Source organism: Streptomyces sp. NPDC057287 (assembly GCF_042667905.1).
GTDB lineage: Bacteria > Actinomycetota > Actinomycetes > Streptomycetales > Streptomycetaceae > Streptomyces.
In genome coordinates this window covers 57,672-114,562 of sequence record NZ_JBHUYV010000010.1, presented here as the reverse complement: position 1 = coordinate 114,562, position 56,891 = coordinate 57,672, and the positions used below count along the sequence as shown (strand labels likewise).

At 71.2% G+C, this 56,891-nt stretch carries 52 protein-coding genes, 1 tRNA gene and 1 pseudogene (1 of these 54 only partly in view); 36 read left to right on the top strand and 18 right to left on the bottom strand.

Going from position 1 to position 56,891, the window contains the following annotated elements:
- The 14 genes from ACFUNE_RS20735 to ACFUNE_RS20670 all read left to right on the top strand — a co-directional run.
- Positions 1–258: the 3' end of a sugar ABC transporter ATP-binding protein gene (locus ACFUNE_RS20735; RefSeq protein WP_383569787.1), read on the top strand. Its footprint begins 1,266 nt before the window's first position; 258 of the gene's 1,524 nt are visible here — the last part of the coding sequence; its start codon lies off the left edge, out of view; the stop codon is at positions 256–258.
- Complete coding sequence (locus ACFUNE_RS20730) at positions 255–1,307, top strand: ABC transporter permease (protein ID WP_383569784.1); 1,053 nt, start codon at positions 255–257, stop codon at positions 1,305–1,307. The genes ACFUNE_RS20735 and ACFUNE_RS20730 overlap by 4 nt, the downstream gene beginning before the upstream one ends.
- A 77-nt stretch (positions 1,308–1,384) precedes the next feature.
- Positions 1,385–2,422 carry a substrate-binding domain-containing protein gene (locus ACFUNE_RS20725; protein WP_383569782.1) on the top strand — a complete coding sequence of 346 codons (1,038 nt, stop codon included), beginning with the start codon at positions 1,385–1,387 and terminating at the stop codon, positions 2,420–2,422.
- A 47-nt stretch (positions 2,423–2,469) separates the two neighbouring features.
- Positions 2,470–3,690, top strand: a complete 1,221-nt coding sequence (locus ACFUNE_RS20720; RefSeq protein ID WP_383569779.1) for a Gfo/Idh/MocA family protein — start codon at positions 2,470–2,472, stop codon at positions 3,688–3,690.
- A 12-nt stretch (positions 3,691–3,702) separates the two neighbouring features.
- A complete protein-coding gene (locus ACFUNE_RS20715; RefSeq protein ID WP_383569776.1) occupies positions 3,703–4,707 on the top strand; it encodes a sugar phosphate isomerase/epimerase family protein in 1,005 nt (334 codons plus the stop codon).
- 356 nt (positions 4,708–5,063) lie between these two features.
- Positions 5,064–8,771: a ThuA domain-containing protein gene (locus tag ACFUNE_RS20710; protein ID WP_383569773.1), complete on the top strand. Its 3,708-nt coding sequence runs from the start codon at positions 5,064–5,066 to the stop codon at positions 8,769–8,771.
- Positions 8,772–8,866: 95 nt separating this feature from the next.
- Positions 8,867–9,985, top strand: a complete 1,119-nt coding sequence (locus ACFUNE_RS20705; RefSeq protein WP_383569770.1) for an inositol-3-phosphate synthase — start codon at positions 8,867–8,869, stop codon at positions 9,983–9,985.
- A gap of 23 nt (positions 9,986–10,008) precedes the next feature.
- Positions 10,009–11,145, top strand: a complete 1,137-nt coding sequence (locus ACFUNE_RS20700) for an SCO3242 family prenyltransferase (RefSeq protein ID WP_383569767.1) — start codon at positions 10,009–10,011, stop codon at positions 11,143–11,145.
- Positions 11,142–12,005 (top strand): sugar phosphate isomerase/epimerase family protein, encoded by an 864-nt coding sequence (locus tag ACFUNE_RS20695; RefSeq protein WP_383569764.1) that lies wholly within the window; start codon positions 11,142–11,144, stop codon positions 12,003–12,005. Before ACFUNE_RS20700 ends, ACFUNE_RS20695 begins: the two co-directional genes overlap by 4 nt.
- A complete protein-coding gene (locus tag ACFUNE_RS20690; protein ID WP_383569761.1) occupies positions 11,999–12,634 on the top strand; it encodes an EboA domain-containing protein in 636 nt (211 codons plus the stop codon). Before ACFUNE_RS20695 ends, ACFUNE_RS20690 begins: the two co-directional genes overlap by 7 nt.
- Positions 12,634–13,482: a TatD family hydrolase gene (locus ACFUNE_RS20685; protein WP_383569758.1), complete on the top strand. Its 849-nt coding sequence runs from the start codon at positions 12,634–12,636 to the stop codon at positions 13,480–13,482. Before ACFUNE_RS20690 ends, ACFUNE_RS20685 begins: the two co-directional genes overlap by 1 nt.
- Before the next feature lie 3 nt (positions 13,483–13,485).
- The gene (gene eboE / locus ACFUNE_RS20680; RefSeq protein WP_383569755.1) at positions 13,486–14,661 is read left to right on the top strand and encodes a metabolite traffic protein EboE; all 1,176 of its coding nucleotides are present in this window, start codon (positions 13,486–13,488) and stop codon (positions 14,659–14,661) included.
- Positions 14,658–16,049: an alkaline phosphatase family protein gene (locus ACFUNE_RS20675; RefSeq protein WP_383569753.1), complete on the top strand. Its 1,392-nt coding sequence runs from the start codon at positions 14,658–14,660 to the stop codon at positions 16,047–16,049. The genes eboE and ACFUNE_RS20675 overlap by 4 nt, the downstream gene beginning before the upstream one ends.
- Positions 16,050–16,091: 42 nt before the next feature.
- Positions 16,092–17,162 carry a sugar phosphate isomerase/epimerase family protein gene (locus ACFUNE_RS20670; RefSeq protein ID WP_383569750.1) on the top strand — a complete coding sequence of 357 codons (1,071 nt, stop codon included), beginning with the start codon at positions 16,092–16,094 and terminating at the stop codon, positions 17,160–17,162.
- A gap of 196 nt (positions 17,163–17,358) precedes the next feature.
- Here ACFUNE_RS20670 and ACFUNE_RS20665 read toward each other — a convergent pair whose 3' ends face one another.
- Positions 17,359–18,663: a DUF2254 domain-containing protein gene (locus ACFUNE_RS20665; RefSeq protein ID WP_383569747.1), complete on the bottom strand. Its 1,305-nt coding sequence runs from the start codon at positions 18,661–18,663 to the stop codon at positions 17,359–17,361.
- A 178-nt stretch (positions 18,664–18,841) separates the two neighbouring features.
- Between ACFUNE_RS20665 and ACFUNE_RS20660 the strand changes: the two genes are divergently transcribed.
- A tRNA-Leu gene (locus ACFUNE_RS20660) sits at positions 18,842–18,929 on the top strand.
- Positions 18,930–19,053: 124 nt separating this feature from the next.
- On the opposite strand, the gene ACFUNE_RS20655 is transcribed toward ACFUNE_RS20660, so the two are convergent.
- The gene (locus ACFUNE_RS20655) at positions 19,054–20,736 is read right to left on the bottom strand and encodes a hypothetical protein (protein WP_383569744.1); all 1,683 of its coding nucleotides are present in this window, start codon (positions 20,734–20,736) and stop codon (positions 19,054–19,056) included.
- Positions 20,737–21,092: 356 nt separating this feature from the next.
- Between ACFUNE_RS20655 and ACFUNE_RS20650 the strand changes: the two genes are divergently transcribed.
- The 6 genes from ACFUNE_RS20650 (at position 21,093) to ACFUNE_RS20625 (ending at position 27,620) form a co-directional block, all read left to right on the top strand.
- Positions 21,093–22,109 (top strand): LacI family DNA-binding transcriptional regulator, encoded by a 1,017-nt coding sequence (locus ACFUNE_RS20650; RefSeq protein WP_383569741.1) that lies wholly within the window; start codon positions 21,093–21,095, stop codon positions 22,107–22,109.
- Positions 22,106–23,665, top strand: coding sequence for a sugar ABC transporter ATP-binding protein (locus tag ACFUNE_RS20645; RefSeq protein ID WP_383569739.1), 1,560 nt, complete (start codon positions 22,106–22,108; stop codon positions 23,663–23,665). The genes ACFUNE_RS20650 and ACFUNE_RS20645 overlap by 4 nt, the downstream gene beginning before the upstream one ends.
- Entirely contained in the window at positions 23,655–25,619 is a 1,965-nt protein-coding gene (locus ACFUNE_RS20640) for a substrate-binding domain-containing protein (RefSeq protein ID WP_383569736.1), read from the top strand. Before ACFUNE_RS20645 ends, ACFUNE_RS20640 begins: the two co-directional genes overlap by 11 nt.
- A gap of 20 nt (positions 25,620–25,639) precedes the next feature.
- The gene (locus tag ACFUNE_RS20635; protein WP_383569734.1) at positions 25,640–26,578 is read left to right on the top strand and encodes a ribokinase; all 939 of its coding nucleotides are present in this window, start codon (positions 25,640–25,642) and stop codon (positions 26,576–26,578) included.
- Complete coding sequence (rbsD, locus tag ACFUNE_RS20630; RefSeq protein ID WP_383569731.1) at positions 26,575–26,964, top strand: D-ribose pyranase; 390 nt, start codon at positions 26,575–26,577, stop codon at positions 26,962–26,964. Before ACFUNE_RS20635 ends, rbsD begins: the two co-directional genes overlap by 4 nt.
- A 221-nt stretch (positions 26,965–27,185) precedes the next feature.
- Complete coding sequence (locus tag ACFUNE_RS20625; RefSeq protein WP_383569728.1) at positions 27,186–27,620, top strand: VOC family protein; 435 nt, start codon at positions 27,186–27,188, stop codon at positions 27,618–27,620.
- 8 nt (positions 27,621–27,628) lie between these two features.
- Here ACFUNE_RS20625 and ACFUNE_RS20620 read toward each other — a convergent pair whose 3' ends face one another.
- Both ACFUNE_RS20620 and ACFUNE_RS20615 read right to left on the bottom strand, forming a co-directional pair.
- The gene (locus ACFUNE_RS20620) at positions 27,629–28,429 is read right to left on the bottom strand and encodes an N-formylglutamate amidohydrolase (RefSeq protein ID WP_383569725.1); all 801 of its coding nucleotides are present in this window, start codon (positions 28,427–28,429) and stop codon (positions 27,629–27,631) included.
- Between the two features lie 252 nt (positions 28,430–28,681).
- Positions 28,682–29,560, bottom strand: a complete 879-nt coding sequence (locus ACFUNE_RS20615; protein ID WP_383569722.1) for a septum formation family protein — start codon at positions 29,558–29,560, stop codon at positions 28,682–28,684.
- A gap of 483 nt (positions 29,561–30,043) precedes the next feature.
- Between ACFUNE_RS20615 and ACFUNE_RS20610 the strand changes: the two genes are divergently transcribed.
- Positions 30,044–30,544, top strand: a complete 501-nt coding sequence (locus ACFUNE_RS20610; protein WP_383569719.1) for a DUF1772 domain-containing protein — start codon at positions 30,044–30,046, stop codon at positions 30,542–30,544.
- A gap of 36 nt (positions 30,545–30,580) precedes the next feature.
- Here the strand turns inward: ACFUNE_RS20610 and ACFUNE_RS20605 are convergent, their stop codons facing one another.
- Positions 30,581–31,060 carry a hypothetical protein gene (locus ACFUNE_RS20605; protein WP_383569716.1) on the bottom strand — a complete coding sequence of 160 codons (480 nt, stop codon included), beginning with the start codon at positions 31,058–31,060 and terminating at the stop codon, positions 30,581–30,583.
- 317 nt (positions 31,061–31,377) lie between these two features.
- On the opposite strand from ACFUNE_RS20605, the gene ACFUNE_RS20600 reads away from it, so the two are divergent.
- Positions 31,378–32,343 carry an aldo/keto reductase gene (locus tag ACFUNE_RS20600; protein ID WP_383569713.1) on the top strand — a complete coding sequence of 322 codons (966 nt, stop codon included), beginning with the start codon at positions 31,378–31,380 and terminating at the stop codon, positions 32,341–32,343.
- 77 nt (positions 32,344–32,420) lie between these two features.
- Here ACFUNE_RS20600 and ACFUNE_RS20595 read toward each other — a convergent pair whose 3' ends face one another.
- Positions 32,421–32,834 carry a hemerythrin domain-containing protein gene (locus ACFUNE_RS20595; protein WP_383569710.1) on the bottom strand — a complete coding sequence of 138 codons (414 nt, stop codon included), beginning with the start codon at positions 32,832–32,834 and terminating at the stop codon, positions 32,421–32,423.
- A gap of 299 nt (positions 32,835–33,133) precedes the next feature.
- On the opposite strand from ACFUNE_RS20595, the gene ACFUNE_RS20590 reads away from it, so the two are divergent.
- Positions 33,134–34,153, top strand: a complete 1,020-nt coding sequence (locus tag ACFUNE_RS20590; RefSeq protein WP_383569707.1) for an alpha/beta fold hydrolase — start codon at positions 33,134–33,136, stop codon at positions 34,151–34,153.
- A 121-nt stretch (positions 34,154–34,274) separates the two neighbouring features.
- On the opposite strand, the gene ACFUNE_RS20585 is transcribed toward ACFUNE_RS20590, so the two are convergent.
- Together ACFUNE_RS20585 and ACFUNE_RS20580 are read right to left on the bottom strand one after the other, a co-directional pair.
- Positions 34,275–35,075: an SAM-dependent methyltransferase gene (locus ACFUNE_RS20585; RefSeq protein WP_383569705.1), complete on the bottom strand. Its 801-nt coding sequence runs from the start codon at positions 35,073–35,075 to the stop codon at positions 34,275–34,277.
- Positions 35,076–35,285: 210 nt separating this feature from the next.
- Positions 35,286–36,158, bottom strand: a complete 873-nt coding sequence (locus ACFUNE_RS20580; protein WP_383569702.1) for an alpha/beta fold hydrolase — start codon at positions 36,156–36,158, stop codon at positions 35,286–35,288.
- 514 nt (positions 36,159–36,672) lie between these two features.
- Here ACFUNE_RS20580 and ACFUNE_RS20575 point away from each other — a divergent pair.
- Entirely contained in the window at positions 36,673–37,686 is a 1,014-nt protein-coding gene (locus tag ACFUNE_RS20575; RefSeq protein ID WP_383569699.1) for a hypothetical protein, read from the top strand.
- A 44-nt stretch (positions 37,687–37,730) separates the two neighbouring features.
- On the opposite strand, the gene ACFUNE_RS20570 is transcribed toward ACFUNE_RS20575, so the two are convergent.
- Positions 37,731–39,080, bottom strand: coding sequence for an MFS transporter (locus tag ACFUNE_RS20570; protein ID WP_383569696.1), 1,350 nt, complete (start codon positions 39,078–39,080; stop codon positions 37,731–37,733).
- A gap of 47 nt (positions 39,081–39,127) precedes the next feature.
- Between ACFUNE_RS20570 and ACFUNE_RS20565 the strand changes: the two genes are divergently transcribed.
- Positions 39,128–40,447: a GntR family transcriptional regulator gene (locus ACFUNE_RS20565; RefSeq protein WP_383569693.1), complete on the top strand. Its 1,320-nt coding sequence runs from the start codon at positions 39,128–39,130 to the stop codon at positions 40,445–40,447.
- Positions 40,448–40,738: 291 nt separating this feature from the next.
- Here the strand turns inward: ACFUNE_RS20565 and ACFUNE_RS20560 are convergent.
- Both ACFUNE_RS20560 and ACFUNE_RS20555 read right to left on the bottom strand, forming a co-directional pair.
- A pseudogene (locus ACFUNE_RS20560) lies at positions 40,739–41,125 on the bottom strand (VOC family protein); the annotation flags it as partial.
- A 78-nt stretch (positions 41,126–41,203) separates the two neighbouring features.
- Complete coding sequence (locus ACFUNE_RS20555; protein WP_383569690.1) at positions 41,204–42,535, bottom strand: MFS transporter; 1,332 nt, start codon at positions 42,533–42,535, stop codon at positions 41,204–41,206.
- A gap of 71 nt (positions 42,536–42,606) precedes the next feature.
- Here ACFUNE_RS20555 and ACFUNE_RS20550 point away from each other — a divergent pair, with 71 nt between their 5' ends.
- A complete protein-coding gene (locus ACFUNE_RS20550) occupies positions 42,607–43,602 on the top strand; it encodes a GlxA family transcriptional regulator (protein WP_383569687.1) in 996 nt (331 codons plus the stop codon).
- Between the two features lie 7 nt (positions 43,603–43,609).
- Here the strand turns inward: ACFUNE_RS20550 and ACFUNE_RS20545 are convergent, their stop codons facing one another.
- The 3 genes from ACFUNE_RS20545 to ACFUNE_RS20535 form a co-directional block, all read right to left on the bottom strand.
- The gene (locus tag ACFUNE_RS20545; RefSeq protein WP_383569684.1) at positions 43,610–44,266 is read right to left on the bottom strand and encodes a YceI family protein; all 657 of its coding nucleotides are present in this window, start codon (positions 44,264–44,266) and stop codon (positions 43,610–43,612) included.
- A 266-nt stretch (positions 44,267–44,532) separates the two neighbouring features.
- Positions 44,533–44,943: a VOC family protein gene (locus ACFUNE_RS20540; RefSeq protein WP_383569681.1), complete on the bottom strand. Its 411-nt coding sequence runs from the start codon at positions 44,941–44,943 to the stop codon at positions 44,533–44,535.
- A 74-nt stretch (positions 44,944–45,017) separates the two neighbouring features.
- Complete coding sequence (locus ACFUNE_RS20535) at positions 45,018–45,377, bottom strand: helix-turn-helix domain-containing protein (protein ID WP_383570306.1); 360 nt, start codon at positions 45,375–45,377, stop codon at positions 45,018–45,020.
- A gap of 118 nt (positions 45,378–45,495) precedes the next feature.
- On the opposite strand from ACFUNE_RS20535, the gene ACFUNE_RS20530 reads away from it, so the two are divergent.
- Both ACFUNE_RS20530 and ACFUNE_RS20525 read left to right on the top strand, forming a co-directional pair.
- The gene (locus ACFUNE_RS20530) at positions 45,496–45,876 is read left to right on the top strand and encodes a hypothetical protein (RefSeq protein ID WP_383569678.1); all 381 of its coding nucleotides are present in this window, start codon (positions 45,496–45,498) and stop codon (positions 45,874–45,876) included.
- Between the two features lie 299 nt (positions 45,877–46,175).
- Positions 46,176–46,484: a hypothetical protein gene (locus ACFUNE_RS20525; protein ID WP_383569676.1), complete on the top strand. Its 309-nt coding sequence runs from the start codon at positions 46,176–46,178 to the stop codon at positions 46,482–46,484.
- Between the two features lie 227 nt (positions 46,485–46,711).
- Here the strand turns inward: ACFUNE_RS20525 and ACFUNE_RS20520 are convergent, their stop codons facing one another.
- Both ACFUNE_RS20520 and ACFUNE_RS20515 read right to left on the bottom strand, forming a co-directional pair.
- On the bottom strand, positions 46,712–46,939 hold the full coding sequence (locus ACFUNE_RS20520; RefSeq protein WP_383569673.1) for a hypothetical protein: 228 nt from the start codon (positions 46,937–46,939) through the stop codon (positions 46,712–46,714).
- 253 nt (positions 46,940–47,192) lie between these two features.
- Positions 47,193–47,966: an IclR family transcriptional regulator gene (locus ACFUNE_RS20515; protein ID WP_383569670.1), complete on the bottom strand. Its 774-nt coding sequence runs from the start codon at positions 47,964–47,966 to the stop codon at positions 47,193–47,195.
- Positions 47,967–48,079: 113 nt separating this feature from the next.
- Between ACFUNE_RS20515 and asnB the strand changes: the two genes are divergently transcribed.
- Positions 48,080–49,621, top strand: coding sequence for an asparagine synthase (glutamine-hydrolyzing) (gene asnB, locus ACFUNE_RS20510; protein ID WP_383569667.1), 1,542 nt, complete (start codon positions 48,080–48,082; stop codon positions 49,619–49,621).
- 116 nt (positions 49,622–49,737) lie between these two features.
- On the opposite strand, the gene ACFUNE_RS20505 is transcribed toward asnB, so the two are convergent.
- Positions 49,738–50,649, bottom strand: a complete 912-nt coding sequence (locus ACFUNE_RS20505) for a hypothetical protein (protein ID WP_383569664.1) — start codon at positions 50,647–50,649, stop codon at positions 49,738–49,740.
- Between the two features lie 92 nt (positions 50,650–50,741).
- Positions 50,742–51,008: a hypothetical protein gene (locus tag ACFUNE_RS20500; RefSeq protein WP_383569661.1), complete on the bottom strand. Its 267-nt coding sequence runs from the start codon at positions 51,006–51,008 to the stop codon at positions 50,742–50,744.
- Positions 51,009–51,182: 174 nt separating this feature from the next.
- Here ACFUNE_RS20500 and ACFUNE_RS20495 point away from each other — a divergent pair, with 174 nt between their 5' ends.
- The 6 genes from ACFUNE_RS20495 (at position 51,183) to ACFUNE_RS20470 (ending at position 56,868) form a co-directional block, all read left to right on the top strand.
- A complete protein-coding gene (locus ACFUNE_RS20495; RefSeq protein ID WP_383569658.1) occupies positions 51,183–51,809 on the top strand; it encodes a proteophosphoglycan 5 in 627 nt (208 codons plus the stop codon).
- A gap of 117 nt (positions 51,810–51,926) precedes the next feature.
- Entirely contained in the window at positions 51,927–52,613 is a 687-nt protein-coding gene (locus tag ACFUNE_RS20490) for a hypothetical protein (protein ID WP_383569655.1), read from the top strand.
- Between the two features lie 125 nt (positions 52,614–52,738).
- Entirely contained in the window at positions 52,739–52,939 is a 201-nt protein-coding gene (locus ACFUNE_RS20485; RefSeq protein ID WP_383569652.1) for a hypothetical protein, read from the top strand.
- Between the two features lie 782 nt (positions 52,940–53,721).
- Positions 53,722–55,011, top strand: coding sequence for a cytochrome P450 (locus ACFUNE_RS20480; protein WP_383569649.1), 1,290 nt, complete (start codon positions 53,722–53,724; stop codon positions 55,009–55,011).
- 32 nt (positions 55,012–55,043) lie between these two features.
- Positions 55,044–56,231, top strand: a complete 1,188-nt coding sequence (locus tag ACFUNE_RS20475; protein ID WP_383570303.1) for a cytochrome P450 — start codon at positions 55,044–55,046, stop codon at positions 56,229–56,231.
- Positions 56,232–56,346: 115 nt separating this feature from the next.
- On the top strand, positions 56,347–56,868 hold the full coding sequence (locus ACFUNE_RS20470; protein WP_383569646.1) for a GNAT family N-acetyltransferase: 522 nt from the start codon (positions 56,347–56,349) through the stop codon (positions 56,866–56,868).
- Positions 56,869–56,891: the final 23 nt, after the last annotated feature.

Below are 56,891 nucleotides of genomic sequence, written 5' to 3'. Positions count from 1 at the left end.
TGCCGGGTCCTGCTGCTCGACGAACCGACCCGCGGTGTGGACGTCGGCGCCCGCGCCGAGCTCTACGCCGTGATCCGCCGGCTGGCCGACGAAGGCCTCGCCGTTCTGCTCGTATCCAGCGAAGTGCCCGAAGTGCTGGGCCTCGCCGACCGGGTGCTGGTGCTCCGGGAGGGCCGTGTCGTGCACACGGCCGATGCCAGGGAGCTCGACGAGCACCGTGTCCTCGACCTCGTCATGGAAGGGAGCCCGACGTCATGACACAGCCCGCACCGTCGGCGCAGCACCACGGGCCGGAGAAGGGGGCCGTGACCGGCCCCGCGACCGCGCCGCCCTCGAAACGAAGCGGTGGCCTGCGCGCGCTCGGCCTGCGCGCCGATGTCCGGAACCTGTCGCTGCTCGGTGTCCTCGCCGTCCTCATAGCCGTCGGCGGCTTCACCGAACCGGACGCGTTCCTGGACACCGGGAACCTCCAGCTGATCCTGACGCAGTCCTCCGTCATCGGGGTCGTCACCGTCGGCGTCACCTTCGTCATCATCAGCGGAGGCATCGACCTGTCGGTCGGGGCGATGGTCGCCCTCGCGTCCGTCTGGGCGACGACCCTCGCCACCCAGGAGTACGGCTTCGCGGGCATCCTGTTCACCGCCGTCGTCGTCGGCCTGGCCGCCGGTCTCGTCAACGGGCTGCTGATCGCCTACGGCGGCATGGTCCCGTTCATCGCGACGCTGGCCATGCTCGCCTCGGCACGCGGACTGGCCCTCCAGCTCACCGACGGCAAGACCCAGATCGTCACCGTCCAGTCCGTCCTGGACCTCGGCCTGCCCGACAGCTACGTCCTGGGCATCCCGCCGCTGGTCCTCGTCTTCGCCGCGGTGACCGTGGCCGGCTGGCTCATCCTGAACCGGACGACCTTCGGGCGCCGTACGGTCGCCGTCGGCGGCAACGCGGAAGCCGCGAGGCTCGCGGGGATCGACGTACGCCGCCAGCGCCTCTACCTCTACCTGCTCTCCGGCCTCTGCTGCGGCATCGCGGCGTTCATGCTCGTCATCCTGTCCGGATCGGGCCAGAACACCAACGGCAACCTCTACGAGCTCGACGCCATCGCCGCCGCGATCATCGGAGGCACCCTCCTCAGCGGCGGCCGCGGCACCATCGTCGGCTCCGTGCTCGGGGTCCTGATCTTCACCACGATCACCAACATCTTCGCGCTGAACAACCTTCAGAGCGATGTCCAGCAGATCGCCAAGGGCGCCATCATCGTCGCCGCCGTCCTCGTCCAGCGCCGCACGCTGCGGGGCGGCGGGACCTGAGCACCACTCCCGTTTCAGAGCACTGATCACCCACCCGCTGTTCCGTACGCACACACCGGATGAAGGGTTCGACAGCCATGCCAGAAACCAGCCGCAGAGGACTGCTCTTCGGCACCGCGGCCGTCTCCGCGGGAGCCTTCCTCACCGCCTGCACCAGCAACGATCCCAAGGAGGCGGCGGCCGCACCGAGCAACCAGCCCGCCGCGGACGACAAGCCGGGCGCCCCCGTCACCATCGGCTTCGCAGGGCCGCAGGCCGACCACGGATGGCTCAACGCCATCAACGTCAACGCCAAGTCGCGGGCGGAGAAGTACTCGGAGGTGACCCTGGAGATCACCGAGGGATCCAACGACACCGCTGCCCAGATCGGCCAGGTCAAGACCCTCATCAACAAGAAGGTCGACGTCCTCGTCATCCTCCCCGCCGACGGCAAGGCGCTCACCCAGGTCGGCCTGGAAGCCATGAAGGCCGGCATCCCCGTCGTCAACCTGGACCGCGTCTTCGCCTCACCGCAGGCCTACCGCTGCTGGATCGGCGGGGACAACTACGGCATGGGCCTCAACGCCGGGCACTACATCGGCGAGCAGCTCAAGGACAAGGCGAACGCCAAGGTCGTCGAGCTCGCGGGCCTCGACAACCTGGAACTCACCAAGCAGCGCAGCCAGGGCTTCGCCGACGCCCTCAAGAACTACTCCAACGTCAAGCTGGTGGCCCGTCAGGCCGCCGACTTCACCGTGGAGTCGGGCCAGGCCAAGATGGCCCAGCTCCTCCAGGCCCAGAAGCAGTTCGACGCCCTCTGGAACCACGACGACGACCAGGGCGTGGGCGCACTGCGGGCCATCCAGCAGGCCGGCCGCGACGAGTTCATCATGGTCGGCGGCGCGGGTGCCAAGTCCGCCATGGACGCCATCAAGGCCGACAACAGCGTCCTGAAGGCCACCGTGCTCTACCCGCCCACCATGGCGGCCTCCGCCATCGACCTGGCGCGCGCCCTCGGCCAGAACAAGGGCGTCGGAGGCCTCTCCGAGATGGAGATCCCGACCTCGCTGACGCTGTACTCGGCCGTGGTCACGAAGGAGAACATCGACCAGTACCTGCCGACGGGCTTCAGCTGATCCCGCACCGCCGCCGCCACCGAACCACCGACGAGGAGGAAGTCCGCATGGCCCGTAGGGAAGAGTCGGAGCAGGAGACCGGGGCGCCGCCGCCGACGGCGACACTCGGCGTCGGCATGGTCGGATACGCGTTCATGGGCGCCGCCCACTCACAGGGGTGGCGCACCGCGGGACATGTCTTCGACCTGCCGGTGAGACCCGCTCTCGCCGCGATCTGCGGACGCGACCGTCCGGCCGTCGAGGCCGCCGCCGCCCGGCACGGGTGGGCGGCGGCGGAGACCGACTGGCGCGCCCTGATCGCCCGGGACGACGTGCAGCTGGTGGACATCTGCACCCCGGGCGACAGCCATGCGGAGATCGCGATCGCCGCGCTGGAGGCGGGCAAGCACGTGCTGTGCGAGAAGCCGCTCGCCAACACGGTCGCCGAGGCGGAAGCCATGGTCGAGGCCGCGGAGCGCGCCGCCGCCCGCGGCCAGGTGGCGATCGTGGGCTTCAACTACCGCAAGGTGCCGGCGCTCACCTACGCCCGCGCGATGATCGAGGAGGGCAGGCTGGGAAACCTGCGGCACGTACGGGCCACCTACCTCCAGGACTGGCTCGTCGACCCGCTGTCGCCGCTGACCTGGCGACTGCAGCGGGAGCGGGCCGGCTCCGGCGCACTGGGGGACCTCGGGGCGCACATCGTGGACCTCGCCCAGTACCTCGCCGGGGAACCCCTGGTCGGGGTGTCGGCGGTGAGCGAGACCTTCGTGAGGGAGAGGCCCGTGCTCGCCGGGGCCGCCGCCGGGCTCTCGGGCGCCGCGGACAGTGCCGCGCGGGGGGCGGTCACTGTCGACGACGCCGCACTGTTCACCGGACGGTTGGCGTCGGGAGCCCTCGCCTCCTTCGAGGCGACCAGGATGGCGGCCGGACGCAAGAACGCCCTGCGCCTGGAGATCAACGGGGAGCTGGGCTCCATCGCCTTCGACCTGGAACGGCTCAACGAGCTCTCCTTCCACGACCACACCGAGCCCGCCACCAGCGCCGGGTTCCGGCGGATCCTCGTCACCGAGCCCCAGCACCCGTACCTGGAGGCGTGGTGGCCGCCGGGCCACGGCCTCGGCTACGAGCACACCTTCGTGCACCAGGCCCGTGACGTGGTGTGCACGATCGCCGAGGGGCGTGCCCCCGTGCCGTCGTTCGCCGACGGGCTCCAGGTGCAGAGGGTGCTCGCCGCCGTCGAGGAGAGCGCCGCCAAGAACTCCGTACACACCCCGGTCGCCTTCTAGGAGGTCGTGCGCATGCCCCGTCCCTTCACCCTGTTCACCGGCCAGTGGGCCGACCTGCCACTGGAGGAGGTCTGCCGGCTCGCCCGGGACTTCGGCTACGACGGCCTCGAACTCGCCTGCTGGGGAGATCATTTCGAGGTCGACAAGGCCCTCGCTGATCCCGGCTATCTCGACGGGCGGCGGCAGCTGCTCGACAAGTACGGCCTCAAGTGCTGGGCGGTCTCGAACCACCTGGTCGGACAGGCCGTCTGCGACAGCCCCATCGACGAGCGCCACCAGGGCATCCTGCCCGCCCGCATCTGGGGCGACGGGGAGCCCGAGGGTGTACGCCGGCGGGCTGCCGAGGAGATCGGGAACACCGCGCGGGCGGCGGCCGCCTTCGGGGTCGACACGGTCATCGGCTTCACCGGGTCGTCGATCTGGCACCTGGTCGCGATGTTCCCGCCGGTCCCGCCGCACATGATCGAGCGCGGTTACGAGGACTTCGCGGAGCGCTGGAACCCGATCCTGGACGTCTTCGACGCCGAAGGCGTGCGCTTCGCCCACGAGGTGCACCCGAGCGAGATCGCCTACGACTACTGGACGACGCACCGCGCCCTGGAGGCCGTCGACCACCGGCCCGCGTTCGGGCTGAACTTCGACCCGAGCCACTTCGTGTGGCAGGACCTCGACCCGGTCGGCTTCCTGTACGACTTCCGGGACCGGATCTACCACGTGGACTGCAAGGAGGCCCGCAAGCGCCTCGACGGCCGCAACGGGCGCCTCGGCTCCCATCTGCCGTGGGGCGACCCGCGCCGCGGCTGGGACTTCGTCTCGGCGGGCCACGGTGACGTGCCCTGGGAGGACGTCTTCCGGATGCTGAGGTCCATCGGCTACGAGGGGCCGGTGTCCGTGGAGTGGGAGGACGCGGGCATGGACCGGCTGACGGGGGCACCCGAAGCGCTCGCCTCGCTGAAGCGCTTCGACTTCGACCCGCCGAGCGCGTCCTTCGACGCGGCGTTCGGCGGGGGCGAATAGCAGGACGATCAGCGGGGCGGAGCCCGGGCCCGCCCGGGCTCCGCCCCCGTACCCCCGCGCCCGGCCTCCGGGCAGGCCCGACTCCGCAGCGGGCAGGCCTGCCGACGGTCGGAGGGACATGCCAGGGGGCGGTTCGGCATGCCCTGAAACTGCTTTGTCCTCCCGCAGGGAAAAGTTCGACCCAGCTGCTGTGCAAGGGCTTTCCGTACCGGACGAACACAGCTACCGTCCATTCCGTGTACACGACATGACTCGCGTCACCGGGGGCTCAGCAGTCCCGGTGACGAGCGCGGCAGTCCCCGCGCGAAACGGCAGAACGCACCCGCCCGAACAACCGGCACACCCGGAGGACGCACGTGCACCGAAGCAGCAGACGGCTCCGCGCCCGAAAATCACTGGCTCTCCTGACCGGCGGACTGCTCGCCGCCGCAACCCTCACCCTGGGCTCCTCGCCCGCCGCCACCGCCGACGCCCCGCGGTCCGCGGCCGCGCAGGACGCTGCCGAGGACTTCCAGCAGGTCACGCTCGCCAAGGGCGCCGCCGAGACCGGCGAACCCATCTCGCTGGCCGTGCTCCCCGACCGCAGCGTGCTGCACACCTCGCGCAGCGGCGAACTGCGGATCACGGACAGCGCGGGCAACACACGCGTCTCCGGCACCATCCCCGTCTACTCGCACGACGAGGAAGGCCTCCAGGGCGTAGGCATCGACCCGGACTTCGCGGAGAACCGGGCGATCTACCTCTACTACGCGCCCCCGCTGGACACCCCGGCCGGCGACGCCCCGGAGAACGGCACCGCCGCCGACTTCGCGAAGTTCGAGGGCGTGAACCGGCTCTCGCGCTTCGTGCTCAACGAGGACGGCACGCTCGACAACGCCAGCGAGAAGAAGGTCCTCGACATCCCGACCACCCGCGGCATGTGCTGCCACGTGGGCGGCGACATCGACTTCGACGCGCAGGGCAACCTCTACCTCTCGACGGGCGACGACTCCAACCCGTTCGCGTCCGACGGCTTCTCCCCGCTGGACGACCGGGCCGACCGCAACCCCGCGTTCGACGCCCGCCGCACCGCCGGCAACACCAACGACCTCCGAGGCAAGATCCTCCGCATCAAGGTCGGCGACGACGGCTCGTACACCGTGCCCGAGGGCAACCTCTTCGCATCAGGGACGGAGAAGACGCGCCCCGAGATCTACGCGATGGGCTTCCGCAACCCGTTCCGCTTCAGCGTCGACCGGGCCACCGGCATCCTCTACGTCGGTGACTACGGCCCCGACGCGGGCGCCGCCGACCCGAACCGCGGACCGGCCGGCCAGGTCGAGTTCGCCCGGGTGACGAAGCCGGCCAACTTCGGCTGGCCCTTCTGCACCGGTGACAACGATGCCTTCAACGACTACGACTTCGCCACGGGTACCTCCGGCGCCCGCTTCGACTGCGCCGCGCCGAAGAACGAGTCGCGCCACAACACCGGGCTGGTCGACCTGCCGCCCGCGCAGGCTGCCTGGATCCCGTACGACGGCGCCTCCGTGCCCGAGTTCGGCACCGGCTCCGAGTCCCCCATGGGCGGGCCCGTCTACCACTACGACGCGGACCTCGACTCGCCGGTGAAGTTCCCCGAGGAGTACGACGGCGACTTCTTCGCCGGAGAGTTCGGCCGGCAGTGGATCAAGCGCATCGAGCAGGACGCCGACGGCGCCGTCCATTCCATCAACGACGTCCCGTGGACCGGGACGCAGATCATGGACATGGCCTTCGGCCCCGACGGCGCGCTGTACGTCCTCGACTACGGCCTCTCCTGGTTCGGCGGCGACGAGCACTCGGCGCTCTACCGCATCGAGAACGCCACCGGCGGCCGTTCACCCATCGCCGAGGCCTCCTCGGACAAGACCTCCGGTGTCGCACCGCTCAAGGTGAAGTTCTCCTCCGCCGGAACCACCGACGGGGACGGTGACGCCCTCACGTACGCCTGGGACTTCGGTGACGGCGGCACCTCGACGGCCGCCAACCCCACGTACACGTACAAGAAGAACGGCACGTACACCGCCACCGTGACGGCGAAGGACCCGACGGGCCGCACCGGTTCGGCGAGCGTGCACGTGACCGTGGGCAACACGGCGCCCACGGTCGTGCTGGAGGCTCCGGCCGACGGGCAGCCGTTCGAGTTCGGTGACGAGGTGCCCTTCAAGGTGACCGTCAAGGACCCCGAGGACGGCACGATCGACTGCTCCAAGGTCGAGGTCAAGTTCACCCTGGGCCATGACAGCCACGGCCACGACATCACCACCGAGCACGGCTGCGAGGGCACCATCAAGACCGCCATGGAGGGCGGCCACGACCCGAACGCCAACATCTACGGCGGGATCTCGGCGTCCTACACCGACGGCGGTGGCGGCGGACAGGCCGCGCTGACCGGCCGTGACGGGGCGAAGCTCCAGCCTCGCCACCGCCAGGCCGAGCACTTCGACAACTCCTCCGGTGTCACCACGCCGAGCAAGACGAGTGCCAACGGCGGCCGCACCGTCGGCGACATCGACAACGACGACTGGATCTCCTTCGAGCCGTACATCCTGGACGGCACCACCAAGCTGACCGCCCGTACGTCCTCGGCCGGCGCGGGAGGCTTCCTCGAAGTGCGGACGGGCTCGCCCACCGGCAAGATCCTCGGCTCGGCGCCCATCCCGGTGACGGGCAGCTGGGACTCGTTCCAGGACGTCGACGTGCCGCTGCGCGGCGCGCCGAAGAAGGCCACGGAACTCTTCCTCGTGTTCAAGGGCGGAGCGGGAGCGCTGTACGACGTGGACGACTTCGAGCTCTCGAACAGCCCGGTGGACCGGACCGCCAAGCGCGTCCTCGTCTTCTCCAAGACCGGCGGCTTCCGCCACGACTCGATCCCCGAGGGCGTCGCCGCGCTGAAGGAGCTCGGCAAGGACACCAACATCACGGTCGACTCCACCGAGGAGGCGGGCCAGTTCACGACCAGCAACCTGGCGCGCTACGACGCCGTTGTCTTCCTCTCGACGACCGGTGACATCCTCAACGCCGACCAGCAGAAGGCCTTCGAGAACTTCGTGGCCACCGGCGGCGGTTACATGGGCGTCCACGCCGCGGCCGACACGGAGTACGACTGGGAGTTCTACGGCGGACTCGTGGGCGCCTACTTCGACTCGCACCCCCAGATCCAGCCGGCGACCGTCCGCGTGGAGAACCACGACCACCCGGCGACCGCCCACCTGGACGAGGCCTGGGACCGTACCGACGAGTGGTACAACTACCGCACCAACCCCCGGGACAAGGCCCAGGTCCTCGCCACGCTGGACGAGACCACCTACACCGGCGGCACGATGAAGGGGGACCACCCGATCGCCTGGTGCCAGGCGTACCAGGGCGGCCGCTCCTTCTACACCGGCCTCGGCCACACCAAGGAGTCCTACGCCGAACCCGCCTTCCGCCAGCACCTGCTGGGCGGTCTGCGCTACTCCGCGGGCCAGGTCAAGGCCGACTGCAAGCCGGACACCGGCTACCGGCCGATCTTCAACGGCAAGACGCTCGAAGGATGGAAGCAGGCCGGCCCCGGGAAGTTCTCCGTGGCCGACGGTGAGCTGCGCTCCGAGGGCGGCATGGGCCTCCTGACCTACCAGGCCAAGGAGCTGAAGTCCTACTCCCTGAAGCTCGACTGGAAGATGGCGGGCGACGACAACTCCGGTGTCTTCGTCGGCTTCCCGGCTTCGGACGACCCCTGGTCCGCGGTGAACAACGGCTACGAGGTCCAGATCGACGCCACCGACGCGGCGGACCGCACCACCGGAGCCGTCTACACCTTCAAGTCGGCCAACATCAAGGCCCGTGACCAGGTCCTCCGGCCGCCCGGCCAGTGGAACAGCTACGAGATCAAGGTCCAGGGCGAGCGGCTCCAGATCTTCCTCAACGGGGTGAAGATCAACGACTTCACCAACACCGACCCGGTCCGCAGCCTCAAGGACGGCTACATCGGTCTCCAGAACCACGGAGCCGACGACCAGGTGTCCTTCCGCAACATCCAGCTGAAGGAGCTGCCCTCGACGTAGGGCGGCCACCTCCTGCGCCGGCGGTGGGCGGGGAAGAGCACGTCTTCCCCGCCCACCGCTCACCACCCCTCTTCATCCCCCCTGGGAGGCAGCCCGTGACCGCACACGCCGCTCGTACCGGAGTCTGGTTCATCGGAGCTCGCGGCTCCGTCGCCACCACCGCCACCGCGGGGTGCGCGGCCATCGCGGCCGGGCTCCACCCGCCGACCGGCATGGTCACCGAGACACCACCCTTCACCGGCACCGGACTGCCGTCGCCGACCTCCCTGGTCTTCGGCGGCCACGACACCCTCGACTGCCCCCTGCCCAAACGGGCCGAGGCCCTCGCGGCCGGGGGAGTCCTCCCGCACGGTCTGCCCTCCGCCGTCGCCGCCGAACTCGGCGCCGCCGACAGGGAGATACGCCCCGGCGGACCGCTCCCGGGCGACACCCGCACCGACGAGGAGCTCATCGCGGCCTTCGCCGCCGACATCCAGGACTTCACCCGCCGGAACGGGCTGGCGCGCACCGTCGTCATCAACGTGGCCTCGACCGAACCCGCCCCCGGCGAGGACGACTCCCGGCTCCCGGCCAGCTCCCTCTACGCGGCGGCTGCCCTCCGCGCCGGCTGTCCGTACGCCAACTTCACCCCGTCCACCGGGCTCCGCAGCCCGCACCTCGAGGACGCCGTCGCCTCCTGCGCGCTTCCCCACGCCGGACGCGACGGCAAGACCGGCCAGACGCTGCTCCGCTCCGTGCTCGCCCCGATGTTCGTCCAGCGCGCGCTGCCGGTACGGGCGTGGTCGGGCACGAACCTGCTGGGCGGCGGGGACGGGGCGGCGCTGGCCGACCCGGCGGCGGCGGCGGCCAAGAACGCGGGCAAGGAACGCGTGCTCGCCGACACCCTCGGGGCCGCCCCGGAGGGCGAGGTCCACATCGACGACGTACCGGCGATGGGGGACTGGAAGACGGCGTGGGACCACATCGCGTTCGACGGGTTCCTCGGCTCGCGGATGATCCTCCAGACGATATGGCAGGGCTGCGACTCCGCTCTGGCCGCACCGCTGGTCCTGGACCTGGCCCGGCTGCTGGCCCGCTCGCACGAGGCGGGCCTGACCGGCCCGCGGCCCGAGCTGGGCTTCTACTTCAAGGACCCGGACGGCGGTCCGGCCGCGCTGCCCGAGCAGTACGCGGCGCTGCTGGCCTTCGCCGAACGCCTGCGGGCCGACCGGTGAGGCCCCTCCGTCTCCTCGCCGCGGTGACCGGAGCCCCCCGCCTGCTCGGTGCGGGGCCGCAGGCGCCCGCCGCACCCGTGCGGGTCCCCCCGATCAGCCTGTCCGGGGCGGGCGGGACTGCGCCCGCCCCGGACAGGCGGCCCGGCGGCCGCGCGCGCCTGCGGGCATGGGCGGAGCTGCTGCGGGTGTCCGCGCTGTTCACTGTGCCCGGTGACGCGCTCGCCGGGGCCGCGGCGGCCGGGCTGCGTCCCGGCCGTGGCACGGCCCTCGCTGTCGGCGCGTCCTTGTGCCTGTACGAGGCGGGCATGGCTCTCAACGACTGGGCGGACCGCGAGGAGGACGCCGTCGACCGCCCTCACCGCCCGATCCCGTCGGGCCGCATCGCGCCGGGTGCCGCCCTGGCCGCCGCGGGCACCCTGACTGCGGCGGGCCTGGCCCTCGCGGCCCGCGCCGGCCGCCCCGCCCTGGCCGTGGCGTCCGGCCTGGCGGCCACGGTCTGGGCCTACGACCTGCACCTGAAGCACACGAAGCTGGGACCCGCCGCGATGGCCGCAGCCCGCGCCCTGGACCTGCTGCTGGGCGCGACGGCGACGGCGACGGCGAGGACGGCGGACGCGGCGGCTGCGGTGACCGGGGCGCCGGCCGCGAGCCCGCCGGCCGTGCGGACGGCGACGACCGTGACCGCACGCACCGCCGCCGCACGACCGGTCCGTGCCCAGGCCCCCGCTGCCGCGTTCCCCGCCGCGCTCGCCCTCGGCGCGCACACCTACGCCGTCACCGCCGTCTCCCGGCACGAGGCGCAGGGCGGATCAACGGCGGCACCGCTGACGGCGCTGGCCGGTGTCGCCGCGCTCGGGGCCGCCGTCCTGCGCGGATTGCCGTCACCGGGGGAGCCGCCCCGACCACGCGACGCCACCGGAGGGCTGCTGCTCACCGCCTTCACCGGCGCCTACCTCCGGACCTCCGCGATCCCCCTCCTCCACGCCGCGCTGAACCCCTCCCCGCCCCTCACCCAGCGGGCTGTCGGCGGCGGGATCCGCGCCATGATCCCGCTGCAGGCCGCGCTCGCCGCCAGGGCCGGGGCTCCGCTGAACGGGCTCGCGGTCATGGGGCTCGTCCCCCTCGCCCGCACCCTCGCACGGAAGGTGAGCCCCACATGACCCTCCGCCTCGGCTACGGAACCAACGGACTGACCGACCTCCGTCTCGACGACGCCCTCGGCCTCCTCGCCGACCTCGGGTACGACGGGGTGGGTCTGACCCTCGACCACATGCACCTCGACCCGCTCGCCCCGGACCTCGCCGCCCGCACCCGCCAGGTGGCCCGCAGGCTCGCCGGACTCGGTCTGGGCGTCACGGTCGAGACCGGCGCGCGCTACGTCCTCGACCCCCGGCGCAAGCACGGCCCCTCCCTCCTCGACCCGGACCCGGACGCCCGTGCGGCGCGTATCGCCCTGCTCCTCCGCGCCGTCGACGTGGCCGCCGACCTCGGCGCCCACGCCGTGCACTGCTTCAGCGGCATCACCCCGCCGGACACCGGCACCGACACCGCGTGGCAGCGGCTGACCGACGCGCTCGGCCCCGTACTGGAAGCGGCCGCCCGCGCGGGCGTCCCGCTCGCCGTCGAACCGGAACCCGGCCACCTCCTTGCCACGCTCGCCGACTTCCACCGGCTGCGCACCCTCCTCGGCGACCCGGAACCCCTCGGGCTCACCCTGGACATCGGCCACTGCCAGTGCCTGGAACCCGCATCGCCCGTCGACTGCGTGAAGGAAGCGGCGCCCTGGCTGCGCCACGTGCAGATCGAGGACATGCGGCGCGGCGTCCACGAGCACCTTCCGTTCGGTGACGGGGAGATCGACTTCCCGCCGGTGCTCGAGGCGCTCGCCGCCACCGGGTACGCAGGCCTCACGGTGGTGGAACTGCCCCGCCACTCGCACGCGGGCCCGGAACTGGCCCGCAGCTCGATCGACTTCCTGCGCCGGGCGACCGGGACGACGAACGGAGCCGCACCGTGCTGATCGACCGCAAGGAACTCGACGGCCTGCTCGGGGGAGCCGTCAGGGCATGGCTCGACGAGGCGCTCGCCGAGGCCGCGCACGCCGCGGCCCACCCCGGGGCGAACAGCGGCAACCCGCCCTGGGAGCTGCGGTTCGCTTCGGCGGGACGGCACTGCGGACTCGAGTACGCCGACTCCGTGCGTGCGCTGCTGCTCGTCGAGGCGCACGCCGGTCCGCCTGCCGTCACCCGCCTCTACGAGCAGGGAACGGCCGCCGAACGCCGCGCCGTCCTGCTGACCCTGCACCGGCTGGACCTCGGAGCCGACGCGCTCCCGCTCGTCGAGGACGCCCTGCGCACCAACGACACCCGGCTGGTCGCCGCGGCCGTCGGCCCGTACGGCGCGGCCCATCTCGACGCGCACGGCTGGCGCCACGCCGTCCTGAAATGCCTCTTCACCGAGGTCCCCGTCGAAGCCCTCGACCACCTCGGCGACCGGGCCCGCGGAGACGCCGAACTCGCCCGCATGCTCGGCGACTTCGCGGCCGAGCGTACGGCGGCCGGCCGCGAAGTCCCCGCCGGCCTGCGGACCGTCCTCGCTCTCACGGCCCCGGCGCCCGTCCCCGCCCCCACGTCCACGGAGGAATTCTGATGAGGATCTTCGACCCCCACATCCACATGACCTCCCGCACCACGGACGACTACCAGGCGATGTACGACGCCGGCGTCCGCGCCCTCGTCGAACCCTCCTTCTGGCTCGGCCAGCCCCGCACCTCGCCCGCCAGCTTCTTCGACTACTTCGACGCGCTCCTCGGCTGGGAGCCCTTCCGCGCCTCGCAGTACGGCATAGCCCACCACTGCACGCTCGCGCTCAACCCCAAGGAGGCGAACGACCCCCGCTGCACCCCCGTCCTGGACGCCCTGCCGCGCTACCTCCTCAAGGACTCCGTCGTCGCCGTCGGTGAGATCGGCTACGACTCGATGACCCCCGCGGAGGACACGGCCCTCACCACCCAGCTCCAGCTCGCCGCCGACCACGGACTTCCCGCGCTCGTCCACACCCCGCACCGCGACAAGCTCGCCGGTCTCCACCGCACCATCGACGTCATCCGCGAGTCGGACCTCGCCCCGGAGTTCGTCCTCCTGGACCACCTCAACGAGACGACCGTCAAGGACGCCCTCGACAGCGGCTGCTGGGCCGGATTCTCCATCTATCCGGACACCAAGATGGACGAGGACCGCATGATCACGGTCCTGCGCGACCACGGCACCGACAGGATCCTCGTCAACTCGGCGGCGGACTGGGGCAAGAGCGACCCGCTGAAGACCCGCAAGGTCGCCGACACCATGCTGAAGGCCGGATTCGACGAGGACGACGTCGACAAGGTGCTCTGGCGCAACCCCGTCGCCTTCTACGGGCAGAGCGGCCGGCTCCAGCTCGGCGTCACCGCGCCCGGCCCGCTCCACGAAGGCAACTCCATCCTCCGCGGCGGGGAGTGAGCCATGCGCTTCCGCCACCCCGACGGCTCCACCGTCCACCTCGCGTACTGCACCAACGTGCACCCCGCGGAGACGCTCGAAGGAGTGCGGTCCCAGCTCCGCGACCACTGCGAGCCCGTACGCAGACGGCTGGGCCGGGACCGCATCGGCATCGGCCTCTGGCTCGCCAGGGACGCCGCCCGCGCCCTGATCAACGATCCCGCCGCGCTGCGGTCGCTGCGCGGCGAGCTCGACCACCGCGGCCTGGAGGTGGTCACCCTCAACGGCTTCCCCTACGAGGGCTTCGGCGCCCAGGAGGTCAAGTACCGCGTCTACACACCGGACTGGACCGATCCCGAGCGGCTCGCCCACACCACCGATCTCGCCCGGCTGCTCGCCGCCCTGCTCCCCGACGACGTCACCGACGGCACGATCTCCACCCTGCCGATCGCCTGGCGCACCCCGTTCGCCGACGACCCCACAGCGGCCGGGACCGCGCAGAAGGCGCTCAGGACCCTCGCGCAGCGGCTCGACGCCCTCTCCGAGCTCACCGGCAAGTCCATCAGGATCGGTCTCGAACCCGAACCGGGCTGCACGGTGGAGACCACCGCGGACGCCATCGGGCCCCTCACCGCGGTGGGCCACGACCGCATCGGCGTCTGCGTCGACACCTGCCACCTCGCCACGTCCTTCGAGGACCCCGACACCGCACTCGACGCCCTGAGCACGGCCGGGGTCCCCGTCGCCAAGGCCCAGCTCTCCGCGGCGCTCCACGCCGAACACCCGCACCTGCCCGAAGTGCGCGCCGCCCTCGGTGCCTTCGCCGAGCCCCGCTTCCTGCACCAGACGCGCACCCTCACCGCCTCGGGCCTCCAGGGCACCGACGACCTCGACGAGGCGGTGTCCGGCGGAGCGCTCCCGGACGGCTCGCCCTGGCGTTCCCACTTCCACGTCCCGCTCCACGCGCCTCCCGCGCCGCCGCTCACCTCCACCCTCCCCGTCCTGCGCTCCGTGCTGACCAGGCTCGTCGGCGGGCCGGTGCCCCTGACCCGGCACCTCGAAGTCGAGACGTACACCTGGCAGGCGCTCCCCGCCGAGCTGCGGCCCCGCAACCGCACCCAGCTCGCCGACGGCATCGCCGCCGAACTCACCCTCGCCCGCGACCTCCTCGTCGACCTCGGATTGAAGGAGCTCCCGTGACCGCACCGGAATCCGGCACCCGCCCCACCCCGCTCCTCGTCCTCGACGTCGTCGGCCTCACTCCGCAGCTGCTCCGGCACATGCCGAACCTCCGGGCCATGGCCGGATCGCAGGCGCCCCTCTCCACCGTCCTGCCCGCCGTCACCTGCGCCGCCCAGTCCACCTTCCTCACCGGCACCACCCCCGCCGAGCACGGCATCGTCGCCAACGGCTGGTACTTCCGTGAGCTCGGAGACGTCCTCCTGTGGCGCCAGCACAACGGGCTCGTCGAGGGGGACAAGCTCTGGGACGCCGCCCGGCGCGCCCACCCCGGCTACACCGTCGCCAACATCTGCTGGTGGTACGCGATGGGCGCCGACACCGACTGGACCGTCACGCCCCGGCCCGTGTACTACGCCGACGGCCGCAAGGAGCCCGACTGCTACACACGGCCCCCGGAGCTGCACGACGAACTGACGGAGAAGCTCGGTACCTTCCCCCTCTTCCACTTCTGGGGCCCCGGAGCCGATCTCGTCTCCTCGCAGTGGATCATCGACGCCACCCGCCACATCATGGCCACCCGCACCCCCGACCTGGCCCTCTGCTACCTCCCGCACCTCGACTACGACCTCCAGCGCTTCGGCCCCGACGACCCCCGCTCCCACCGGGCCGCGGCCGACCTCGACCGCGCCGTGGCGCCGCTGCTCGACGACGCCAGGGCCGCGGGGCGCACCGTCGTCGCCCTCTCCGAATACGGCATCACCCGTGTCGACCGGCCCGTCGACATCAACCGCGCCCTGCGCAGGGCCGGCCTCCTGGAGGTCCACACCCAGGACGGGATGGAGTACCTCGATCCGATGGCCTCGCGTGCCTTCGCCGTCGCCGACCACCAGCTCGCCCACGTCTACGTACGCCGGCCCGAGGACCTCGAAGCGACCCGGAAGGCCCTCGCCGGCCTTCCCGGCATCGCGGAGCTCCTCGACGACGAGGGCAAGAAGGCCCACCACCTGGACCATCCCCGTTCCGGAGAGCTCGTCGCCATCGCGGAGAAGGACGCCTGGTTCACGTACTACTACTGGCTCGACGACGACCGGGCGCCCGACTTTGCGCAGCTCGTCGAGATCCACCGAAAGCCGGGCTACGACCCCGTGGAACTCTTCATGGACCCCCAGGACCCCTACGTACGGGTCAAGGCGGTCTCCGCCGTCGCGCGCAAGAAGCTGGGGATGCGCTACCGCATGGCGGTCGTCCCCCTCGACCCCTCACCGATCCGCGGCAGCCACGGACGCCTCCCCACGGACGACGAGGAAGGTCCGCTCATCCTCTGCTCCACCCCCCGAGCCTTCGGCGGCCGAGTCCAGGCCACCGAAGTGAAGTCCCTGCTCCTCCAGCTCGCCGGACTTCACTGACAATCCACCCCCACCCGCACGTTCACAAGGAGATCTGTGATCATGAGCCGCACTCCGAAGGACCCCGAGCTCGCGCGCAGACTGAGCCGCCGCAACGTCCTGGGCGTCGCCGCGGGAGCCACGGCCGCGACCCTCCTCAGCGGCGCCGCCGCCCAGGCGACGGGACCGCAGGCAGGCCAGGGACACGACCACGGGAAGGGCCACGGCCACGGCAAGGGCCGTGCCGTGCTGCCTCCCGGCCGCCTCGGAATCCAGCTCTACAGCCTTCGCGACAAGGTCTCCACACTCGGCTTCGGCCCCGTCTTCGCCGAACTCGAGAAGTACGGCTACGACGAGATCGAGTTCGCCGGGTACACCCAGGGCTCGGCCGGCGCCATCACCCTCGCCCAGCTCAAGAGGCTGGCGAAGGACCACGGCCTCAACCCCATCGGCAGCCACGTCAATTACTACGACGACAACAACCCCGACGCCTACTCCTTCGCGCAGAACCTCACCAAGGTCCTCGACGAGGCGGAGGCCCTCGGCCTCAAGCACATCGGCACCGCCTCCGGCCCCTTCCGCTACGGCTCCACGGTGGACGGCTGGAAGCGCGCGGCGGAGGACTTCAACACCTACGGCGCCGCCGCCCGCAAGCGTGGCATGAAGTTCTACCAGCACAACCACGCGGAGGAGTTCTCCTTCGCCACCGACAAGCCGAAGGTGCGGCTCTACGACGTCCTGCTCGCCGAGACCGACCCCGACCTTGTCTACCTGGAGATGGACATCTACTGGGCGTTCTGCGCCCAGTTCCGCTTCGGCAAGCGGGTGGACGGTACACCGGCGCCCTTCAACCCCATCGACTACGTGCTCAAGCAGCCCGACCGCTACCCCCTCTTCCACGTCAAGGACGGAACCCGGAACGACTCCGCCGTCGACGGCTACGACATGACGGACGTCGGTGACGGGGACATCGACTACAAGAACTTCCTGAGCCGGGTCACCGCGCGGACCCACCGGGGCCGCACGTACCACCACTGGCAGACCGAGCACGACAACCCGGTCGAGTCCCTCGCCTTCGCCCGCAAGTCCAGCGAGCACCTGCACTCGCTCCGTGAGAGCCGTTGCGGGGACTGATCGCACATATACGCGTGGGGCCCGGTTCTCCTGAACCGGGCCCCACGCGTGTGCCGCTGGTGTGCGGCCGGTCGGTCTCCCTGCTCACCGGGGCCGGCGCGGTCCCGGTGAGCAGGCTGCGTCCTCCCCGAAGTGGTCCGCGGTCATCGCGGCGGACATCGGGAGGATGGCCCCGCCACCGGAGCCGGAGACCGTGTCAGCCGATCCCCTGACGGTCCGGGCGCAGCGCGAACGCGCGCCCGGCCGCCTCGGGCACGGTGCGCTCCACCGCCTCCACCAGGAGGGCACGGTGCCTGAGCAGCGGCGTCCTGCGCTCCTCGGCCGCGAGCAGTGTCAGATCGTCGAACGCTGCCAGCAGCCTCCGCGTGACCTGCGGACTCCGGGTCGCGCACCACCGGATCTCCTCGAACGCCAGGTCCACGAGATCCGTCCATCCCGGCACCTCCTGGACGAGGCGCACATCGCCCCGCCGGTCGCGATGGTGCAGGGGGGCCAGTGGGAGACGTACGGCGACCGAGAGGAGCTGCACGATCCGGTCCAGGCACTGCACCGCGGTGGTCGGATCGTTCACGGAGGTCGACAGGGCCCGCAGCGCGATGTCCGACAGCTGGCGCAGGCCGAAGGCCGGATCCTGGTGCACCGTGCGCTCGACCCCGACGAGGGCCGTGCGGCTCAGCGCGCGCGGCGGCGGGGCGGTCCCGCCGTACACCGTCAGGACCGGTGTGCCCGGCACCAGGAAGTCCCCGATCCGGGGCACCAGTCGCAGCACGACCCCCTGCCGTTCCGCGGCCCGCACCAGCTTTGCCACTCGCACGCTCCGGAGCACCCCTGCCCGCCCCCGGTGCGCGATGTGCGCCGTCCCGGGCCCCGCAGGCGGTACCGCCTGCGCCGGTTCCCCGGGCTGTTGCTCCATCGCGCGCAGCGACTCACGGGCGATGTGGTCAAGGACGGGCCCGACCCGCATGAGCCGCAGGGTGGACGAGACGTACGCGACGAACAGCAGGAGGCTCAGGCCCACCAGCCCCAAGGTCATCAGACTCTGCAGCAGGGGCGCCGACGTCACCCGCCGTGGGTCCGGATCGGTCCCGCCCTCGTACGAGGTCAGCACCAGCAGCGAGAACGCGAAGGTCGCGAGGAACACCGTCAGTGTCAGCTTGCTGATCCTGCTCCGCACGAAGATGCGGACCACGCGTGGGGTGAGCTGCCCGCTCGCCATCTGGACGGCGACCAGCGAGATGCTGAACACGACACCGATGAACGTCATCATCGCCGCGCTGACCGTGGTGACCACCGTCCGGGCGTCCCCGGTGAAGGCGAGGAGATCCTCCAGCTCCGCGTAGGACCCTTCCTCCTGGAGGTGGGCGACGATCCTGGTGTCGAGCTCGGCGAGGACCCACCACACGACGAAGCTGCCCACGAGCCCCACGGCCGGAGCCAACCAGAAGGTGTCGCGCAACCCTTCCCGCAGCTGCCGGCCCGCTCGCTCACTCTTGCCACTCATGCCGCGAAGGTAGCCCGGAAGCACGTTGTGCACGCGATGCGCCACGGAGCGTGAACATCCCGGCCGGGTCGGCGACCGCACCCCACTGACCATCGAAAACGCAGGTGAGGGGCGCCCCAAACCCCTGGTATTGTTTTCTTTGTCGCCACGGGGAACACCCCGGAACGACAGACACCTTGTCCGGGTGGCGGAATGGCAGACGCGCTAGCTTGAGGTGCTAGTGCCCTTTATCGGGCGTGGGGGTTCAAGTCCCCCCTCGGACACCATGTATGACGAAGAACCCCAGCTCTGCTGGGGTTCTTCGCGTTGTGCGGGCCGTTCGCGGCGCTCTCGCGACCCACGCCGTCCGCCCCGCCGGGGGGTCACACCGCGTGGGTCACGATGCGTGGGTCACGACGTGGGCGTCGTGCACTTCGTCGTCGTCCCGTCGCTCAGGCAGGCCCGCACCCAGCGGCCGTCGGTCGCCTTCAGTTTGTCGGCGTCGGCGACCTTCGCGTACGTCCCGCCGGACTGCTTGTCCTCCAGCCACACCGTGACGCCCGCCGTGTCCGAGTGCGCCCAGGCGTAGTGGTCGGTCACGGACCAGTCGGGGCGGCCGCCGGACAGGGTGACGCGGGCACCGTTCGGCAGGGCCGCAGCCGCCCACTCCGTCGCCTTGGCCGACCAGGTGGTGACAGCGCTCGGGGAGATCCCGTCACACGTCTGCCCCGGGGCGCACAGGCCGACCGGGCCCTGGACCGACGTATTGTCGATGTTGTTCCCCTGCTGGGTGGCGAACGCCCACTTCTTGCCGTCCACCACCAGCCCGGCTATCTCGTCCCCGGACAGCGGGTCCAGCGCGACCATCTTCGTCGTGCCCGACGCGGTCAGCCGGCCGCCGGGCAGTGGCACGGGGTGGGCGGTCCGGGAGTCGGCACCGCTCGACGCGTGTTTCATGAGCGTGGCCGAGACGTCGTTGCGGCCCGGCGGGAGCTCCGCCTCGCCCCAGTAGTACATGTGGTACGGGTCCCAGGCAGGACGGCCCTCGTAGATCTTGAACCGGCCCCCCAGGTAGATGTTCGCGTCCTCCACGACGCGGCCCTCGTAGTTCGGCATCCACTCGGTGACGCTCGCCGGGTCGATCCCCGTGCACGGAAGCGTGCTGCACGGAGCCTCGGGCGGGGTCGTCGCCATGAAGTCCTCGTCCCTGGTGCACTCCGTGCCCGTCGCGTCGCTGACGCAGGCCCGTAGTTCCGGCAGCCAGGAGAACGCCCGGGTGGAGCCCGTCGCCGTGCGGGAGGCGCCGTCACGCGGGAACGCGGAGTACACGTGGCCCCAGCGGCCCTCGCCCTGCCACGCCTCCAGCCAGAAGCGACCACCCGAGGGCAGCTCGCCCTCCGCCCAGCCCAGGTAGCTGCCCTGCTTCAGGCGTCCGGCCACCTGCTGCACGGACGCGCCCGACGGCAGTTCGACCCGGTCGTACTCGGAGCGCTCCACGTACGACCAGTCGGACTGCCGGACCGCCACCGGGTCGGCGATCTCGGCGCACCAGCCCTCGCACGGCCCCAGCGGGACGACCTCGGCGGCGTACTGGTTGAGGCACCCCCGCTCGCTGCCGTCGGTGACGCAGGCGCCGTTGGCGTACGTGCCCTGGGGGACCGAGGTCGAGTACAGGAACATGCCGGTGGTGCCGGTGGTGGCGCGGTACGAACGCGGGTGCTGCAGAGTCGTGATGATGTTGATGCCGTCGCCCCAGTTGTCCTCGGTGCGCAGCCACAGCCGGCCGTTCTGCACCCCGGTGCCGAAGCGCACCTCGGCCCAGGTGTAGGTACGGGCGCCGGAGGCGTCCCAGGCCGGCTTGCCGGTGTACTGGATGATCTTGGTTCCTGAGGCGAGGGTCGTCTGCTTCAGGACCTTCGGCGCCCCGCCGGACTGCCACGCGGTCACCTGACCCGGATCCGCTCCCTCGCAGGGGAGTTGGGGACAGGGTGCGGCCTGCGCGGCCACGGGCGCCGCCTGGGCCGTGGGTGCCGTCAGCAGAGCGGCGCTCACGGCGGCCGCGGCCAGGGCGGCGCAGCGGGACCACCACCGCACACCCCTTGCCGCCCGACTGCGGTTCCCGGGCCCGCGCCCGCTCGCCGTGTCTCTGCCTGCCCCGCCGTCCATCGCGCCTCCAGTGCTCGTGTCACCGCCGTGCCGGGCCGGATGGGCCCGGGGTGATGGAACCGGCGGCACCTCTCCGGATCGTCTCGGTGGTGTCTCGGAGCTCGGATTACGGCCAGCCGCAGGCGAAGCGTGGAGAGGGAGTGGTGCATCACAATCCGGCCTCGGGCGTCGCTCAGGGGGTTGATTTCCGCCATGTAATCGATTCCAATCATCCGTGTAATCGATTCCACGGCCCGTTCCGCTGGTTTCGAGGCTCACGGAAACCACAAGGAGGTGGTCCGGAAATGGCGAGCATCAAGGATGTCGCGGCCCAGGCAGGAGTCTCTGTCGCCACGGTCTCCCGCGTCCTCAACAGCCATCCCTCCGTCAGCCCGGACGCGCGCAGACGCGTCCTCGCCGCCGTCGAGGCCCTCGGCTACCGGCCCAACGCCGTGGCCCGCTCGCTGCGCACCGACCAGACGCGCACGCTCGGGCTCGTCATCAGTGACGTGCTCAACCCGTACTTCACCGCGCTGGCCCGCTCCGTGGAGGAGGAGGCCCGCGCCCTCGGCTACAGCGTGATCATCGGCAACGCCGACGAGCGGACCGAGCAGCAGGACGACCACGTCCGCACGCTCCTGGACCGCAGGATCGACGGACTGCTGGTCTCGCCCGCCGACGGCGAGTCCTCCCTGCTGCGGGACGTCGCCCGCGCCGGCACCCCGATGGTCTTCGTGGACCGGTGGGTGCCCGGGGTGGACGTCCCCGTCGTCCGTGCGGACGGCCACCGCGCCATCCAGGACCTGGTCGCCCACCTGCACGCCCTCGGCCACCGCAGGCTCGCCATCATCGCGGGCCCCGCGGCCACCACCACGGGCGACGAGCGCGTCGAGGCGTTCCGGGAGGCGATGCGGACCCACGGGCTCGCCCTCCCCGACGCCTACATCGGACAGGGCGACTTCCAGGCCGACAGCGGGCGGCGGGCCACCGAGCACTTCCTGTCGCTCCCCGACCCGCCCGAGATCGTGTTCGCCGCCGACAACCTCATGGCGCTCGGCGCCCTGGACGCCATCCGCGCACGCGGTCTGCGCGTCCCCGAGGACATCGGGATCGCGGCGTTCGACGACATCCCGTGGTTCGTCCACACCGGCCCGCCGATCACCGCGATCGCCCAGCCGACGGGCGACCTCGGCCGCGCGGCCGTGCGCGCGCTGGTCGACATCGTCGAAGGCCGCCCCCCGCAGTCCGTCACCCTGCCCGCCCGCCTCGTCGTACGCAGCTCCTGCGGCGAGCGCACCTCCACCCCCGGGAGCAACGAGTGAGCGAATCAGTCGAGTTGCTGCGCATAGAAGGCGTACGCAAGACCTTCCCCGGTGTCGTCGCCCTGGACAGTGTCGACTTCGACCTGCGCAGCGGCGAAGTGCACGTCCTGCTCGGTGAGAACGGCGCGGGCAAGAGCACCCTCATCAAGATGCTCTCCGGCGCCTACCGCCCGGACGCCGGCCGGATCCTCGCGGGCGGCCGGGACGTGCGCATCCACGGCGCCCAGGACGCCGAGAAGCTCGGAATCGCCACGATCTACCAGGAGTTCAACCTGGTACCCGATCTGACGGTCGCCGAGAACATCTTCCTCGGCCGCCAGCCGCGCCGATTCGGCATGATCGACCGCCGGCGCATGGAAGCCGACGCCGAGGTGCTCCTGCGCCGCGTCGGTCTGCACATCTCGCCCCGGGCCAGGGTCCGTGAACTGGGCATCGCCCGGCTGCAGATGGTCGAGATCGCGAAGGCGCTCAGCCTGGACGCACGCGTCCTGATCATGGACGAACCGACGGCGGTCCTGACCTCCGAGGAGGTCGACAAGCTCTTCGGGATCGTGCGGCAGCTGCGCGCCGACGGTGTCGGCATCGTCTTCATCACCCACCACCTCGACGAGATCGCCGCCCTCGGCGACCGGGTCACCGTCCTGCGCGACGGCCGCAGCATCGACCAGGTGCCCGCCTCGACCCCCGAGGCGGAGCTCGTACAGCTCATGGTGGGACGCAGCATCGAACAGCAGTATCCGCGCGAACGCCCGGAAACGGGACCGACGTTGCTCTCCGTGCGCGGGCTCACCCGCGACGGGGTGTTCCACGACATCAGCTTCGATGTGAGGGCCGGTGAGGTCGTCGGCCTCGCCGGACTCGTCGGAGCGGGCCGCACGGAGGTCGCCCGCGCCGTCTTCGGCGCCGACCCCTACGACACCGGCACCGTCGACGTGGGCGGCGAGCGCCTCGGCAAGCACGACGTGACCGCCGCCATGGGCGCCGGGATCGGGCTCGTCCCCGAGGACCGCAAGGGCCAGGGCCTCGTCCTCGACGCCTCCGTGCAGGAGAACCTCGGCCTGGTCACCCTCCGCTCGGCGACCCGCTCCGGACTCGTCGACGTCAAGGGGCAGCGCGCCGCGGCCGCCCGCATGGCCGAGCAGCTCGGCGTACGGATGTCGGGCCTCGGCCAGCACGTGCGCACCCTGTCCGGCGGCAACCAGCAGAAGGTCGTCATCGGCAAGTGGCTCCTGGCCGACACCAGGGTCCTGATCCTCGACGAGCCCACGCGCGGGATCGACGTCGGCGCCAAGGTCGAGATCTACCAGCTCGTCAACGCGCTGACGGCGTCCGGACACGCCGTCCTGATGATCTCCAGCGACCTGCCCGAGGTCCTCGGGATGAGCGACCGGGTCCTCGTCATGACCCAGGGCCGCATCGCCGGAGAACTCCCCGCCCACGAAGCCACCCAGGACGCCGTGATGGCACTCGCCGTCAGCGGCGCCCCCGTGACAGCCCCGTCCACCGAGGACGACGAGCACACCGAGAACGCAGAGGAGAGCCCCCGTGGCCACTGACACGCATCCGAGCAAGGCGGGCGCGGGCGGCGCCGGACACACCCTGCGCCGCCTCCTGCTCGACAACGGCGCCCTCAGCGCCCTGGTCGTCCTCCTGGTGGCGATGTCGCTGCTCTCCGGCGACTTCCTCACCACCCAGAACCTGCTGAACGTCGGTGTCCAGGCCGCCGTGACCGCGATCCTCGCGTTCGGTGTCACCTTCGTCATCGTCTCCGCGGGCATCGATCTCTCCGTCGGCTCGGTCGCCGCGCTCTCCGCGACCGTCCTGGCCTGGTCGGCGACGTCCGCGGGCGTCCCCGTCTGGCTGGCGGTCATCATCGCCGTGGCCACCGGCATCGCCTGCGGCTTCGTCAGCGGCGCCCTCGTCGCGTACGGCAAGCTGCCCTCGTTCATCGCGACGCTGGCCATGCTCTCGGTGGCCCGCGGACTGTCCCTGGTCATCTCCCAGGGCAGGCCGATCCCCTTCCCCGACTCCGTCTCCGTGCTCGGCGACACACTCGGCGGCTGGCTGCCCGTCCCGGTCCTCGTGATGATCGCGATGGGCCTGATAGCGGCACTCATCCTGGCCCGCACCTACATCGGCCGCTCCATGTACGCCATCGGCGGCAACGAGGAAGCGGCCCGGCTCTCCGGACTGCGCGTCAAGAAGCAGAAGCTGGCCATCTACGCCCTGTCCGGCCTCTTCGCCGCCGTCGCGGGGATCGTCCTCGCCTCCCGTCTGGTCTCCGCACAGCCGCAGGCGGCGCAGGGGTACGAGCTCGACGCGATCGCCGCGGTCGTCATCGGCGGCGCCAGCCTCGCGGGCGGCGTCGGCAAGGCCTCCGGCACCCTGATCGGCGCACTGATCCTCGCCGTGCTGCGCAACGGCCTCAACCTCCTGTCCGTGTCCGCCTTCTGGCAGCAGGTCGTCATCGGTGTCGTCATCGCCCTCGCGGTGCTGCTGGACACGCTGCGCCGCAAGGCCGGGTCCGGAGCCTCTTCCGCAGGCGGCTCGTCCGCCGCGCCCGGAGCACCCGGAAAGGGCCGTAGGGGAGCGATGCAGGCGGGGATCGCGGTGGTCTGCGTGGCCGCCGTCATCGCGGCGGTGACGTTCTTCAAGTCCGGTTCCACCGCAGACACCACCAAGGTGGGCATGTCGCTCTCCACCCTGAACAACCCCTTCTTCGTCCAGATGAAGGAGGGCGCTCAGGAGGAGGCGAAGACGGCCGGGGTGGACCTCACCGTCACCGACGCCCAGAACGATGCCTCGCAGCAGGCCAACCAGCTGGAGAACTTCACCAGTTCCGGGGTGGACTCCGTCATCGTCAACCCGGTCGACTCCGACGCCGTCGGACCCGGTGTCCGCGGTGCCAACGAGGCCGGCATCCCCGTGGTCGCCGCCGACCGGGGAGTCAACAAGGCCGAGACCGCCACGCTCGTCGCCTCCGACAACGTCGCGGGCGGCAGGCTCGCCGCGAAGACACTCGCCGACCGGCTCGGCGGCAAGGGCAGCATCATCGTCCTCCAGGGCACGGCCGGAACCTCGGCCAGCCGTGAGCGCGGCGCGGGCTTCGCCGCCGGCATCAAGGCCTACCCGGGCATCAAGGTCGTGGCGACGCAGCCGGCCGACTTCGACCGCACCAAGGGCCTGGACGTCATGACCAACCTGCTCCAGTCGCACCCCGGCATCAACGGCGTCTTCGCCGAGAACGACGAGATGGCGCTCGGCGCGGTCAAGGCACTGGGCAGCAAGGCCGGGAAGTCCGTCCCTGTCGTCGGCTTCGACGGCACCCCCGACGGCCTGACGGCGGTCGGAGCGGGCACCCTCTACGCGTCCGTGGCCCAGCAGCCCAAGGAGCTCGGGAAGATCGCCGTACGGAACGCGGTCCGGGCGGCCGACGGCAAGAAGGTCGACAGCATGGTGAAGGTGCCGGTCAAGGTCGTCACCCGGCAGAACGTCGCCGACTTCTCCTGAGCACGGAAGGCACGATCCAGATGTACGGGAACGATGAATCCGCGGCCTCCGCGCCCTCCCGCTACGACCTCCTGGTCGTCGGCTCGGCCAACGCCGACCTGGTCGTCGGTGTGGACCGCCGCCCCGGGCCGGGGGAGACGGTGCTCGGCTCCGACCTCGCCGTCCACCCCGGCGGCAAGGGCGCCAACCAGGCGGTGGCCGCCGCCCGCCTCGGCGCCCGGACGGCGCTGCTGGCCCGGGTCGGCGACGACGCCCACGGACGGCTGCTGCGCGCCTCGCAGCAGGAGGCGGGAGTCGACACCGGCGGAGTCCTCGTCGGCGGGGCACCCACCGGTGTCGCCCTCATCACCGTCGACCCCTCGGGCGACAACAGCATCGTCGTGTCCCCGGGAGCCAACGCCCGGCTCACCCCCGGGGACATCAGGGCCGCGGGGCCCCTGTTCGCCTCGGCCCGGGTCGTCTCCGTACAGCTGGAGATCCCGCTGGACACCGTCGCGGAGACGGCGCGCGCCCTCGGTCCGGGCGCGCGCCTGGTCCTCAACCCGTCGCCGCCCGCACCCCTCCCCGACGAGGTACTGGCCGCGTGCGACCCGCTGGTGGTCAACGAGCACGAGGCGCGCTTCATCCTGGGGGAGAGTGCCGGCAGCTCGCCGGAGTCCTGGGCGCGGGCACTCACCGCGCTCGGCCCCAGGTCGGTGGTGATCACCCTGGGCGCGGAGGGCGCGCTGGTCTCCGACACGCGTGGCGGAAGTCCCGTACACCTGCCGAGCCCCCGGGTCGAGGCCGTGGACACGACGGGTGCGGGTGACGCGTTCACCGCGGCGCTCGCATGGCGGCTCGGCCTGGGCGAAGAGCTGACCGAGGCCGCCGCGTTCGCCGTACGGGTCGGCGCGGCAGCCGTCACCAAGCAGGGCGCGCAGGCGTCCTTCCCGACCGCGGAAGAGGTCTCGGCACTGTGAAGAAGTCAGGCATCCTGAACCGTCACCTCGCGGGAGCCCTGGCCGGACTCGGCCACGGCGACGGCGTCCTGATATGCGACGTGGGCATGCCCATCCCGCCGGGGCCGCAGGTCGTCGATCTCGCCTTCCGGGCGGGGGTCCCGTCGTTCGCGGAGGTCCTGGACGGGCTGCTGGACGAACTGGTCGTGGAAGGCGCCACGGCGGCCGAGGAGATCCGGGAGGCCAACCCGGAGACCGCCCGTCTCCTGGCCGCCCGTCTCCCGGACCTGGCCCACGTGTCGCACGAGCGGCTGAAGGGACTCACCTCGTCCGCCCGCCTGGTGGTCCGCACGGGAGAGGCACGGCCGTACGCCAACGTGCTGCTGAGGTGCGGCGTCTTCTTCTGACGTCACGTCCCCGCCGAACTCCCGTGACGGCCCGGGCCGTTTCCTCTAGGATCGCTCTCGTGACTGCCGGGTCGGCCATGGGCCACGTACGAGAGCGCTGCCCGGCCGCTGCGTGAGTGCGCGGCGGGCTCGAGCCCCGCCGCCCTGTCGTGTCCTCCCGCCCGGCGCCCGTACGCGGCGCCCCCTCCCAGCGGAATCCACGACACGGAGACGTGACAGACATGACCCGCACACAGCAGCAGGACACGGACCGCAGCCGGCAGGGCGTGGACGTCGTCCAACTCGACCACCACGCCGTGTACGCCAGCGACCGCAGCCTGTCGGCCGAGTTCATCGCCGCGGTCCTGGGCCTGGAGGTCGGCTCCCCGTTCGGGCCGTTCCTCCCCGTCGACCTGGGGAACGGCGTGACGCTCGACTACTACGAGCTGCGGGACGAGCCGGTGCAGTCGCAGCACTACGCCTTCCTCGTCCCCGACGCACAGTTCGACACCATGATCGCCCGGCTCCGCGCACTGGAGGTCACCCACTACGCGGATCCCCGGCACACCGAACCCGGGCAGATCAACCGCCTCTTCGGTGGTCGGGGTGCTTATTTCAAGGACCCGGACGGCCACAACATGGAGATCATGACCCGGCCCTACGCCAGGCCCAGGTAGCCGCCTGGTCAGAGGTCCCCGAGGCTGTCCACCAGCACGGCCAGTGCCGAGGCAAGCGTGCCGAGCCCCGGCCCGGCCGGGCCGCCGGGCTCGGTCATGTAGAGGTCGCGCCGGATCTCGATCATCAGCGCGGAGACCCGCGGGTCCCTCCCGTAGTGCTTCAGCGGCACGTACGTACCGGGGAAGGGGCTGTCGAGCCCCGTTCCGCCGAATCCGGCGAACGCCGCCTCCGCCCGGGCCAGAAGCCCGGGCGGAGTGTGGAAGCCGTCGGTGCCCAGGCAGACCGGAGGGCGCGGACCGGCGCCGTGCAGTTCGTACGGGAGCGCGGTGGACGGATAGGAGTGGACGTCGATGACGACCGCGCGTCCCGTGGCGGCGAGGCGTCCGTCCACGGCCGCGGACATCGCCCCGGCGTACGGGTGGAACCAGCGGTCGAGCAGAGGCTCAGGCTCCGCACCTGGAGGGCGGAGCCGCGCCCGGTGCGTGGTGCGGGTGTAGACGGCCCCCATGCCGACGGCCAGCATCTCCTCCCGGTCGTCGGGGAAGCGCTCGGGGTCGACGACCAGCCGGGACAGGCCGTTGACGAAGCGCCAGGGTGTCACCGCGCACTCCGTGGACGCGCCGGCGGCCAGTTCGGCCGTGTGGGAGTCCGTGATGTGGTCGAGTTCGCCTTCCAGCGCCTCGTCGTCCAGCACGATGCCGTGGCGGACATGCTCCGGGATCGTCCGGGAGGAGTGCGGGACGTGGAGCACCACCGGCGATCCGGGGGCGCCGGGCACGAGCTGGAAGGGGGAGGCGTCAGGGCTCACCGCTGGTCCTTGTCCGTAGGGAAGGTGTCCGTAGGGGAAGGCGGGGACCGCCCGGTCCGGACATCCTCGCGTGCGGGCCCGGACATCCTCGCGTGCGGACCGGGGCGCCTCTCCCGCCCTGCCGGACATCCTCCCGTGCGGGGCCGGACATCCTCGCGTGCGGACCGGGGCGCCCCTCCCGCCCTGCCGGACATCCTCCCGTGCGGGGCCGGGCAGTGCCTGCCCGGCCCCGCCGGGGGTCCGTCGTCGGGGTCAGCTCGCCCAGACCTCGGCGTCGTCGGCCGGGACGGTGGTGGCCAGCTTCAGTTCCTTGCGGGCGGCGACGGACTTCTGCGGGTCGATGCCCGTGAACGCCATGTCGTACGCGATGTAGAAGTCGTCGGTGCTGCCGGCGGAGGCGGCGTCCTCCCACGCTTCGGCGGTCTCCCCGAGCTGGGTGCGGAGCTTGACGGTCTCCGGCTTGTCCACGCTCTTCAGCGAGGCGAGATGGGCGTCCAGGGCCTTGGAGACGGCCTTGGCCTGCTTCTTGTAGCCGGGCAGGTCCTTCTCGATCTGGTCGGCCTCGGGCTGGTTGTTCCAGAACGCCTGGTACACGGCGTCCGCACCCTTGAGGTAGGCGAGCTGGTCGGCATTGAGCGACGTGTCCTTGAGCGAGCCGGAGAACGTGCCCGACTCCTTGGCGTACGTGCAGCTCACGGATCGGTCGCCGGTCCCCCAACTCACCTTGGTGGGGTAGTAGATGAAGAGTCCGACGCCTTCGGGGACCGCCCAGGGATCGGAGACGAACTTCTGCGTCTCCGGAGGGCAGCCCTTGTCGGCGATCTTCGACAGTTCGTCGTCCCCGGGGTACTCCGACTTCCCGTCGATGGAGAACTCGCCGACGACCTGGCCCTTGTGCGCCTCCGTGCACGGCACGACCTCGACGCTGGACTCCTCGCTTTCGGCCACCCCCGCGTTCGGGTTGTAGCAGTCGCCGGGAGTGAGCGAGAAGACCGACCGCTGACGCACGACCTTCTTGGCGCCGTCCTTGGCGCTGTCGATGACATCGGCACAGCCCACCGCGCCGATCGCGAGAAGGGCTACGGCGGCGGAGATGTGGCGTGCTGGGCGGGACGTGACACCGGAAAACATGACGTGGGCATCCTCAAACGGAAGAACTGCGAACAGGTGTGCGCATCGTATGGCATAAGTGTGACCGTGCTGTGTGCGGGCGTTACCGGAACGGCACTCCGCCCTCCGCGCCCCGCCCTCCGTGCCCGGCCGGGGGCGGTCCGCCCCGGGAGGTCAGCGGGCGGGGCGGGCCCGACGCCAGGTGGGGCGGGTCGTGCCGGAGGAAGTAGCCGCGACGGGGTCGAGGGCCTCGTCCCGGACTGTCCGTCCCGCGCGTGGTCCGGCCCTCTCCGGGCGTCCGGGGCAAGCGGGCCGTCGGTCGGTCGCAACGCCGACTGACCTGACGAGAAGCAAAGCTGATAGATATTCAGCGCAGTGCGCACGCCAGCCCCATGCGGTGTTCCGCCGAGGTGGCCCTGGGTGCGGTGGGCACGATCACCGGCCCCCGGCGGGGCCGCAGTCCGATACGTCGACCGAGGCCGTGGGGCCGGAATCGGAGCACGCATGAGAACACTGCTGACCACGGCGCTCCTCGCCTCGGCGGTGGGCGCCGCCCTGATGGCCGGGCTGTTCTGCGCCTTCGCGTACGCCGTCATGCCCGGCCTCTCCCGAGGCGAGGACCGTACCTTCGTCCAGAGCATGCAGCACATCAACAGGGCCATCCTCAACGGCTGGTTCCTCCTCCCCTTCCTGCTGCCCCTGCCCCTGCTCGTGCTGGCCACCGTCCTCGCCGCGAAAGGGCACAGCCCGGGCGGCCTGCCGTGGATCGTCGCGGCACTGGCGCTGTACGCGGCGGCGTTCCTCGTCACCGGCACCCGGAACGTCCCGCTCAACGACGCGCTCGACAAGGTCCCGCTCGACGCGGGCGCCGACCTGCTCCGGGACGCGCGGGCAGCGTTCGAGGACCGCTGGGTCAGGTGGAACACCGTCCGCGCCGTTCTCCACACCGCGTCCCTCGGCGCGCTGCTCTGGGCGCTCCACCTTCACGGAGCGTCCGCAGGGTAGGCGGGCTCTTGGGGGCGGACGCACGGCCCGGGCGGCTCAGGCCGCGACGGCCATCTCCCGCCCGGTGAGGGCGGGGGTCCGCGACGGCGCGGCGGCCGGGACGAAGACCACCAGCCGCAGCACCGCGAACCGCCCGACCCCCGCCACCGCGGACGCCGACAGGTACACGCCCTGTTCGACGAGCGCGGACGGTGACTCCTGCACGGCGTGCAGCACGAGCAGGGCGCCGGTGGTGAACGCGTAACTCACCGCCACCGTCAGCCCGGACCGCAGGTGGACCCGCCAGCCGCCCTGTGCGCTCCGGAAGGAGATCCGGCTGTGCAGCTCCGTCGCGATCACCGTGGACACGACGGTGACCACGGCGTTGGCGAGGGCCAGCGGTACCCGCTCGCCGAGCAGCACCAGCGCACCACTGGCTGCCAGGCCGACACCGCCGCCGCACACGACGAACCGCACGAAGGCCGAGACGAGCGGACGGGTGGTGCGCTGCGTCGGCAGGTGCGCTGGGGCGGTCACGGGAGAGCCTCCGGGATGGGTGCGTAACGGTGTTCCGATTCCACCCCACAACCTAGGGACGACGCGTCCCCCGGACGATGCAGCCAGGCCCCGACTTGTCTGGGGGGTATCCCCCAGGGGGCCATGGGGGTCAGCAGGCTCGCAGCGGCCGGGCGCGCGTCACACCTGAGGCGCTCCGCGCCGCGTGGCGTGCGCCCCCGACGCGGGCCGGAAGGCGCTCCTCGTGCCCCGGGAAACCGGGTGACCGGGTCGCCCGGCTCGCCTATCGTCAACCTGTTTCCCCGACGGGAAGCACTGTCACGAGGTGGAGGACGAGCGTGCGTTATCGCGAGCTGGGGCGTAGTGGACTACGGGTGTCCGAGATCGGATACGGCGCCTGGGGCATCGGTGAGTCCAGTTGGGTCGGGGCGACCGAGGACGAGTCCGTACGCGCTCTGAACCGGGCCGTCGACCTCGGGGTGAACCTCATCGACACGGCCCGCGGATACGGTGAGAGTGAGCGCATCGTCGGCCGATTCGTCCGTGGACGGACCGGCGACGAGGTACTGGTCGCGACCAAGGTGCCGCCGAAGAACAGGACATGGCCGGCGCACGACGGGGTGGACCCGGACGACGCGTTCCCCGGCGGACACATCCGTACGAGCCTGGAGACCAGCCTCCGCGCGTCCGGCCTCGACCACTTCGACGTACTGCAGTTCCACGTCTGGAACGACGTATGGATCGGCCGCGGCGACTGGCTGGAGACGATCGCCGAACTGAAGCAGGAGGGCAAGATCCGCCTGTTCGGCGTCTCCGTCAACGACCACCGGCCCGATACCGCACTCGCACTCGTGCGCAGCGGGGTCGTCGACAGCGTGCAGGTCATCTACAACGTCTTCGACCAGGCCCCCGCCGACGAATTCCTGCCTGCCTGCCAGGAGCACGGCGTCGGCGTCATCGTGCGGGTGGCACTGGACGAGGGCGGACTCACCGGTCGCATCACCGCCGGCACGACGTTCCCCGAGGGGGACTGGCGCAACCGCTACTTCCGCGGCGACCGTCCCGCGGAGGTGGAGCGGCGGGTCGCCGCGATCGTCGCGGAGCTGGGCATCGCCCCCGACGAGATCGCCGAGAACGCGCTGCGGTTCGTGCTGAGCTCGCCCGCCGTCTCCACGGTGATCCCGGGCATGCGCTCCGTCCGCAACGTCGAGCGGAACACCGCCTTGAGCGACGGCCGAGCCCTCACGCCCGATCAGCTCGCTGTCCTGGCCGAGCACCGGTGGCAGCGCAACTTCTATTCCTGACCTACGGATCGGCCGCCCGCGGGCCGCCGGCCCGCCCTCCGCTGATCGGCGGCCACCCCCGCGCCCGGCCGCCCGACTCACGGGAGTCCCAGGCCGCCGGGCGCGTCCGGGTGCGCCGCCCGCCACGCCGCAACGGAGCGGTCCCACTCCTCCCCGGAGAGCGCGGTGAGCGAGGCGGGGAACAGGCCGTCCTCCTCCTTCGCGATGTGCCGGTGCAGCTCGTCGACGGCCTCCCGGAGCTGTACGACGTCCTCGGCGCGGCCCGGATCGACACGGCCGAGGACCGCGGCGAGCTCGCGGTGCTCCCGCACCAGGGAGCCGATGTGGCCGGCGTACTCGGGGTCACCGCCCATCACCGCGAAGAGCCCCTCCTCCTCGCCCCGCCAATGGGCGAGGAGGTCCCGCCCCATCCGGGCGACCAGCGCCGTGGCCGGCCCCGGATCCCCGCGGCCGAGGGCTCGCAGGGCATCTCCGGCCGGCTGGTCAGCCACCTTTACCGGTGGAGTGCGCAACCACGGCGCCCGGACCCGCCACGGCCCCGCACCGCCGAGGTCCAGCACGCACGAAACCGTGCTCGCCGCAGGGGCGTTGCCCCCACTGGTGGTGCCGCGACGAGCACAGGGCGCGTCTGCCGGTGGGACCGGCGCACGCGTGTTACGAATGCCGGGGCACCGGATGGCCGCCCCGGACCACACCCGGGCGCCGCCTGAAACGTCCCGGTAATCCGCTCGGTGCGGGAGCTTTCTACCCTCGCTCGGGAATCGTCGGAGCAGCAGACGGAGGCGGTGCCGTGGCCGGCGCACCAGTACGCGGACGACAGACCGAGCACAGCGTGGGGCTGTCCCACCGGATCATCCACGGCTACCGCCGTGCCTATCGGATGGCGGGGGAGGGGCCCGTCATCCTGCTCATCCACGGCATCGGTGACTCCTCCGCGACCTGGGCGGACCTCATCCCCGAGCTCGCCCGCCACCACACCGTGATCGCCCCGGACCTCCTCGGACACGGCGCCTCGGACAAGCCCCGCGCCGACTACTCGGTGGCCGCGTACGCCAACGGCATCCGCGACCTGCTGGGCGTCCTGGGCATCGAACGCGCCACCCTGGTCGGCCACTCGCTCGGCGGTGGCGTGGCCATGCAGTTCGCCTACCAGTACCCCGAGCGCACCGACCGGCTGATCCTGGTCAGCGCGGGCGGCGTGGGACGGGAGGTCAACCCCGTGCTGCGAGCGGTGTCCCTCCCCGGCGCCGACCTGATGCTCTCCACGCTGCGCCTGCCCGGCATGCGCAGCCAGGTCGGCTTCTTCACCCGGCTGATCAAGCTGCTCGACACCGACCTCGGCCAGGACGCGGGCGAACTGATCGACCTCGTGGACGCCCTTCCCGACGCCACCTCCCGCAGCGCCTTCGTCAGCACGCTGAGGGCGGTGGTCGACTGGCGCGGCCAGGTCGTCACGATGCTGGACCGCTGCTATCTGACGCAGGGCATGCCCACCCTCCTGCTGTGGGGCTCGCGGGACAGCGTCGTCCCCGTGGACCACGCCTACGGCGCCCACGCGGCCATGCCCGGCAGCCGCCTGGAGATCTTCGAGGGTGCCGGGCACTTCCCCTTCCACACCGACCCCGTGCGTTTCCGCGCCCTGGTCGAGGACTTCATGGCCACCACGGCGCCCGCCGACTGGAGTCAGGAACGCTGGCGCGAATTCCTCCGAGCCGGCCGCCCGGGCAACAGGGACGGTGAGCCGGACCCGGCGTTCGACCGGGCGGTGGAGCGCGACCTGCGGGAGGCGAGCGAACGCAGCGCGACGTGAGGGAGTCGAGGGCGGCCGTCGCGCCATTCCACGATGGCCAGCCGTCGCGGCACTCCACGACGGCAGGCCGTCGCGGCCGCTCGTCGGGTGCGCCCGGGCGCACCGTGGTGGAAGGTCTCCGTCACCCCTTACGGGCGACCGCACACCACATGGGCAGAGCATCGTCCGGGACGTCGGACGGCCCGGGGCGCCAGCGCGTCAGGGTGACCACGCCCGGTTCCAGGAGCTCCAGCCCCTCGCAGAAGCGCTCCACCTCCTTCCGGGTGCGCGGGGTCGCGGAGGCGTTGCTGGCGGCGCGCTCGTTGTAGATCCGCATCGACTCCGCGACCTCGGGGGTGGTGACGTCCACGGCCGGGTGGGACAGGACGAGGTAGCTGCCCGGCGCCAGGCGGTCCAGCAGGCGCCGGGTGATGTCCCACGGGTCCTCCGCGTCCTTGATGTACTGCAGGATCGCCACCAGCATCAGACCGACCGGCCGGCTCAGGTCCAGGGTGCGTGACGCCGCGTCGAGAATCGCGTCCACGTCCCGGGCGTCCGCCTGCACGTAGTCGGTCTGCCCCTCGGGGCCGCTGACCAGCAGCGCCCGCGCGTGGGTGAGCACGATCGGGTCGTTGTCGACGTACACGACGCGCGATTCGGGGGCGGCCTGCTGAGCCACCTCGTGCGTGTTCTCAGCGGCGGGGATGCCCGTGCCGATGTCGAGGAACTGACGGATCCCGGCCGTCGCGAGGTGACGCACGGCGCGGCCGAGGAAGGCCCGGTTGGCCCGCACCGACGGCACGATGGTCGGATTCGCCCGGGCGGCGAGATCGGCCGCCTCCTGGTCCACCGGATAGTGGTCCTTGCCGCCCAGCCAGACGTTGTAGACGCGGGCGGGATGCGCGTTCGCGGGATGGGGTGTGGGCAGCGGGTATTCGTTCATGGTTCGTCACCTCGTGCGGCCAAGACGGCCCGGTCGGACTCGTGTTCGGCCACGTTACCCCGGTGATCACTCGCTGATCACCCATCAGCGGGGCACACGGGCAGGCCACTTCATGCGGACACCTCCGGCCCGGGCGGAGACCGCTGTCCGGTGCCGGAGGTGGTGCCGACGGCGGCCGGTGCGCCCGGCGCGCGCACGGGGGTCTCGGTGTCAGTGCCCGGCCGTGTGGTCCAGGACGGCGGCGGCCAGCGGAGCGAGGATCTGCCGGGGCAGGGCGTGGCCCATGCCGGGGATCTCGACGAGCCGGGCGCCGCGCACCACCTGGGCCAGATGCTGAGCGTGCGGCGGAGGGAAGACCGGCTCCGCCGGTGCGGAGATCACCAGGGTGGGCACCTCCGTGGTGGCCAGCTCCTCGGTGCGGTCCATGCCGGCCGTGTCCGCCCGGCCGTGCGCGGTGCTGGTGGCGTAGTGGCCGGTGTGCTCGATGATCTTCCTCTCCGAGGTGCGTGCACTCTCGGCGTCGAAGGGGATCCGCTCACCGCCCAAGGCCCGCCAGTGCGCGACCCGGCGGTCCAATTCGGCCTCCAGGCCGTGATCCTCGACCGGAAGGGCCCACATCTCCAGCACGTGGGGAGCGACGCCTGGCAGGTCCCCGGACGGGAGGAGCGTGCCGTCCGGGCGGGTGTACGGGGTGGAGCTGAGCGCGCACGTCCCGATCAGGGTGGCGCTCAGCAGGCGGTCCGGGTGGTCCGCGACGAGCAACTGGGCGAGCATTCCGCCCAGGGACAGGCCCACGACGTGGGCGCGATCGACGCCCAGGGAGTCCAGGACCGCCACGGCGTCCTCGGCGAGGTCGGTGATCGCGTACGGCTGCTGGTCGAACGCCCAGGTGGAACGCCCGGTGTCCCGGTGGTCGTAGCGGATCACGCGGTGGTGAGCCGCGAGTCGGCCGACCAGTGCGTCCGGCCAGCCCAGTCCGGAAGCCTGTGCCCCCATGATCAGGAGGAGGGCCGGGGCGTCGGACGGCCCTTGCTCCTCCACCCACAGACGCACACCGGGCGCCGCGTCGACGAAGTGCTCCATGGTGATGCTCCTTCGGGAGAATGTCTGAACGATACGTATCGTCTCGCCATCGGGTCAACCGCAACCCGTACGTCCTCGTGCCGCACGGGGGGCCCGGCGGATTCCCCTCCAGGTCGTCTACAAAAGCAGCGACTTCCGGAGCACCACCACGTTCAGCGCCTTCGACAAGCCGCCGGGTGTGCGGGCCCCGGCTGCGGACCACGTCTTGGGCTCTGCGGACGCCGGGTAGCCGCCCCTGCCGCGGGGGCCAGGGCTTGCCGGCGAGGCAGCCGTGCCCACCCCGGGGCCGAGGCCCGGACATGGAAGTGGCGGAACGCCGGAGCCTGACCGGGGGCGGCTCCCGGGTCCAGGAACCGAGTCGATGTCGGCTCTCCGGATCCCGGTCATGCGCGCTCGGGTACTTGTCTCCCACCTGACGACATGTCACCCTTTGGGGATCGGCTCACTCACCCGCGTGGCGCATCGGGGGGCTGCACCTGTGGCAGGAGACCTTCCCGACCGGTTTCCGTCGGACATGACCTCTTTCGCCGTGCTGCGGCTCTTCGGACTGCGAGCGACCGGTACGACGATCTCGTGGAAGTTCACGCGCTTCCTGCCGTCCTTGTCGGTCCTGCTGCTCCCCGTTCCGGTAGCGGTGATACATCAAGTCGCCTTTGCCACGCAGACTCCGAATGCCCGTTCCTACTACATGTGGATCTTCTTCTACACGGCAGTCGACTTCTGCGTGGTCCTGCTCCAGTGGATGGGATGCCGTGCGTTCCTCGCCATGACCGGGTCCTTGGACCGTATGCTCACCGATGCCGGCCGCACGGCCGTACGCGGGTGGATCGATCGCGGTACCGCTCTGAGCCGCCAGTACGCCTACATGGCCGTCGGCTCGGTCGCCGCGCTCGTGGTCCTCTTCGCGCTGACCCGCGCCGAGCGGGTCACCCAGCACCTGTACGTGGACCTCGCCTCGTATCTGACGGTGGCTATCACCGGAGCCGCCGCTGCCAACAGCGTCTACTGGATCCTCAGAGCTGTCAGGCTGGCTCGGATCGTCACGAATGTCCGCCACATCAAACTGCTCTGGTTCGCACCGGCGAAAACCGTGGGCATCGAGAGGATCGCCCGTTGGTACCGCTTCGTGGCTCTGCTGGCGGCGGCGGGTGTGACCCTCGCCTTCGTGCCCGTCATACAGGTGTCCAGGATGTCTCCCGGTAACACTCTGCTGACCGTGACGAAGTGGACCCTTGCGGGCGTGTTCATGGCGACGATCACTCTCTTCGCCCTGTACTCGCAGTGGCGCCTCTCGGCTGCGGTCGAACAGGTGCGTGCCAAAGTCATCGAGCGAATCGAACAGGCCCTCCCCGCAAGGGCACCCGCACGGGCTGCTGAGGTCAGCGACGAGGACGCCCGGATCAACGACCTCCTCTCCTACGTCCTCGCAAGTCCGACCACGGTGGTCAACGGTCAGACCCTCGCGTCCACACTGCTCGCGATGGTCACGGGTGCCATACCGTTCGTCGTCACGCTGCTCGCCCGCTGAGCGCCTCCGGGATCGGGTCCGATCCCGTCCGGTCCGGTTGCGGTTCAACTTCCGTGCGTACGCGTCCGCGTGGGCGGGGTTGGTGATGCGCCGGGAGGCCGACCGGGGCATTCGGCCGTGCGGGTCTTCGTCGTGCCCTCGCTCGGTGCGGCGTCCGGTGGGGCGGGCGGCCTGACCAGTCGGTGCTGGGCCAGGCAGGCCGCCACGAGGGTGGCGCCGAGCACCGGCCAGGCGAACGGCCCCGCGCTCACGGCGGCCCCGACGACGATGGGGCCGAGGCTGCGCTGCGCCGACTGGGCCAGGCCGTGCACGCCGAGGTAGGCGCCCTGCGCCTCCCCGGGGGCCAGGGCGACGGAGAGTTCCCATGAGGAGAGGGAGTGCAGGATCTCGGCCAGCGTGAAGGCGACGGCCGCGAGGAGGACGGCCCCTGTGGCGAACCAGGGGCCGCCGCCGGCCGAGGCCGCGAGCGTCACCCCTCCCGTCAGGAACGCGGCGCCGATCGGGACGAGGAGACGCCGGGCGGCCGCCCTCGACGCCGCGAAGCGGGAGAGGGGGACCTGGAGCGCGATCACCAGCACGCTGTTGAGTACGAGGACGAGCGGTGCCAGTCCGACCGGGGCGGTGGTGGCGTGGACGATCCACAGGGGGAACCCGACCTGGAGGATGCTGTCGTCCAGGAACAGCCAGATCTCCGACCCGGTGAACGCGAGGTAGCGACGGTCCCGCCAGGGTGTTGCCGTCCCGGCCCGGGAGAGCGGGGCGTCGGGCCCGGTGACGATCCGGCTGGGGGCCGACGGCTCGGCGCATCGCAGGGTCAGGGCTCCGATGACCACGTAGGAGGCCACGTTGGCGAGCAGGAGGGCCTGGTAGGAGGCGGTGGTGCCGACGGTGAGCGCGGCAGCGGCTCCGGCCGCACCGACGGCCCAGCCGATGTTCACGGCGGTGCGCTGGATCGCCTGGTACCGGATGCGGTGAGGGCCCGCGACACGAGCGGCGAACAGCTTGGTCAGCACGCTCGACGCACGGTCCGGCAGCGACCCCAGCGCCGAGAACAGCACCAGCAGTACGTAGTCGTTCGTCGTCAGCAGGGCCAGGAGGGCCGCGCCTCTGGCCAGTTGGGCGATGACCAGGATGCGGGTCACGGGAAAGCGATCGGCCAGCCGCCCCGCGAGTGGGGGCCCGGCTATGCCGAGGATTCCGGAGAGTCCCATCAGCATGCCGATCTGACCGACCGACAGGTGCGCGACGTAGAGGAAGTAGAGCGTCGCTGCCCCGGCCCAGAGCCCCGTGCCCACCTTGTCGATGACGGCGACGACCAGCATCCGCCGTCCGTCGCGTCCGCCCGGGACGGCAATGCGCCGGGCCAACGGCACGCGGCTCCGCGTCGGTTCCATCGGAATCCCCCTTGACATGAACTTTGTATCGGTACAAACTGTGCTCTGTGGCAGAACAATATGGGATCACGGGCGGTACGGCCAGAGAGATTTCCGCTTCCGTCGAAAGCCGCGTGGCCGACGGGGCGTTGCGGCCGGGCGCCTCACTGCCTCCCGTGCGGCGGCTCGCTGAGGGGCTGGGCGTGAGCGCGGGGACGGTCGCCGCGGCGTACAAGGAGCTCCGCGGCCGTGGAGTGGTGGTGACCCTGGGCCGTGGCGGCACGGTGGTGGCCTCCGTCCCCGCGGTCACCTCGCGCCGGCCGCCCCGGGTGCCTGCCGGGCTGCGCGACCTGGCGGGCGGCCATCCTGATCCCGCCTGTCTGCCGGTGCTGGCCCCACCGGCCAGGGTGGAGCCCGTGCCCGGATCTCACCGCGCCTCGCCGAGGCTCGCCCGGCTGGAGGACGCCGCCCGCGCCTGGTTCGCCCGCGACGGAGTGCCGACGGGCTCGGTGAGCTTCGCCCACGGCGCTCTGGACTGCATCGCCAGGCTGCTGTCCACCGAGCTCAGACCCGGGGACGCAGTGGCCGTGGAGGACCCCGGCTTCCACCACCTTCTCGACCTCGTGCCGGCGTTGGGCCTGCGCATGCTGCCGGTGGCGGTGGACGAGGAGGGCATACGCCCGGAGATGCTGCGCACCGCGCTGCGCGCGGGAGCCCGGGCTCTGGTGTGCAGCCCCCGGGGCCAGAGTCCGCTCGGCGCCCGCTTCACCCCTGGCCGGAGGGAGCAACTCCTCTCCGTGCTGCGCGACTTCCCGGACGTACTGGTCGTGGAGGACGACCACAACGCGGACATCGCCGGTGCGGACGCCGTCACCCTCGCATCCGGCGGTCTGCCCCACTGGGCCCACGTTCGTACGGTGTCCAAGCACCTCGGGATCGACCTGCGCTGGGCAGCCCTGGCCTGCGACCCCGCCACCCTCGCGCGTCACGACGGAAGATTGTTGCTGACTTCCGGGTGGGTCAGCCACATCCTCCAGACGACCGTCGCGGACCTCCTGACCGACCCGGCGGTGACCCGGCTGGTGGCCGAGGCGGCCCGCACCTACACCACCCGTCGCGAAGCCCTCGGCGCGGAGCTGGCGGGGCACGGCATCCCGTCCCACGGGGTGAGCGGCCTCAACCTGTGGGTGCCGGTCCGGGACGAGTCGGCCGTCGTCAACGGGCTGCGCACCAGGGGCTGGTGGACCGCGGCGGGAACCCGATTCCGCATCGCCTCCGCACCCGCGGTGCGCGTCACCACCGCAACCCTCACTCCCGCGGAAGCGGTCCATCTGGCACAGGACTTCGCGGAGGTGCTCTCGGAGTCACAGGCGGTCTACGGCGGCTAAGGGCTGTCCGGCGGTGTCCGGAACTCAGTGAGGTTCGATCGACTCAGGTCACCGGGGCCTGTGAGGAGCGCCGCTCAAGGTTCGGTGAGACCACGTTCGTCGTGACGCCCGGCCAGCCAGGTGACGCCCGGCCAGCCAGGTGACGCCCGGCCAGCCAGGTGACGCCCGAGGTCATGGCCGGGATGCAGGCGCCCGGCCGGTCGGCCGGCCCAGGACCCCACCGGATGTGGTCCTGGCCGAGCCGTCCTCGTCCGGTCGGGGAGGTGGTCCGAAAGAGGCGGTCTGGTCCCGCGGTGCCAGCGTGCGCAGGACGTCGAACTCATTGCCCTCCGGGTCGGCCATGACCACCCAGCTCCGATCGGGGCCCTGGCCCACGTCCGTCCTCGTGGCGCCGAGGCCGAGCAGCCTGGTCACCTCGTCCTCCGTGCTGCCGTCGATCGGGCTGACATCGAGATGAAGCCGGTTCTTGCCGGCCTTGCCCTCGGGTACGCGGATGAACACCAGGGTGGGCGGCATCTGGCGGGCCCGGACATCCTCGACGGTGGGAACCCAGGAGCCGATCTCGACCTTGCCCTCGTCCCGGTCGATCACCTTGAAGTCCAGGACCTCGCACCAGAAGGCCGCAAGCCTCTCCGGATCGTGGCAGTCGACGGTCAACTCGGTGAACCTGCTTGTCATTCTTCTCCCAGATAGTGCGGACAGGGCTCAGCGTAGGTCGCTTGCTCGACAGATCCGAGAACTTTATGACCGGGCACATCAACCCGCCCTGCCGGCCTTCTCCGCCGGAGAGCCGGGCATCGTGCGGCTGACCGGCCGGCCCACCGTCCGGCCGGGGGAGCGCCGCACGAGCAGCGACAGCAGGGCCGCCGCCGCGCACAGTGCGCCCAGGGACATCCACACGGGAGCGTACGTACCGAAGGCGTCCCGCGCGGCTCCTCCTCCGTACGCTGCCAGGGCGGCGCCGATCTGGTGGGCCGCGCCGACCCAGCCGAAGACGATCGCGCCGTCGTCGCCGTAGAACTCACGGCACAGAGCGATGACGGGCGGGACGGTGGCCAGGTCGAGCAGTCCGAAGGCGACGACGAAGGCCGACATCGACGGCTCGACCGTGGCGCTCATGAGCAGGGGCAGGCACATCAGGAGCAGGCCGCGCAGGGCGAAGAACGCGGCGAGCAGCCGGCGGGGGTCGGAGCGGTCCGTGGCCCACCCCGATGCGACGGTGCCGATGACGTTGAATACCCCGATCGCCGCGAGCAGCGACGACGCGGTGGTGGCGGGCATGCCGTGATCATGGGCGGCAGGGGTGAAGTGCGTCCACATGATGCCGTTGGTGGACGCTCCGCAGATCGCGAAGGCACCGGCGGTCAGCCAGAACGGGCCGGTGCGCGCCGAGGCGAGCAGCACGGACACCGCCCTGCGCCCCGCACCCTCGGTGGGTGCGGGCCTCTCCGCCTTCCGGCCGGCGCCGTAGGCCGCGAGGCCTACATCTGCGGGGTGGTCCCGCAGCACGAGCCACATCAGCGGTGCGGTGGCGCACGCCGCGAGAACCAGGCTGACGAGGGACGGGCGCCAGCCGTGGTGGTCCACGGTCCAGGAGAGGGCGGGAAGGAACACCATCTGTCCGAAGACGCTGCCGGAGGCGATGAGGCCGGTGACCAGTCCGCGACGGCGTACGAACCAGCGCTGGGCGACGGTGGCGCCGAACGCCGTGGCCATGGAGCCGGTGCCAAGGCCGACGAGCAGGCCCCAGTACAGGGTGAACTGCCAGGCCGTGGCCATGACGGTGGTGAGTCCGGCCCCCGAGGCGATGGCGAGGAGGGCGACGACGACGACCCGGCGCATCCCGAAGCGGTCCATGAGAGCGGCTGCGAACGGGGCGGTGAGACCGTAGAGGATCATGTTCACGGACGCCGCCAGGCCGATCGTTCCCCGGGACCAGCCGAATTCCCCGTGCAGGGGGCCGGTGAGCAGACCGGGCACCGTCGAGAAGGCGCCTGCCACGACAACGGCAAGCAGCGCGGCGCCCGCGACCCACCAGGCTCGGTGGCCGAAGCGGTCACGGGGCGTCGGCGTGGTGACTGTTTCCATGCGTTCGATCGTCCGTGCGCCCCCGCACGGCAACCACTGGCCACATGGACCACTTCTGCAAGAATCTGGCCATGGCGAGGGACAGTGACAGGCACCAGGTGGTCGTGCTCGTGCGTCCGGGACTGATTCCCATGGAACTCGGCATCGTGCACCGGCTCTTCGGGCAGGCGGTCTCGGCGTCCGGCGACCCCTTGTACGAGGTCGTCACCTGCACGCCGCGGCCCGGTGTCGTGCCGACGGACACCGACTTCACCATCAACGTGGCCGTCGGGCCCGAGGCGCTGGACCACGCGGACACCGTCATCGTGCCGGCCGCGCAGGAGGACTACGAGCCGCAGGAACGCGGGCGGATCGGCGTCGACGTGGCCGACGCGCTGACCCGTGTCCCCGAGACCGCGCGGGTGGCGTCGATCTGCACCGGCTCCTTCGTCCTGGCGGCGGCGGGTCTGCTCACCGGGCGACGGGCCACGACGCACTGGAAGTCGTGCGAGGAGTTCCGTGCGCTCTACCCGGAGGTCGAGGTGGACGCCGACGTCCTGTACACCGACGACCGCGGGGTCCTCACCTCGGCGGGCGTGGCGTCGGGCATCGACCTCTGCCTCCACATGATCCGCACCGACCACGGGGCGGAGGTCGCCAACACGGTCGCCCGCGGCACCGTCGTACCCCCGCACCGGGAAGGCGGCCAGGCCCAGTACATCGAGCGCCCGGTCACCCCGCCCCAGCAGTGCTCGACCGGCCCGGCCAGGGAGTTCGCCCTGGCGCACCTCCACCGCCCGCTGACACTCGCTGAGTTGGCCGACCGGGCGTCGATGAGTGTGCGTACGTTCAACCGGCGTTTCCGGCAGGAGGCCGGGCTCACCCCCGTGCAGTGGCTCATCCAGCAACGGGTCGACCGGGCACGCCAGTTGCTGGAACGGACCGACCTGCCGGTCGACAGGATCGCCGCCGACTCCGGCTTCGGGACCGGCACCGCCCTGCGGCAGCACTTCCGTGGGGCGCTGGGTGTGTCGCCGCGCGCCTACCGCAACACGTTCAGGGGCGCGTCCGGCGGCCCGGTCGGCTGATGCGAAGTCAGACGGAGCCGGGGGTGCGGATGGCGGCGATGTCGAACTGCAGTCGGAGCCTCTCGCTCACCATGGCGCCGCCCTCGGCCAGCCGGGCGTTGTAGGTCAGGCCCCAGTCCGATCGGTTGATGGTCGTGGTCCCGTCGAAGCCGACACGCTCGTAGCCGAAAGGGTCCGTGACGTAACCGATGTAGGTGAGGTCCAGGACCACGGGGTTGGTGATGCCCCTGATCGTGAGGCCGCCGGTCATGCGGTAGACGTCCTTGCCGATGAGCTGCACGGCGGTGCTGACGAAGGTGATGCGCGGGTGCTTCGCGGCGTTCAGGAAGTCGCGTCCGACCACGTGCGCGTCACGCTGCTCGACGCCGGTGTCGACACTCCCGGAGGCGAGCGAGATCTCGGCCCGGGATCGCGCCGGATCGCGCCCGTCGAAGTAGAGGCGGCTCTCGTACTCCAGGAACGCGCCCCGCACCGTCGTCACCATCGCGTGCCGCACGGAGAAGCCGATCCTGCTGTGCGCGGGGTCGATCATCCACTCCCCGCTCAGCGCGGCCAGGCGGGGATCAGGCAGAACCGCGGTAGCTGCGGCCGCCGGGGCGGAGATCGACTCCTCCGGACGGGTCTCCGGACGGCGGAGCAAGGAGCTGCGGCTGAAGAGGTTCATAAGGCATGTTGTTACCCGCGCGTAAGGAGGGCTCGCAACCCTTGATCAACGAACCCGACCATCCCGGAGTGAACCTTCACACGGTGAATCACCGGCGCTGCGCGGGTGGTGAGACGCGAGGCCCCGGGCGTGGGCCGGCGGGAGCGGCGAGCGGACGCCCGACTCCTGCGGCGAGGAAGGGCAGACGTCGGCGGACCGTCCGCGGCGGGGTGTCCCGTACCGCCGGCCTGTCGCCGCTTCGATCAGACGGTGTCCGCCCCCGGCTCTCAGCCCTTCAGCTGGGTGAAGCGGAGGTGGTTGCCGAACGGGTCGCGCAGGCCGCAGTCGATCCCGTACGGGCGCTCCGTCGGCTCGTCCGTGAACTCCACACCCCTGGCCAGCAGGGTCTCGTACGTCTTGCGGCAGTCGTCGGTGGTGAGGATGAGTGCGGCGCCCAGCGCGCCCTTGGTCAGCAGGTCCCGGACCTGCTCGGCCGTGTCCTCGGACATCGCCGGGGGGCCGGGCTTCTCCAGCAGGACCTGGCGGTCGGGATGGCCGGGGACGCTGACCGTGAGCCAGCGCATGAAGCCCATGTCGACGTCGGCGTTGACCTCCAGGCCGAGCTTGCCGACGTAGAAGTCGAGGGCCTCGTCCTGGTCGAGGACGAAGATCTGTGAGTGCGTGATTGCGTTGAACATGTTCTTCACGCTAGCCGCCGGGGCCGGTGAGAACTTATCCAGAACTGCTGAGTCCAAGCCCGGGGGAGGAGCGCTCAGGCGCTCGGCCGCGTCCACGCCTTCGTGAAGCACGTGGGTACGTTCATGGCTGCCGCTTCCTTGCGGTACGTCCTCGGTGAGCGGCCGACGATGTCGCGGAACGTGCGGCTGAAGGTGCCGGTGCTGCCGAAGCCCACCTCGTAGCAGATGTCCGTGACACTGCGGTCGCTCTCCCGCAGCAGGAACATCGCACGCTCCACGCGGCGGCGCTGAAGGTAGCGGTGCGGAGTCTCGCCGAACGTGGTCCGGAAGGTGCGGGCGAAGTGTGCCGGTGAGACGTGGGCGATCCGGGCCAGGGCCGGGACGTCCAGTGGCTGCGCATACGCTCGGTCCATCGCGTCGCGCGCGCGAAGCATGCGGCGGTTGGTGTCCTCGACGGTGCTGCTCACGGCACCATCCCACCACAGAGCTCCTCGCCTGCCGCGTCACTCATGGCCTGACGACTCTGTCGTACCCCCTAGGTACGCTCGGGCCATGAGCGTCTCCCTCTACTGTTGTGCGAGCCGGTCGCAGCCCCCGACGGAGGCCGAGGCGGCCGCTGTCGAGCGCATCGTCGCTGCTCACGTGGCGGCCTTCCCGTATCAGGACCAGGAAAGTCTGTACCTGTACGACGTCGATGACAGCCGACCGGACGAGATCATTGCCGGGTCCACCAAGCTGCCACTCGATCCCGGCCGTGTGCTGCCGGTGCTCGACCATGTGCTGGGTTCGGTGACCGAGTTGCGCCGTGCTCTGCCAGGAGCGGAGTGGCGTGTGCACATGGACGACCTCGACGTCCCTTGGGACGAGACCGACGGCTACGCCTTCCCCGGCATGCGCGATGCGGATCTCGCGGCCGAGCTGGGCGGCCTCTGAGGCCTCGTGCCTCGGCACACCCCGCCCAGGGCTGTTCCGCCCGTACACCGGGTTCTTGTACGACGTGCACAAGGCGTCGCCATCGGCTGAGCTCGCGGGCGGCCATCGAGAAGTGGTTCATGAAGCCGTCTCCCCTCTGACGACGGCGAGCGGGGCAGCGACACCGAGACCGTTCGGATCCTCACGGTTCCCCCCGGTCGAGCAACTGTGCGACCTATGATCTCGGCATGTTGTCTCCGAACGGCCGTGCCGACCGGCGGGCGAGTGGTGTGCGGTCTGCCGTTCGGACGCCTTCCTGGGTGGATCGTGTGATCACCGTGCTCGCGTGGTGGTGGGCGGCCACTCCTCTCATCCTGCTGATCCCGGTCATCGCACATGTGAGGGGAGCTCCGGAGGTACGGGAGCAGTTCGGCAGGATGTTCGGGTCGGCGGCCCTGATCAGTGCGGTGGCCGCGCCGGCCATGGGGTTCGCGCTGGCGCTCGTGCGGCATCGACCGCAGGCGCGTCGGCGCTTCGCCGTCATGGGGGCCGTGTCCGCTGTGCCGGTTCTCTTCTTCTGGGTCTTCGGAGTGCTGCTCGCCGAGTGCCCTGACGGCAGTCACTGTTAGGCCGCTTCCCAAGGACGGCCGCCGCGGTGGAACCGGTCAGCCGGAGCCCTGGTTCGTGAAGCCGCGATCGGTTCTGTGCGCCGTATGCCCCCACCCTGTGAGGCGGGGGCATACGTGATGGCACTGCCGGCCATCAGACAGATCAGCTCCTGGGCCACGGAGCGGCTGATGCCGACGCGTGGCTGCTCGACCCTGTCGTGCGACCTGCCTCGCGTTCGCGATGTTCGTCAACCCAGCAAAACGTCGTCATCGCCGAGACGCTTGAGCTCGCGGTAGAGGATCGCCAGACCGGTGGCGACCTTGGCGGCTGAAATGACGGCGTCGACCAGCCGCAGGGTGTCGCTCTCCTCGCGCGCCATCTTGGCTTGCTTCACGACGCCCAACGCGCCGAACGCAGTGGTACCGAGCGACAGGTACACCCTGGACCTGGTCTTCTTCTTGGCTGCTGCACTCATGGTGATGGAACCTCCTTGAGTGGCGGGTACCCCGAGACCGGCACAGTGATCACCTCGTCCGCTACGCCTCTGAAGAGCCCTGTGGCAGTAGGTGAGCTCGCACGGCTCGGCATGCCGCTTCTCCGACCTGGTCTGCCCACACGGGGAGTGGTGCGGAGGTGCGGGGCGAACATGTCTGCCGCGAGGCGCTCCAGCAGGCGGCAGCACGAAACCGGCCGCTCAGGACAACGACAGCAACAGGCGTCGACCCCTCTCAGGCGGTCTCCGGTCCGGCCCCGTTGAGGCGGGCCGACAGCCGGTGAGCGGCGGCGACGACCGCGTCCACCACGCGCGGCACCGCGTCGGGCGGCAGCCGGAACACGGGTGCGGAGACGTTGAGCGCAGCGATGACGTCGCCCCGGTGGTCGTGCACCGGGGCGGCGACCGCGATGAGCCCGGGTTCCATCTCCTCGGCGGCCACGGCGTAGCCGCGCGCCCGCTCCGTACGCAGCCGCTCCAGCAGGGCCGGCACATCCCGCGGCGCGGCGTCCGTGCCGGGCAGGCGAGCACCCTCCCCGGTGACCAGGAGCGTCTCGACCTGCTCGTCCGGGAGCCCGAACAGCAGGGCGCGTCCGGCGGAGGTGCAGTTCAGCGGCGAGGTGCGGCCGACCCACTCGTGGGCCTGGAGAGCGCGCGAGGTCCGCTCGGTCAGGACCGTCACCACACCGTGCCCGGACAGCACCGTCAGGTACGCGGGCTCGCCCACCTGGTGCACCAGCTCGCGCAGAACCGGCGGCGCCTCGTGCTGCAGCCGGTCCTCACCCGCCGAAGCGGCCAGGGCCAGCAACTGCCAGCCGATGCGGTAGCGCAGGCCGCGCGGATCCCGTTCCAGGAATCCCTCCTGCGCGAGGACCTTCAGGGTCCGGGACACCTGCGTCTTCTCCCGGCCCACGGCCTGGGCCACCTCCTGGACGCCCATGGGGCCCTGCCCGAGGACGCGCAGTACGTCCAGCGCCCGGTGCACGCTGCTCAGGTTCTCGCTCGCCATGCCGCCAGTCTGCGCGCTGCGTGCGTATGCAGCAACTCTCATTGTTCTGATCGCACGGCCAGCCCCTAGGGTCGACTGTCATGTGCGGAATCGCAGCAGTACACAGCGCCCACGTGGACATCGGCACCGAGTGCGTCGGTTCGCCGGCCCGGCCGGCAGGAACCGGTACGTGGGCGGAGGACATGCTCGACCGGCTGGCCCACCGCGGCCCCGACGACCGAGGAACGCGAACGGTCGGAGACCACACCTGGCTCGGACACCGCCGCCTGTCCATCGTCGACCTCGACGGCGGGCACCAGCCCCTCGGCGGCACGAACGGCGACGACGACTGGTCGCTCGTCTGCAACGGCGAGATCTACAACCACCAGGCGCTGCGCGACGAGATGCCCGCGACCGCGTTCGGCTCCTCCTCCGACTCCGCGGCGGCCCTGGCCGTGCTGCGTACCGACGGGCCCCAAGGCCTGCACCGGCTCCGCGGCATGTGGGCCCTGTGCGCGGCCACTCCCGGCGGCCGCTTCGTCGCCGCGCGCGACGCCGTCGGCATCAAGCCCTTGTACTGGGCGCGCACAGCCACCGCCGTGCACTTCGCCTCCGAACTGCGCGCCTTCGTGCCCGAGGTGCGGCCATGTGCCGAGATCTTCCCGCCCGGCCACTGGTGGACGCCGCAGGAGGGCCTGCGACGCTTCGCCGAACCGGTCCCCGCTCTCAGCACGACGGCGGACTGGAGCGCGATGCCGCGGCAGGTCGTCGAGAAGGCCACGTTCGAGTCCGTCGCGGACTCGGTGCGCAGGCACCTGATGGCGGACGTCGAGGTCGGTGTCTTCCTCTCCGGTGGTCTCGACTCCGGCGTCGTCGCCGCGGTCGCCGCGGAGCTGTACGCCCGACAGGGCCGCACGCTCAAGACCTTCTCGGTGGGCACCGAGGACTCGCCGGACCTGCTGGCCGCACGGGAGACCGCGGCGTTCCTGGGCACCGAGCACCACGAGGCGCTGCTGGACGCCGGCGCGGCGCGGCGGATGCTCGACGACGTGGTCGTGTGCGTGGAGTCCTTCGACGCCAGCCTCATCCGCAGCGCGGTTCCCAACTGGTTCCTGTCCGAACTGGCCTCGCGGCACGTCAAGGTGGTGCTGACGGGCGAGGGCGCGGACGAGCTGTTCGCCGGTTACGGCTACTACCACGAGCACCACGCCGCCCCCGAGGAGCTGGACGCCGAGCTCCGGCGAACGGTCGGTGCGCTGCACGGGCTCAACCTCCAGCGCTGCGACCGGGTGACCATGGCCCACGGCCTGGAGGCCCGCGTGCCCTTCCTCGACCACGACGTCATGGCTCACGCCATGTCCCTGCCCGCGCACATGAAGGGCCTTGAGGCGGACGGCATGGAGAAGGGCCATCTGCGCCGGGCCTTCACCGGCCGGCTGCCCGACCACCTGCTCTGGCGCCGCAAGGAGCAGTTCGGTACGGGCAGCGGCGCGGAGAGCCTGCTCAGCCCCCTGTGGGACACCCGCATCACGGACGAGGAGTTCACGGCTGCGGCGGCGCGGGAGGGCGCACCGGAACTGCGCAGCAAGGAGGAGCTCGGCTACTACCGCACCTTCCGGAGCGCCCTGCCCGGCATCCGCCCGGGCGCGGTACTCACCCGCTTCGCGACGGGATGAGGGGGCCGGGGCGCAGGTGGACGGCCGGGCCCGACCCCGCGCCGACGGCTCGGTGACCTGCTCCGCAGGCGGGACCGCGCCCTGCGAGAACCCGGCCGTCACCGGTCCCGACGTGCTCACCGGTCCGCGGCAGCGGCCATCCACAGCTCCATGTCGGTGAGGATCAGCCGGCCCGGCCGCTGAGCGGCCGTGTCCGGGACCACGGCCCGCACCACGGGCTGGTCGCCCTTCTCGACGGTCACCTTCGTGCCGTCGAACTTCGGTGACTCGTCGCGGACGACCGACTGCAGCTCCGCTTCCAGATCCTGGGCCGCCGCGTCGTCCTTGACCACGAAGCAGAGCACCTCCGTGTTCTTCGCCGCCGAGGAGGCCTGCTGCCCCAGAGCGGCCAGGCGCACCGGATTGGAGGAGCTCAACGGGTTGAAGTCGGCGCGGTACACGTCTTCCAGGCACTCGGCCGCGCGACGGAACTCCTTGTTGTCGGCCAGGGAGGAACCGTCCTCCGGATCGACGGCGGACATCGGATCGGAGTCCCGCAGGGAGTAGGAGATCTCGTTCTCCGCGACGTGGAGCGAGGGCCCCGAACCCTCAGGACGCCTCCAGACCTCTTGGCCGTCCTTCTCGCTCCGCGTATAGCCTTCGCGCGTCAGCGACTTGGTGATCGCCGAAGCGTCGAACGAGCCTTTCCAATGACCGGCCTCGTCCGTGTCGACCGCGGTGTCGATCTGGGACACCCTGAACTGCGCTCCCAGCGGACTGGGTTCGTGCGGACTCAGCATGACGCTGCTCGGCTCCGAGATGGACGTGAAGCGTTTCGGGTCGCCCTTGCCCAGCTTCCGTACAGCGGCCACGTCGAGGAAGGACACCTGCTTCGTACTGCTGTCGCCGGCAAGGTTTCCGAGTCCCGAGAGCAGCTGTGAACCGCCGCCACCGTCGTCGGAGCCGGAGGAACAGCCGGTGACCGCGGACAGAAGGACAGTGGCGAGAGCAACGGCCCCCAGGGCCGTTCCGCGTGCTGGTATGCGCATGATCCGGCAGCGTATACCGGCGGCCGGCGGAGGGCATGGCGGCGCAGCAGCCCGTACAGGAGCCCGGCAGGCCCGCCTGACTCGGGCAGATGTCAGACGAGCGGAGAGAGCTTCTTCGCCGTACTGCAGTGCTTGGTCCGGCCGTGCCGCCACAGCTGCACGGCGGTCAGTGTGAGGAGCGCGGCGAACACCAGGAGGAAGACCCCCGCGATCACCGTCTGCCGCCCGCCCGCCGCCGAATCGTCGAGGGAGAGCAGACCGAGTGCGGAGAGGAGCATCCCCGCCACGTACACCGAGCGGACGCGCCGTAGCTGCCGCACCGCACGAGGAGCAAGAGCAACACGCTTCACGAGAGCCATGCTGAGTTCGTACCCCCTGTGAGGACGATAAGACGTCGAGTCGCCGGGCAACTGCTCGACCAGGGGCGCACGGTGGGTCGCCGATCCGGTCGGGGACGGGCATCAGGTGTGGCGAACGCCGTTGTCCGGGCACCAGTAGGGCTGACCGTCGTTCGACCACATGAGGAGCCGACCGTGACGCTGGTGCAGCTCGACCTTCCCGACCCGCCGGCACTGCGCGGGCGCTGGGCGGCGCTCGCCGCCGTGCATGCCGCCTCAGGGCACGGCGAGCAGTGCCGGGCACTCCCGCCGGTCTGGCACTACGACGACGGACAGGGCAGCTGGGCCGATCTGCACCACCTCGACGAGGGGCGCGCGGTACTGCTCGGGCAGGACCGGAACGACTCGGAGACGTACTACGCCGAGGCCTCCGACTTCTACGAGGAGAAGGAGACCGACCTGTTGGCCGGTGCGCCCGACTGGTGGGAGCCGCCGGTGCGCAGGGTGCGGGAGGCGCAACTCTTCCTCGGTTTCGTGTACGGCTTCGACGGCAGCATCTGGCAGCGCGCGGAGTACGAGCTCGACGACGGGTTCGCGAGTGTGCGGCTGCCGGCGCTCAGCGACGAGCGGACCCGTGAAGCGGTCCTGGCCGCCACCCCGCGCACGGCCGACGCCGGCACGCCCGGACCGGCCGAGGAGTCCGTCGACGCGTTGATCGCCGCTGGTGCCGAGGCCGATTCCGCCCTGGTTGCCGCTGTTGTTCCCATCGGGTGGGACACGCATTCCGGGGCGGAGGCGGCCCGCGCGTTTCTCCAGGGGTGACCGGCCGGAGGTGAGGCCACGGGCGTGACCCGGGTGTCGCCCCTGCTTCCGGAGGCTCGCACCCCACCAAGTATCTTGATGATTGAAATACCTTGAGTGGTGCGAGGGGAGTCCTGAGTGATCTCGTTGGCGTTCGCCGTGCTCGCGGCCGCGCAGTTGTGGTTGGCGGTCTGTGCAGGGCGTCACTGGCGTGCGACGCCGCATCTGCTGTCAGGTGTACCGGCCTTGGTGTGCTCCGCGCTGTTCTGGGACAACGCGGTGATCGCGGTCGGGAGTCTGACGGGCGCCGGGCCGCTGCTGGAGTCGCTGAGCGTCCCGCGCTTCGTCGCGCACGCGTTGCTGACGCCCTTTCTCGTGCTGTGGTCGCTGTCTGCCCTTGACCGCGCAGGGCTGAGATGGGCGCGGCGGACGGTGGTGCGGGCGGCGGCTGTCGGTCTCACGGTCCTTCTGGTGGCGGCGGGCGTGCTCCACGACATCCTCGGCCTGTCGCTGCGTCCGGAGCGCTGGGCGGGCTCGCTGCGCTACGTGAACGACGCGGCGTCACCGACGGGTCCGTTGCCCGCCATCGTCACCGGACTGGTGGTACTCGCCGCAGGGATCGTGCTGTGGCGGTGTACCGGGTTCGGTCGGCTGGCGCTCACCGCCGGCGTGATGGTCGCGGTCTCCGGGGCTGCCGCTTCGGTGCCCGTACTCGGCAACGCCGGAGAGGTCGTGCTCGACATCGGGCTGCTGATGACCGCCCGCAGGCTCCTGCCCCTGTCCCGGGAGGCTCGGCGGACCGACGCCGTCGCGCCACTGAACTGAAGTGACGCGGGCCCGCTGCCGCGCCCGCCTCGAAGAGCCGGCCGTTCCGAGCGTGCTCGATGATCCTGCCGTGCGCTTCGTGCCCGGCAGGTCCCCATGTCACCGAAGTGACTCAGGGTGCGGCCATGGCCACCACCCGCCCCCGCGAGCCGGTCCTGCTGGTACCCCAGGGCCCGGTGAGTACGGCGATCGCCTGCACCGTGGGCGCGATCCTGATGCTGGGCGCCAGCTACGACGTCCCGACCTACCGCTTCGGAGGTGTTACGCAGGGCGCGGTACTGCCGGCCCGGGTCGATCCGACCAGTCGCGTGTTCACGCTTGCGTGACCAACCCCGCCGCCAGCAAACGTCCTTGACCGGCTTCGGTGCAGTGTTCCGCTGAACGTCGGGCGCGGGCCTGTCGGCGGACCAGGGTCCCCGCCGGGGCCTCCTCAGCGGAACCGCTGGTGCCGGCGGACCGCGGCTGGTGTGGTCACGGCGTCGGGGCGGTTCCGGACAGCCCGTTCCTCGGCCGACCCTGAACTCCCGGACCGAACGGCCGCTCGCGGGCCGGTCCTCAGCGCCTCGCGTCGGACGGGACGAATCTGCTCAGACGGTAGGTCGTCGGGTGGGTCAGGCGTCCGCACAGGGTGTCGATGCGGAGCTCCGACGGGTCGGCCGGCTGCGGGCCCGTCTGCAACCGCTGTACAAGGTGGCGAAATTCTCCCTGGTCCTGGGTCTCCAGGACGATTTCCCAGTGGCCCGCGCGGTCCCATGCCGAAGCCGTCCCGCGGCCGTTCCCGCGTTTGCGTTTCCTCTGTCCTGGCACAGCGCTCAGCCTGGCGGCGCCGGCCTGTTCCCGCAAGGTGTGCAAATCCTGCCCCGCGCCCCCGCGTCCCCGCGCCCCCGCGCTCTTCGCGTTCCTGCGTTCCTGCGGCGGCGGTGGCCCGATAGCCGTGGGCGCCGCCCCGGGAGCCGTCCACCTGGAGCGCACGGCACCGGGCGGCCGTGAAGGCCCGACGCCGGACGTCCTTCCGATCAGTGCCCAAAGCTTCACGCAACCTCCCTATAGTGGGGGCGCGTTGATCGTATGGCCCAACGCGCGAAGCCGTCTCCCAGGAGTCCGTACGATGACGACCCCCTCCTTATCAGCCACGTCCGCGTCCGGAGGCGGCTGCCCGGCGCACGCCGCGACCGCGGCGGTGCCGCTGAGCGGACCCGAATTCCACACCGAGCCGCAGGCCCTGTACCGGACCATGCGCCACTCCTACGGGCCCGTCGTGCCCGTCGAGCTCCCCGGAGGCTTTCCGGCCTGGCTGGTCGTCGGGTACCGAGAGCTCCACCAGGTCACCAGCGACGGTGAGTTGTTCCCGAGGGATGTCGGGCTGTGGAACCAGTGGGAGCACGTGCCGGAGGACTGGCCGCTGCTTCCCATGGTCGGACGGCCCATGCCCTCCATCTACTTCACCGCGGGCGCCGAGCACCGGCGGCACTCCGAGATGGTCGTGCCCGCACTCGAAGCCGCGGACCCCTTCGAGATCCGGGGGCACTGCGAGCAGCTGGCCGACCGCCTCGTCGACGGGATCTGCGCACGCGGAACCGCCGACCTCGTCGCGGAGTTCGCCGAGCCGCTGCCCGTCCTCGTCCTCGCCCGCCTCGTCGGCTTTCCCGACGAGGAGGGCACGGACATCGCCCGGGTCCTGAAGGACCTGGCCGACGGGGGCCCCGGGGCCCAGGAGGCGTACGGCCGCTTCGGCGAGCACATGCAACGGCTGGTGGCGGCGAAGCGGGCCACGCCGGGCGACGACGTCACCTCCCGGATGCTCGCCGACCCCGAGCCCTTCACGGACGAGGAGTACGCCCTCGACCTCATGGCCATCACAGCCGCGGGGCACCTCACCACCGCCGACTGGATCAGCAACTCCCTGCGGCTGATGCTCACGGAGGACCAGTTCGCCGACTCCCTCGCGGGAGGGCACCGCAGTGTCGGCGACGCGATGAACGAGGTCCTCTGGGAGGAGAGCCCGACCCAGATCCTCGCCGGGCGTTGGGCGGTCCGCGACACGCAGCTCGGCGGCCGGACCATCCGCGCCGGGGACATGCTCCTGCTCGGCCTGGGGGCGGCCAACACCGACCCGCTGATACGCCAGGAGATGGGTGCGGCCGGCACGGGGCACCGGTCCGGGAACGGGGCGCATCTGGCGTTCAGCCACGGGGAGTACCGCTGCCCCTTCCCGGCGCAGGAGATCGCGGAGACCATCGCCCGTACCGCCATCGAGGTCATCCTCGACCGGCTGCCCGACCTCGAACTCGCCGTACCCGCCCAGGACCTGGTCCGCCGGCCGTCCGCATTCCTGCGCGGCATGAACGCCCTTCCCGTCCGGTTCGCTCCCGCACACACGACAGGAGACCCGCTGTGACCTGCCCTTACGCGACCGTGGTCATCGACCCCATGGTCCAGGACCTCGACGGTGAGACCGAACAGCTCCGGGGTTCCGCTCCGCTCGCCCGCATCGAGCTCCTGGGGGTCCCGGCCTGGACCGTCACGCGGCACGCCGAGGCCCGGCAACTCCTCGTCGACACGCGCCTGGTGAAGAACCTCGACGCCTGGGGACTCTGGCAGAGCGGTGAGGTCACCCACGCCTGGCCGCTGATCGGCATGATCGACGCCGGGCGTTCCATGTTCACCGTGGACGGCGAGGAACACCGCCGGCTGCGGACGAAGACCTCCCAGGCCCTCACCCCCCGCCGACTGGAGGCGATCCGTCCGGCCATCGAGAAGTTCACCGAGGAGCTGCTGGACGCGCTCGCCGCACAGGGCGCGGACGGGGCCGTCGACCTCAAGGCCGTGTTCGCCCAGCCGCTCCCGATGCGGGTGGTCGGCCTCCTGATGGGGGTGGACGAAGCCCTGCACCCCATGCTGACCCGGCAGTACAAGGCCTTCTTCTCGATGCTCACCCCGCAGGAGGACCGGCTGGCGCTGCTGGCCGAGCTCGACGTCTTCTACGCCGAACTGGTGCGGGAGAAGACCGCCCGCCCCACCGACGACCTCACCAGCGCGCTGATCCTGGCCGAGGAGGGCGGGGAGCCGCTCACGGAGGAGGAGGTGGTCGGCAACCTCAAGTCGATGGTGGCCGCCGGGCACGAGACCACCATCGGGCTCATCCTCAACGCCGTACGTGCCCTGCTCGCCCACCCCGACCAGCTTCGGAAAGTGCTGGACGGGGAGATACCGTGGGAGACGGTGGTCGAGGAGACGCTGCGCTGGGACACGCCCACCACACACCTGCTGATGCGGTTCGCCACCGAGGACATCCAGGTCGGCGACCAGGTGATAGCCAAGGGGGAGGGTGTGGTGATCTCCTACCGGGCCATCGGGCGCGATGTCGTCCAGCACGGCGACGGTGCCGACGTCTTCGACATCACCCGCCCGACGCCCATACGGCACATGACCTTCGGCCACGGGCCCCACATCTGCCCCGGTGCGGCACTGTCCCGCGTCGAGGCCGGGATCGCGCTGCCGGCTCTCTTCGGGCGCTTCCCCGGGCTGAAGCTCGCGATCGCCGACGACGAGATCCGGAAGCTGCCGGTGATGACGCAGAACGACATGGAGGCCTTCCCGGTGCTGCTGCACGGCTGAGGACGCGGCGGACACCACTGAACCGGCACCGGCACCGGCGTTGCGAAGCCCGCAGAGGCGGCACACCGAAAATGCGGGTGCGCCACGGTCCTGCCCGGTGATATTTCTCCCCGATATGAGCGACCTTGTGACAGCGCGGCTGGTGCTTCATCCGATGACCGGGAACGACGCCGAGGATGTGCTGGCGGGGGTGCCGGGCGAGGGTGCCCGATGGGCGCCCGGCTACCCCGGCCACGGAGACGTGAACGCGGCGAGGCGTTACCTGGACACCGTCGCGAGAACCGGAGATCCGCAGCCGTTCGGCAATTACGAGGTCCGCCGCCAGGAGGACGGACAGGTGGTCGGAGGCGTGGGGTTCCACGGGCCCGCGGACGAGCACGGCAGTGTGGCGATCGGCTACGGCCTCGTTCCGTCCGCGCGAGGCCGGGGATACGCCTCCGAGGCGCTTCGTGAACTGGTGCGGTTCGCGCGGGAATGTGGCGCCACGTGCGTCAGGGGTGACGCAGACCTCGACAACGTCGCCTCCCAACACGTCATGGAAGCGGCCGGGATGCGGCACGTCGGACAGGACAGCCGCGTCAGGTACTTCGAGCTCGCCTGGACCGATGCGGCGGCAGTCACCGACGCTCACTCGTAGGTCCGATCCGTAGCCCCGTAGCC

Excerpts from the sequence above, each read along its gene's own strand:
- ACFUNE_RS20670 (WP_383569750.1), top strand. The coding sequence starts at position 16,092 with ATGAGCCGCACTCCGAAGGACCCCGAGCTCGCGCGCAGACTGAGCCGC.
- ACFUNE_RS20695 (WP_383569764.1), top strand. The coding sequence starts at position 11,142 with ATGACCCTCCGCCTCGGCTACGGAACCAACGGACTGACCGACCTCCGT.
- ACFUNE_RS20730 (WP_383569784.1), top strand. The coding sequence starts at position 255 with ATGACACAGCCCGCACCGTCGGCGCAGCACCACGGGCCGGAGAAGGGG.
- ACFUNE_RS20530 (WP_383569678.1), top strand. The coding sequence starts at position 45,496 with ATGAGCGTCTCCCTCTACTGTTGTGCGAGCCGGTCGCAGCCCCCGACG.
- ACFUNE_RS20540 (WP_383569681.1), bottom strand. The coding sequence starts at position 44,943 with ATGTTCAACGCAATCACGCACTCACAGATCTTCGTCCTCGACCAGGAC.
- ACFUNE_RS20575 (WP_383569699.1), top strand. The coding sequence starts at position 36,673 with ATGACCTCTTTCGCCGTGCTGCGGCTCTTCGGACTGCGAGCGACCGGT.
- ACFUNE_RS20480 (WP_383569649.1), top strand. The coding sequence starts at position 53,722 with ATGACGACCCCCTCCTTATCAGCCACGTCCGCGTCCGGAGGCGGCTGC.
- ACFUNE_RS20535 (WP_383570306.1), bottom strand. The coding sequence starts at position 45,377 with ATGCTTCGCGCGCGCGACGCGATGGACCGAGCGTATGCGCAGCCACTG.
- ACFUNE_RS20550 (WP_383569687.1), top strand. The coding sequence starts at position 42,607 with ATGGCGAGGGACAGTGACAGGCACCAGGTGGTCGTGCTCGTGCGTCCG.
- ACFUNE_RS20715 (WP_383569776.1), top strand. The coding sequence starts at position 3,703 with ATGCCCCGTCCCTTCACCCTGTTCACCGGCCAGTGGGCCGACCTGCCA.
- ACFUNE_RS20635 (WP_383569734.1), top strand. The coding sequence starts at position 25,640 with ATGTACGGGAACGATGAATCCGCGGCCTCCGCGCCCTCCCGCTACGAC.
- ACFUNE_RS20625 (WP_383569728.1), top strand. The coding sequence starts at position 27,186 with ATGACCCGCACACAGCAGCAGGACACGGACCGCAGCCGGCAGGGCGTG.
- ACFUNE_RS20580 (WP_383569702.1), bottom strand. The coding sequence starts at position 36,158 with ATGGAGCACTTCGTCGACGCGGCGCCCGGTGTGCGTCTGTGGGTGGAG.
- ACFUNE_RS20515 (WP_383569670.1), bottom strand. The coding sequence starts at position 47,966 with ATGGCGAGCGAGAACCTGAGCAGCGTGCACCGGGCGCTGGACGTACTG.
- ACFUNE_RS20665 (WP_383569747.1), bottom strand. The coding sequence starts at position 18,663 with ATGAGTGGCAAGAGTGAGCGAGCGGGCCGGCAGCTGCGGGAAGGGTTG.
- ACFUNE_RS20615 (WP_383569722.1), bottom strand. The coding sequence starts at position 29,560 with ATGTTTTCCGGTGTCACGTCCCGCCCAGCACGCCACATCTCCGCCGCC.
- ACFUNE_RS20650 (WP_383569741.1), top strand. The coding sequence starts at position 21,093 with ATGGCGAGCATCAAGGATGTCGCGGCCCAGGCAGGAGTCTCTGTCGCC.
- ACFUNE_RS20470 (WP_383569646.1), top strand. The coding sequence starts at position 56,347 with ATGAGCGACCTTGTGACAGCGCGGCTGGTGCTTCATCCGATGACCGGG.
- ACFUNE_RS20555 (WP_383569690.1), bottom strand. The coding sequence starts at position 42,535 with ATGGAAACAGTCACCACGCCGACGCCCCGTGACCGCTTCGGCCACCGA.
- ACFUNE_RS20585 (WP_383569705.1), bottom strand. The coding sequence starts at position 35,075 with ATGAACGAATACCCGCTGCCCACACCCCATCCCGCGAACGCGCATCCC.
- eboE (WP_383569755.1), top strand. The coding sequence starts at position 13,486 with ATGCGCTTCCGCCACCCCGACGGCTCCACCGTCCACCTCGCGTACTGC.
- ACFUNE_RS20475 (WP_383570303.1), top strand. The coding sequence starts at position 55,044 with ATGGTCCAGGACCTCGACGGTGAGACCGAACAGCTCCGGGGTTCCGCT.
- ACFUNE_RS20610 (WP_383569719.1), top strand. The coding sequence starts at position 30,044 with ATGAGAACACTGCTGACCACGGCGCTCCTCGCCTCGGCGGTGGGCGCC.
- ACFUNE_RS20505 (WP_383569664.1), bottom strand. The coding sequence starts at position 50,649 with ATGCGCATACCAGCACGCGGAACGGCCCTGGGGGCCGTTGCTCTCGCC.
- ACFUNE_RS20545 (WP_383569684.1), bottom strand. The coding sequence starts at position 44,266 with ATGAACCTCTTCAGCCGCAGCTCCTTGCTCCGCCGTCCGGAGACCCGT.
- ACFUNE_RS20725 (WP_383569782.1), top strand. The coding sequence starts at position 1,385 with ATGCCAGAAACCAGCCGCAGAGGACTGCTCTTCGGCACCGCGGCCGTC.
- ACFUNE_RS20720 (WP_383569779.1), top strand. The coding sequence starts at position 2,470 with ATGGCCCGTAGGGAAGAGTCGGAGCAGGAGACCGGGGCGCCGCCGCCG.
- ACFUNE_RS20685 (WP_383569758.1), top strand. The coding sequence starts at position 12,634 with ATGAGGATCTTCGACCCCCACATCCACATGACCTCCCGCACCACGGAC.
- ACFUNE_RS20570 (WP_383569696.1), bottom strand. The coding sequence starts at position 39,080 with ATGGAACCGACGCGGAGCCGCGTGCCGTTGGCCCGGCGCATTGCCGTC.
- ACFUNE_RS20520 (WP_383569673.1), bottom strand. The coding sequence starts at position 46,939 with ATGAGTGCAGCAGCCAAGAAGAAGACCAGGTCCAGGGTGTACCTGTCG.
- ACFUNE_RS20500 (WP_383569661.1), bottom strand. The coding sequence starts at position 51,008 with ATGGCTCTCGTGAAGCGTGTTGCTCTTGCTCCTCGTGCGGTGCGGCAG.
- ACFUNE_RS20485 (WP_383569652.1), top strand. The coding sequence starts at position 52,739 with ATGGCCACCACCCGCCCCCGCGAGCCGGTCCTGCTGGTACCCCAGGGC.